The organism is Pseudomonas arabinosi (assembly GCF_047758675.1).
GTDB classification, from domain to species: domain Bacteria; phylum Pseudomonadota; class Gammaproteobacteria; order Pseudomonadales; family Pseudomonadaceae; genus Aquipseudomonas; species Aquipseudomonas arabinosi.
On the sequence record NZ_CP180480.1, the window covers coordinates 2,846,658 to 2,899,924 of the forward strand.

A 53,267-nucleotide genomic window follows, 5' to 3' on the forward strand; every position below is an offset into this window, starting at 1 on the left:
GACTGGCTGACCCAGGGCCGCAAGTTTGACGCGATCGTGTCCAACAACGACGAGATGGCGATTGGCGCGGCCATGGCCCTGCAACAGGCGGGCGTCGAAAAGGGTAGCGTGCTGATCGCCGGTGTCGACGGTACGCCCGACGGTTTGAACGCGGTGAAGAAGGGCTCCCTGGCCGTCTCGGTGTTCCAGGACGCCAAGGGTCAGGCGGACGGTTCGATCGACACCGCTGTGAAAATGGCCAAAAACGAGCCGGTTGAACAGGCCGTGTGGGTGCCATACCGCTTGATCACCCCGCAAAACGTCGACACGTTCAAATAGCCCGTCCGTTCAATAACAACAATAAACACGCAAGGTTGCGACCGCGACCTTGCTGATGGAGTACCTGATCATGTTCGCTTCAGCGACTGCTTCGAGCACCCCGTTGGTGGGTATCCAGCCAGCTGCAACACCTGTCGATGAGCCGTACCTGCTGGAGATCATCAACGTCAGCAAGGGATTTCCCGGTGTGGTGGCCTTATCCGATGTGCAGCTTCGGGTACGCCCCGGCTCCGTGCTGGCCCTGATGGGCGAAAACGGCGCGGGCAAATCCACCCTGATGAAAATCATTGCCGGCATCTATCAGCCGGACGCCGGTGAGCTTCGCCTGAGAGGCAAGCCGGTGGTTTTCGAAACGCCATTGGCAGCGCTCCAGGCCGGGATCGCGATGATCCACCAGGAACTCAACCTGATGCCGCACATGAGCATCGCCGAGAACATCTGGATCGGCCGTGAGCAGCTCAACGGTTTCCACATGATCGATCACCGTGAAATGCATCGCTGCACGGCGAAACTGCTGGAACGCCTGCGGATCAACCTCGATCCGGAAGAGCAGGTCGGCAACCTGAGCATCGCCGAACGGCAGATGGTCGAGATCGCCAAAGCCGTGTCCTACGATTCCGACATCCTGATCATGGATGAACCGACCTCGGCCATCACCGACAAGGAAGTCGCGCATCTGTTCTCGATCATTGCCGACCTCAAGAGTCAGGGCAAAGGCATCATCTACATCACCCACAAAATGAACGAAGTGTTCAGCATCGCCGATGAAGTGGCGGTGTTCCGAGACGGCGCCTACATCGGTTTGCAGCGGGCCGACAGCATGGACGGCGACAGCCTGATTTCGATGATGGTCGGCCGCGAGCTGAGCCAGTTGTTCCCAGTGCGTGAAAAGCCGATCGGCGATCTGCTGCTGTCGGTGCGCGACCTCAAACTGGACGGCATTTTCAAGGATGTTTCCTTCGACCTGCATGCCGGCGAGATCCTCGGCATCGCCGGGTTGATGGGCTCGGGACGGACCAACGTTGCCGAGGCGATTTTCGGCATTGCCCCGAGCGACGGTGGCGAGATTCGTCTCGACGGCGAAGTGGTGCGCATCAGCGATCCACACATGGCGATCGAGAAGGGCTTCGCGCTACTGACCGAGGATCGCAAGCTCAGCGGCCTGTTCCCGTGCCTGTCGGTGCTGGAGAACATGGAAATGGCGGTGTTGCCGCATTACGCCGGCCACGGTTTCATCCAGCAAAAAGCCCTGCGCGCCTTGTGCGAAGACATGTGCAAAAAGCTGCGGGTCAAAACCCCGTCGCTGGAGCAGTGCATCGACACGCTGTCCGGCGGTAATCAGCAAAAAGCCTTGCTGGCACGCTGGCTGATGACCAATCCACGGATCCTGATTCTCGACGAGCCGACCCGCGGTATCGACGTCGGCGCCAAGGCCGAGATCTACCGGCTCATTTCCTACCTCGCCAGCGAAGGCATGGCGGTGATCATGATTTCCTCGGAGCTGCCGGAAGTGCTCGGCATGAGCGACCGGGTGATGGTCATGCACGAGGGCGACCTGATGGGCACCCTCGACCGCAGCGAAGCGACTCAGGAACGAGTGATGCAATTGGCCTCGGGCATGTCCGCGGTTCACTAAGTCAAGGGCGGACGCAGTCTAGGGGTGAGTAGGGATTCTGTGGCGAAGGGATTTAGCGAAACGTCGCGACAAACAGGCTCCCTCACCACAGGCAAGCTCCCTTGCCACAAAGATCTCTATTAAAGGGTGGGTTATGAACGCGATACTGGAAAACAAGCCAGCAACGGCACCGGTCAAGAGTCGCCGGCGCTTTCCGACCGAGTTGAGTATTTTCCTGGTGCTGATTGGCATCGGCCTGGTCTTTGAAGTGTTTGGCTGGATCGTGCGCGACCAGAGCTTCCTGATGAACTCCCAGCGTCTGGTGCTGATGATCCTGCAGGTGTCGATCATCGGCCTGCTGGCAATCGGCGTGACCCAGGTCATCATCACCACGGGTATCGACCTGTCTTCCGGCTCGGTGCTGGCGCTGTCGGCGATGATCGCTGCCAGTCTGGCCCAGACGTCGGACTTCGCCCGGGCGGTGTTCCCGTCGCTCACTGACTTGCCGGTGTGGATTCCGGTGATTGCCGGGCTCGGGGTGGGACTGCTGGCAGGGGCGATCAATGGCAGCATCATTGCCATTACCGGTATCCCGCCGTTCATTGCCACCCTCGGCATGATGGTTTCGGCTCGTGGCCTCGCGCGTTACTACACCGAAGGCCAACCGGTGAGCATGCTCTCGGATTCCTACACGGCGATCGGACATGGCGCGATGCCGGTGATCATTTTCCTGGTGGTCGCGGTGATCTTTCACATCGCCCTGCGTTACACCAAGTACGGCAAGTACACCTACGCCATCGGCGGCAACATGCAGGCGGCGCGTACCTCGGGGATCAACGTCAAGCGGCATCTGGTGATCGTCTACAGCATCGCCGGGTTGCTGGCAGGCCTGGCGGGTGTGGTGGCGTCGGCACGCGCCGCGACCGGGCAAGCCGGGATGGGCATGTCTTATGAGCTGGACGCGATTGCCGCGGCAGTGATCGGTGGCACCAGCCTGGCCGGCGGAGTAGGGCGCATCACCGGCACGGTCATCGGTGCATTGATCCTCGGGGTCATGGCCAGCGGTTTCACCTTTGTCGGCGTCGATGCCTACATTCAGGACATCATCAAAGGCCTGATCATCGTGGTCGCAGTGGTCATCGATCAATACCGCAACAAGCGCAAACTCAAGCGCTGAGCTTCAGATAAAGCAGCCAATGCGCCACGCCTGACCCGCGTGGCGTAACCATTTGTCTTCTATATACAGCCGCGCGATTGAATTTCTTGCTATAAACGCACTCCGATAACCACTGCAAAGACTGCCATAGAGCACTTTCAGGGCTTTGTCGGACAAATTCGCTGTCTTTTCAGTTGCTGAGGCCTCAAGTCGGCCTTAGACTGCCGCCCCTCGTAAATTGAGTGCCGGGTGGCGCTTGGAATTACACGGCGCCGTTCCGATGGCCAACCCAGGTCCGCCGGAACGCTCCCTAATTCGCCTTAATGCACGTTTTTTTATAGAGATATCAATGACAAAGGACAAGTTGCTGGCCATGCCGGCGGATGACTACATGAATGCCGAGCAACATGCTTTTTTCTCTGAGCTGTTGCAGAACATGAAAGTCGAAACCCATGAGCGCATCGAACAGAACCGCATCGCCATCGAAAGCCTGGACACCCCGGCCGATCCGGCCGACGCTGCTTCTGTTGAAGAAGAGCGCACCTGGCTGGTGAACGCGATCGATCGCGACCAACGTATGCTGCCTCAGTTGGAACAGGCTCTGGAACGCATCAAGGAAGACAGCTTTGGCTGGTGCGACGACAGCGGCGAGGCCATTGGCCTGAAGCGCCTGCTGATCAGTCCGACCACCAAGTACTGCATCGAAGCTCAAGAGCGTCACGAACAGATCGACAAGCACCAGCGTCAGGCCTGATTTCGTAACGCCCCGCATCGCGGGCAAGCCTCACTCCTGTCAGGAGCAAGGCTTGCCCGCGATGCTTTTTTTCGTCTGCGAAAAACCCGCGCACTTCTATTGATCTGCTGCAATGCCCACTACTAATGGACCATAGATAATGGCCTTGTAGTGGCGTTTAATGCCGATACAACAATTAGAATGACTCGGGGGATGACGAAGATGGCGCGTGACGGATCTGTGGTTGCAGCAGTGTCTGCACCCATACTTTTGCCGAAAAACCTTTGGCTGACGCCGACTCTGCAAAGCATCGCCCTGATGCTTTTGTTGTGCGGCATGACGCTGGGCGGCTGGTCGCTTTACCTTGGCCTGCCATTGGCGGTGCTGGTGATCTGGCTACCTCGCTTGCGCACTCGCGCCATCCCTGAGGCAACCTCCGTCGACAGCGCCAGCGCGATTGCCGAGTTGACTCGCGATCTTTCCTACACCACCAGTCATAACGCGTTGTCTGCCGCCGGTGTGGCCTTTTCGGTCAAGCAACTGGCCGACAAACTGCAATCGCAGCTCGGTGCCGCGGCGCAGATAGTCAGCAACGCCGAAGTGATGATCGCGACCGAACAAGCCACCTCGACACTCAGCCGGGAAGCCCTCAGTGCGGCCAGTGAGGCACATCGCAGCAGCGCGGCAGGACGTACGGAGCTGATCGAGTCCATCGCCCGTATGCATCAACTCAGTCAGCGCGCCAGTAACAGCCGTGAACTGATCGAAGCCCTGAGCCTGCGCAGTGATGATATCCAACGGGTCACCCTGGTGATCCAGTCCATCGCCAGCCAGACCAATCTGTTGGCATTGAACGCGGCGATCGAGGCGGCGCGGGCCGGCGAGCATGGTCGCGGATTTGCGGTGGTGGCCGATGAGGTTCGCGGTCTGGCCGCGCGCACGGCGACGGCCACCGGCGAAGTCGGGGAAATGGTCGCTGATATTCAGCAGCGCACCGCGCAAGTGGTGGAGCAGATCCGTCAACTGTCCAGCGACCTCGACACCGGTGTCGAACAGGTCGAGCACACCGGTCAGCACCTGGAGAACATTGCGCGTCTGGCTGCCGGCGTCGAAAACCAGGTCGGGGAAATCGCCAGGGGCGCCGACACTAACCGCGAACAACTCGATAGCCTGTTCCACGCCATCGAACAGATGCGCAGCGACCTGGCGATCAGCGACCAGCAGACCCAGCGCCTGGCCCAGGCCGCGGTGCAAATGGAAGGTCAGGCCGAAACCATCAGCGAGCGCCTCGCCGAAGTCGGGCTGGATGACTATCACCAGCGGGTTTATGACCTGGCCCGCGAAGGCGCGAGTCAGATTGCAGCGCGCTTTGAAGCGGATATAGACGAGGGCCGCGTCAGCCTCGATGATCTGTTCGACCGCAGTTACCAAACCATTCCTGGCACCAGCCCGGCCAAATACCAGACCCGCTTCGATCGCTACGCCGATCAGGTCTTGCCGGCGATCCAGGAACCGTTGTTGCCGCGTCATGAAGGCCTGGTGTTCGCCATCGCCTGTACGCAGCAGGGTTATGTGCCGACCCACAACAAGGTCTTCAGCCAGCCGCTGACCGGTGATGCGCAGGTCGATACCTTGCAGAACCGCACCAAACGCAAATTCGCCGACCGCACCGGGATTCGCTGTGGCAGTCATCAGCAGGCTGTGCTGCTGCAAACCTACACCCGCGACACCGGTGAGTTGATGCACGACCTTTCGGTGCCGATCATGCTCAAGGGCCGGCATTGGGGTGGTTTGCGATTGGGTTACAAGCCGGAAAATCCTCGTTGAGTTGTTTGGTGTTGTTGTTAACGAGGGGTGGGGTTTGGGCTGGATTGGGGACATATCCGTTTCTGCGGTAGCGGCGGCTATTGGTTTCGCTTTTACAGCGAGTCACTTTGAAAAGCCCAAAGTAACCAAAGGCTTTTGCCCTGCCATTCGGTGCCTCGCCTAGGCTCGGTATGCCGTAACGAAGGCATTGCTCCGGGGGGCCGCCGCCATCGGCCATCCATGGCCGGGGGCGGCTACCGCGGCATCCTTGCCGCGGTGCCCCCTACGCAATACCTGCGTTCGGCCTCTGGGAAAGGGGCAACAGATCAAAATCAAAAGCCACAGCCACAGCCACAGCAAGATCAAAAGATCGCAGCCTCGTTTCACTCGACAGCTCCTACAGGGGGCGGGGGGTGTACGCACGTTCCTCACCACTCAACAGGCCGAGCGTTAGCTCGCCTGCAGCTTTTGATCTTGATGCACCGCCCCCTCGAGAGGCCGAGTGGAGGTTCTGCGCAGTGGGCAACCCGGCATGGATGCCGGGTTAGCCGCCCCCGGCCATGGATGGCCGATGGCGGCGGGCCCACGGAGCAGGACCGGAGCGAGGGCATGCCGAGCCTAGGCGAGGCACCGGTCGAAAGGGGCAGAAGCGCTTTGGTTACTTTCGCGCTTTTCGAAAGTGACTCGCTGTAAAAGCGAAACCGATAGCCGCCATCACCGCAGAAACGGATATGCACACAAAAAAAACAGGTCAGCCCTTGATCCACCGCCCATTGTTACCGGTTCAACAACAAAGCTGTGCAGCGCCGTTGCTGTTTCCTCGCCGATGAACTCATTACCATGCCTACATAGTTAGGTTGCTAATGAAATTCGAGAGGTCAGCATGCAAAGCAAAGTCGATGTCGCCGTCATGATAGGCAGCGGTGTGCCTGCCAGTTTGCGTTCGCTGGGGAAGAGTGTTTGTTGGGTGGTGCTGCTGAATGGCGAGCGCCGCGGAACGGCATTCTCAAGTCGCGAAGAGGCGCAGGAGTGCAGGGCTGCCTGGTTGGCGCAACTGAACGCCGAAACACCCGACAGCCTGCATGGAATCAGAGGCTAGTGGATCTGATGCATACGCAGGTTCAGGTCGTCGACCACCCGCGCCCAATCGGCGTCTTCACGCAATTGTTCTTTCAGGAAGCCTGCTTGCTGCGGGGACCAGAACTCGGCATCGATGAGTTTCTTGTTGTCGGCCAGGGGTGAATGGCTGGCAATGAAATCGTCGATGGCCTTCTCGCTGGAGTCCAGACCGAGTTGGTCGAACAAACCTTTCAAGTCATGTGTGGGTGAATCCATGTTCATCTCCTTGCGGGTCGCGTCGAGTGCGAGATCTGAGGGGCGGCTTCATTGCATCTGAGGGAGCCGCGCTTCAGGAGTTCGATGGCGATGTTCAAAAGCAGAAGAGAGCATAGACTGCAAACCGACAATCAGGCTTTCAATGCACCTTCATCAACGGCAACCTTCAGCGCCTTGGCGGCATCCTGGGCGGCAACGGCGGCAACATCCGAGGTCTTGAACCAGCGATCCTTCTCGACCTGGTGATAGGTCACAGTGGTCAGCGGTGGTTTGGCGCGCATGATAATGACTGCCTGGAATTCGCCTTCGACTTCTCTGGCTTCGCCCCGGATAAAAAATTCACCGATATCAAATTCCGTCACGTAGCAGCCTTCCCTTGAAAATATTCTGTTGTTTTGAACGCCGCCCACCCTGGGGACGGTTTTCATTGGTCGGGCAGTATGGCAGTAGTTGCATGCTGGCGGCTGAGTTAAGTCGCCGGCATGACGAAGCGTCTATGCAAATGAACGTGGAGGGACCGTCAACCGCGTAACTCGAGTGAGCGGGCAAGGGCGCAGGCTTCGTTATGATTGCCGCGGAAACCTCTGACGCGGCCGGTGGAAATTTCCTTGACATGAAAAAAGGCATTGCCGGCCAAAATGACCTGAAAGCGTGGCCGGGCGAGCTCTTCAGGGTAGTATCCATGCGGTTGAAACATCCCTGGGGGCAGTGTCCTCGAGCTGCTCGTGTTAGGCGCCTGGGGGTGAGCAAAATGTGTCAACGTGCACATATGAAGTCCTTTTCGTTGTTTTACCGACGTGCGTACGTGGTTTTGGGTAGTCTCGATGAGCATCGCTGCTCTAGAATCACCGTCAGTGTGTGGCGATCGATGTTCATCTAAATCAATTTTTTGCTGGCGATATGTCGGAAAAGTGCTTCTTTTAAAGAGTTTTTTCCCTAAAGTTGGTAGTCCCGTTTTTCTGGCTGTCGGAAGGGCTTTTTCCTTCAACCTCTGACGAACGCCAGGCAAGACGACGTGAGTGTTGTTCCAGTAGTCTTCTCAAACCTCGCGATGAATGAGCGCTCTGCTCGTTTCAGGATTTCAACCCGGGTCATTTGGCTACACCTTCGGCATTGCCGCTTTTTTCTGCTGTGCGCTGTTTTCCTGCGTGCAGCATCATTTTCAGATGTGGGGATGTTTCCTTGGCAGTAAGTAATCTCGATATGCATGCTTTGTTCGTGCTGGGTGATTTGCGCGCAAAGCTGGTTAAACAGTTTCAGTCACGTTTTGTTTACATCACCGAACAGAACGCTGAAGGCATTTACATTGCCGAGATCGACACCGAAGAGGCGCTGGTGGTTGATGACAAACCAGGGCTTAAACTCAAGGTCGGCGATCATTTCAGCGCCTCTGTATTGCCCAGTCGCGAAGGCGGCAAGCTGGACATCAAGTTCCGCGAAATCAAACTGACGGTTTACGGCCTGGGTGATTACGCGTTCGTCACCACCGCTGATGGTCACGGGATCGTTTTCAAGGAAGGGCATAGCGTGGTGATGGTGTTCGCCGCTCACCAACAGTTGCAGGAAGGCCTGACCAAAACCCTGAAAGCCGTGACCGCCAAGGCGGCCAAGTGGCGCAAAGGGGAACTGGTCACCTTCAAGGCCAGCGAATAATGACCCTGACCCGCGCCGACTTCCACGAACAGAACCAGGCCAGTGCGCAAGCCGAAGCCCAGCGGATGTTCGACCAGAAGGCTGTTTTGCAAGGTGCATGGCTGGGTTGGGTGGCGTCACAGATCTATACGTTGCGTCCGGCGGAGTACGCCAGCATGGTACGAAGAGCGCTGGCGCGCTTGCAGGAACCTTCCGAAAACTGATTGACCTCCCTCGAAAGCAGGAACCTCTACTACAGTCAGATGACTGAGTATTCAGAGGCTTTGCGGTCTTCTGCCAGGCCATCCTGCTATTGCTGTGAACAGCACGAGGTGCAAAAGCATGAACGGATTTCGACGGTTGCTGGCCGCTACCCTGGCCACTTTAGGATTGTTGGCTTCACCCGTTCCGGTGTTCGCTGCCCAGGCGCCGATCCACTTCGCTGACCTGAACTGGGAAAGCGGCAGCCTGATCACCGATATCCTGCGGATCATCGTCGAGAAGGGCTACGGGCTGCCGACCGATACCTTGCCGGGGACGACCATCACCCTGGAGACCGCACTCGCCAACAATGACATTCAGGTCATTGGCGAAGAATGGGCCGGTCGCAGTCCGGTCTGGGTCAAGGCTGAGGCAGAAGGCAAAGTCGTGAGTCTCGGCGATACGGTCAAAGGTGCCACCGAAGGCTGGTGGGTGCCCGAATATGTGATCAAGGGCGACCCGGCGAAAGGCATCAAGCCGCTGGCGCCGGGCCTGCGCAGTGTCAGCGACCTGCCGAAATACAAGGGCGTGTTCAGTGATCCGGAAACCCCGGGCAAGGGGCGCTTCCTCAACAGCCCGATCGGCTGGACGTCGGAAGTGGTCAATAAACAGAAACTCAAGGCGTATGGGCTGGACGACAGCTATGTGAATTTCCGCAGCGGCTCCGGCGCAGCGCTGGATGCGGAAATCAGCTCTTCGATTCGTCGCGGCAAACCGGTGCTGTTCTATTACTGGTCGCCTACGCCGTTGCTCGGCCGCTTCAAACTGATTCAGCTCGAAGAGCCGCCGTTCGACGCCGATGCGTGGAAAACCCTGACCGACGCCGACAATCCGAATCCGAAACCGACGCGCTCACTGCCCTCGAAGCTGTCCATTGGCGTGTCCACGCCATTCCAGAAACAGTATCCGCAAATTGCCGAGTTCTTCACCAAGGTCGACTTGCCAATCGATCCATTGAACAAGGCGCTGGCCGAGATGAGCGAAAAACACACCCCGCCACGGCAGGCGGCGCAGGCGTTCATGAAGGCGCACCCGGACGTGTGGCAGGCCTGGGTGCCCAAGGATGTGGCGGATAAAGTCTCCGCCGAGTTGAAGTGATGTGGTGGGGCTGATGCCGCCTTCGCGAGCAAGCCCGCTCCCACACTTGACTGATGTGTACGCAGATTTTGTGTATGACAAATATCAAATGTGGGAGCAGGCTTGCTCCGGGCGGCGTTCCGACGAAGCTTTTGCTTTTAGAATCGGGTTTGCACCGCCAGCTCGAAGGTGCGCGGTGAGCCGAGGTAATACGCCGGTGACACATGCGCAAACTCGGCATACACCTCATTGGTCAGGTTGCGCACCCGGCCGGTAACGGTGGTGTGTTGATCGACCTTGTAGCTGAGAAACGTGCCGTAGAGCGTGTACGACGGTACGGTCAGGGTGTTTGCGCTGTCGGCAAACACCGAGGCCACATACCGCGCATCGACACCGCCCTGCCATTGTGGCGCGAAGTCATAGGTCAGCCACAGATTGCCGACCCGGTCCGGCACGTTGGTCGGTGTGTTGCCTTTGCGTGAAACCACCACACCCGCGGCATTCTTCTCGTTGAACTCGTCGTACTGCGCATCGACCCAGGCGAAGTTGCCTTCGGCCAGCAGCTTGTCGGTGATCCTGAACGAACTGGCCAGTTCGATCCCTTTGGACGTCTGCTGACCCACAGGAATGCTGCTGGTCGGATCCAGCGGGTCGGTCACCGCGAAGTCCTTTCGCTCGATCGTGTAAGCCGCCACCGTCGCCGAGCCGCGGCCGTCCAGATAGTCGAATTTACTGCCGACTTCCCATTGCTTGCCGGTGGACACGTCGAAGTCTTGTGTACCGTTGGGCTGTTCGGCGGCGGTGCTGTATTGCACGTAGACGTTGGCGTCGGGAATGAATTGGTAAGTCAGGCCGACCCGGCCGGTCATCGGCTCCCAGCTGCGCTTGAGGTGCCGGGGATTGCTGGCGGTCACGACCCGGTGGTTGGTCACGTCCAGGTCGATGTTGTCATAACGCAGGCCGGTCAGCAGCGCGAGTTTGTCGGTGAGGGCCAAGCGGTTCTCGGCGAACAGGGCTTTGGTGGTGACTTCGTTGGTCTTGTCGCTGACAAACCCCGGTTTGGTGCCCGGGATGTCGTAGAAGTGACCCGGCTGAAAGTGATTCGGGTCGACGGTGCTGGCACCTTTGACGTTCAGCGGCGAGTTGGTGGTCTGGTTGACCTTGTACTCGAAGCCGCCGGACCAGGTCGTGTCCAGCCCGAACAACGTGTTGTCGTGGCGCAGTTCGAACTGGTTGCCGTTCTGCTCGCCCTGATGCCGGACCTGATACGCCGTGGAGCGATTCACCGCACTGTTGTCGGCGTTGTACTGGTAGGTTTCCAGGTTGCGGTAATCGCGCTGGCTGTCGAGGTGGTAAAGGGTGTTGCGCAGGGTGGTGCTGTCGTTGATCCGGTAGTCGATGATCGAGCGCACCCAGATTGTGCGCTGCTCGTAACGGCCGTCCTCGACGTTGTAGTTGTTGAAGCGGTTGTGCTTGTCGATCTTCAATTCGCCGGCCTTGGGGTTGAGCACCGGCGTGCCCCAGTAAGGGCTGTCTTCGTGTTCATCCTGATATTCCAGGGCCAGGGTGTGAGACAGGTTGGGCGTCAGGTCACTGAGCAGCGAGAACGCCACGCTCCACGCATCACGTTCCTGACGGTCGATGTAGCCGTTGCCGGTGTTGTGGCTGACGTCGAGCCGCGCGTAGTGCTGCACGTCCGCGCTGGCATCGCTCAGGGCGTGGTTGAGGCCGAATGCGGTTTCGGTGGTGTCGTAACTGCCGTAGCTGACCCGGCCTTCGACGGCTTGCTCTTCACGAGTGGCCAGTTTGGTCACATAGTTCAGCGAACCGCCCACCGAACCAGCACCATTGATCAGTGATGACGGGCCGCCTACCAGTTCCACTCGATCATAGATCCAGGCGTCTACCGGCCGGGCGAGGCCGCCGGAGACATTGATGCCGTTGAACATCTGGGTGATCTGGCTGCTGGTGAAACCGCGGTAGGAGACGAACCCACCGAAACCCGGCGGTGCGCTGGTATTGACGCCCGGCAAAGTGTTGGCGGCGTCCTGGAAGTTTTGCGCGCCGTGGCGCTCGATGTCGCTGCGGTTGGCCACGGCTACCGAGGCCGGGGTTTCGCGCACGCTCAGGCCAAGTCGCGACGCCATGCCGCTGGACTGATCCAGACTCAGACCTGGCTCAGGCGCCGCTTCGCCGTCAATGGTGATGGGCGCGAGGTCGACGGTGGATTGCGCCCAGGCGTTTACAGACAGGCAGCCGAACAGGCTTGCCAGTAAAGGAATGCGTTTCATCGATGAATCCTGAATGCTTGACTAGGAAACAGCGCACACGCAAACGCTACGCGTTGGCGAGGTGGGCTGATCAGAAAAGGCGAAGAAATTCAGGCGACAGGCGGAGCGCGAGGATTGGCCGAGGGCCAGGTGAAGCGGGCAGGGAGGTCAGCATTGGCGACGACGGCCAAGGGCGGACTGTGTTGCTGCGGGAGGATCGCCAGGGTCAGGCTGGAATTGAGCGCCGGGCCCATGCCGCCGGTGGAGCACAACGGGCAGCCGAAGGCCTTGGACAGGGTCGGCAGTTTGTCTTCGGAGGTGTTCGACGAAGCCGGCGGCTGGCTGGCCGGGTCGACGGTACAGAACTGGCCGCCGATGCCGTTGAGCTGCATCCCGACCATTTGCCCGTGACCGATACTGCAGGCGAACACGTTGAACAGGACGCAGCAATAAAGCATCCAGGCCATCAATGTGCGGTCAGTTCGGGCGAGTTTCATGGAGCGGCACTTTATCATCGCTGATGACGAATACCCTTACAAAATCGTTCAAGGAAGTTCATTCTGCTGCGACATTTCACGCTGGAACTCTGAACATGAGCCTATTGATCGCGCAATGGATGGCTGCCATCTTCCTGTTGATCAGCCTGATCCACCTGTACTGGGCGGCAGGTGGCAAGTTGGGTAGCGAGGCGGCGGTCCCGCGAATATCCGCGGAGGACGGCGGGGAACCCAGGCCGGCCTTCAAGCCTTCAGGCTTTGCCACGTTGCTGGTGGCGGTCGGGTTGCTGCTGATTGCGATGCTGGTGTGCTTGCGGGTCGGCCTGTATCTGCCGACGGTGCATCACTGGTCGCTGCAATGGGTGATCAGCGCCATTGCGATGCTGATGTTCGCCCGGGCGATTGGCGATTCGAACCTGATAGGGTTCTTCAAACAGGTGAAGGATTCGAAGTTTGCCCGGCTCGACACTTGGGCGTATTCGCCGTTGTGCGTGGTGTTGGGGGCGGGGTTGTTGGCAGTCGCCTGGATCTGAGGCAAAGCAAGATCAAGAGATCGCAGCCTCGTTTCACTCGACAGCTCCTACAAGGGTTTTGCATTCCCCTGTAGGAGCTGTCGAGTGAAACGAGGCTGCGATCTTTTTTGCGTCTAACTCCCGCTTTCCGTGTGCCGACTACTCACCTCAGCCGGCACATCATCCCCCGCCATGCGCTTGCGAAACAGCGCCGCCCGCGCCAGCAACAGCGTGGTCACCGGCACCGTGATCGACAACAGAATCGGAATCAGCCAGGCATGCAGCACTGGCCCGGACTTGAGTGCCGAAAAGTAAATGATCGAGGCCAGTGCCACACACCAGGCGCCCAAGGTCGACGCCAGCGCTGGCGGGTGCATGCGCTGGAAGTAATCCTTCATCCGCACCAGGCCAATGGCGCCGATCAGCGCAAACAGACTGCCGAGCACCAGCAGGATCGCCACCGGAATTTCAATCCACAGAGACAGTTCCGTGCTCATTCGATCACCTCGCCACGCAGCAGGAATTTCGCCAGGGCAAATGAGCCGACGAAGCCGAACAGCGCAATCAGCAGCGCCGCTTCGAAGTAAGTGTCACTGGCATAACGAATGCCCAGCGCGAGCATCATCAGCATCGCGATGATGTACAGGTAATCCAGCGCCAGAACCCGGTCCTGGGCTGACGGTCCCTTGAACAGCCGGATCAGCGTCAGAATCATCGCCAGCGAAAAGATGAACAGGCTCAGCAGGATTGCGTTCGACAGCAAGGCGCTCATTCGAAGATCTCCATCAAGGGGCGCTCGTAGGTCGCCTTGAAGTGCTGGATGAACAGCGCTTCGTCATCCAGATCGAAGACGTGCAGCAACAAAATGCTGCGGTCCAGCGCCAGTTCCGACCACACGGTGCCGGGAACCACCGTGCAGATCATCGACAGCGCCGCCAGGCCGTTGGCATCGCGCAGGTCCAGCGGCACCTTGATGAACTGCGAGCGGGGCGGGCGGCGACCGGCGTTGAGCACGCCCCAGGCCACGGCGAGGTTGGACACCACCACATCGCGCCCCACCAGAAAGAACAAACGCGCAATCACGCCCGGCCGACGAATGCGGATCGGCAGCGGTCGCAGCTTGCGCATCATCAACGGCGCGCAGAACCCCAGCACCGCGCCCAGCAGCAGATTGCCGGGGCTCATCGACAGATTCAGCACCAGCCACAACAACCACAGCGCCAGCGACAACCAGGGAGCAGGAAACAGACGCTTCATGGTGTGACCTCCGCGATCGCGGCTTTGGCTTCCGGACTCGGAATTGCACGGGTGCCGAGTACCGCCATCACGTATTGCTGCGGGTTGTTCAAGGCTTGGGCGGCCGCCTGGGTGTAGCGCAGCAGCGGTTCGGCCTTGAAGGTCAGCGCAATGCTCAAGCCCAGCAACGCAATGATCGGCACGCATTCGAAACGTCGCAGCAACGGCGACGGCCGCTCCTCGGGTGTCCAGAACCGCTGGATGCCCAAGCGCGAGAACGCGATCAACGACGCCAGCCCGGAGAGGATCAACAACGCCAGCAAGCCCCACGCTGCATTGGAAATCGGCTCATCGCTGCCATTGCCCAGGCCCAGCGGATTGAGCAGGGCGCTGAGCAAGCCGAGTTTGCCAATGAATCCCGAGAGCGGCGGCATGCCGATGATCAGCAGCGAGCAGGCAATGAAGCTCAACCCGAGGAACGCCATGGTCCAGGGAATCACCTGGCCGACCACGGCTTTCTGCTCGTCATCGAGGTTGATGCCTTTGGGCGGCTGCAAGGATTCCATCGGTCGCGGCAGATCGCCGTCATCGAACAACGGCATTTCATTGGCCGAACGCGAACGCTCGATCAACTCGGCCAACAGGAACAAGGCGCTCAACGCCAGGGTTGAGCTGACCAGATAGAACAGCGTCGCGCCGATCAGGTTGGGCTGGGCGAAACCGATGGCCGACAGCAGAATCCCGGCCGACACCAGAATGCTCAGGCTGGCCAGGCGCTCCAGTCGTTGTGCGGCGAGGATCGCCACCGCAGCGCAGACGATGGTCGCCATGCCGCCGTAGATCAGCCAGTCGCCGCCAAAGTACGCCGAGGCGCCGGCCTGACCGGAGAACAGCAAGGTCCACAAGCGCAGCAAGGTGTAGACGCCGACCTTGGTCATGATCGCGAACATCGCCGCCACCGGTGCGCTCGCCGCGGAATAGGCCGGCACCAGCCAGAAGTTCAGCGGCCACATCCCGGCCTTGGCCAGGAACGCCACGGCCAGAATCCCCGCGCCGGCATGCAGCAGGCCGCGATCGGCTTCCGGCACCAGCGGGATTTTCAGCGCCAGGTCGGCCATGTTCAGGGTGCCGGTGACGCCGTAGATCAGCGCCGCGCCGATCAGAAACAGCGACGAGGCCAGCAGGTTGATCGAGATGTAATGCAGCCCCGACGACACCCGTGACCGACCCGAACCGTGGAGCATCAGGCCGTAGGATGCCGCCAGCAGCACTTCAAAAAACACAAACAGGTTGAACAGGTCCGCCGTCAGGAATGCGCCGTACAGGCCCATCATCTGAATCTGGAACAGCGCGTGGAAACTCGAACCGGCGCCGTCCCAACGGGCCATGGCGAACAGCAGGGCGCTGACGCCGATGATCCCGGTCAGCACCAGCATCAGCGCTGACAGTCGATCGACCACCAGCACGATACCGAACGGCACCTGCCAGTTGCCCGGCAGGTACACGCCGATGGAGCCGGGGACGCCCGTCTCCTGAGTCCATTGCAGCAACAGCACGGCAATGCCCAACCCCACCAGGCTGGAAAACAGGTTGATCTTGGCCTTCAGCGGACGGTGTTTCTCGCCCAGCATCAGCATCACGGCGGCGGTCAGCAGCGGTAGCAGAATCGGTGCAGCGATCAGGTGCGGCATCAGATTCATTCTTTAGGCTCCCGGCCATCCACATGGTCGGTACCGGTCAGGCCCCGGGAAGCCAGCAGAACCACCAGAAACAGCGCGGTCATGGCGAAGCTGATCACGATCGCGGTCAACACCAGCGCTTGCGGCAGTGGGTCGGTGTAGTGCAGCAGATCCTGCGGCACGCCGTCCTTGATGATCGGCTCCTTGCCGATAAACAGGCTGCCCATGCTGAAGATGAACAGATTGACGCCGTAGGACAGCAGGCACAGGCCCATCACCACCTGAAACGTCCGTGGCCGCAGGATCAGCCAGACCCCGGACGCGGCAAGCACGCCGATGGCGATTGCGATGACTTCTTCCATCAGACGGTTCCTTGCGTGGCGACGGCTCGAGGCAGGGCAGCGGTCTTGTGACCCCGTACCGATTGGTGAGCGAGGGCGGTGAGGATCAACAGGGTCGAACCGACCACCACGGCGTACACGCCAATGTCGAAGAACAGCGCACTGGCGATGTGAACATCGCCGAACACCGGCAGTTCGAAATGCCAGGTGTGGGTAGTCAGGAACGGATGCCCGACGGCCATCGCTCCAAGTCCGGTGACCGTGGCGAACAGCAGACCCGTGCCCATCCAGCGCAGCGGTCGCAGGCTCATTTGCGCTTCGACCCACTGGGTACCGGCGACCATGTATTGCAGGATGAACGCCACCGACATCACCAGGCCTGCGACAAAACCGCCGCCCGGCTGATTGTGGCCGCGCATGAACAGGTAGACCGACACCACGAAGGCGATCGGCAACAGCAGGCGCACCAGCACCGCCGGCACCATCATGAAACCGAGCGCGGTGTCGCTGGCGTGACGCGGGTTGACCAGATCAGTGACCACGTCCGGTGCCAGCAGACGCTGCTGGGCCGGCAACTGCAGGCTTTCTTTTGGCGGGCGGAAGCGTCGCAGCAGGGCGAACACGGTCAGGGCCACGGCCACCAGCACGGTGATTTCACCGAGGGTGTCGAAGCCGCGGAAGTCCACCAGCATCACGTTGACCACGTTGCTGCCGCCGCCCTCGGGCAGGGCACGGCTGAGGTAGAACGAAGAAATGTGGTTCGGCGTCTGGCGCGTCAGCATCGCGTAGGCCAGCAGCGCCATGCCGCCGCCGACCACGGTCGACAACAGCAAGTCGCGGATACGGCGGATGCGCGCCTTGCGCAGGGTGCTCGGCAACGGCGACACCTCTTCGATCCGGCGAGGTAGCCAGCGCAGACCTAGGAGGATCAACACCGTGGTCACCACTTCCACGGCCAATTGCGTCAGCGCCAGGTCCGGCGCCGAGAACCAGACGAAGGTGATGCAGGTCATCAGGCCGCAGACGCTGACCATGGTCAGGGCCGCGAGTCGGTGATACTTGGCCTGCCACGCCGCGCCTAGGGCGCAGGCAATCGCCAGCAGCCAGAGGGTCACGAACACGATCGAACCCGGAATCTTCGGCCGGTCGCCCCAGCTCAGGCTGCTGTGGAGCATCGGGATCAACCCGGCCAACACGGCCGCGAGCACCACCAGGAACAATTGGGTTTGCAGGCGCTTGGTGCTGATCCGCCGCTCGAGACGACGGGCCAGGCGCATCATGATCACCAGGCAGCGTTCGAACAGGCGCTTGCCGTTGAACCGGCCAATGATCGGCGGGTACTTGAAACGCCCGTGTTTGAGCTGATTGCGCAACAGCAGATAAAGCACGATGCCGCAGGACATGGCGATCAGGCTCATGATCATCGGCGCGTTCCAGCCGTGCCAGATCGCCAGGCTGTATTCAGGCAAGGTGCCGCCTACCACTGGCAGGGCAGCCGCGGCCAGCAACGGGCCGACCACCTGCGCCGGGAAAATCCCCACGACCAGGCAGGCGAATACCAGCAATTCCACCGGAGCGCGCATCCAGCGTGGCGGCTCGTGTGGGGTGTGCGGCAGGTCGGTGGCGGTCGGGCCGAAGAACACGTCGACGGTAAAGCGCAGCGAGTAGGCGACGCTGAAGGTACCGGCGATGGTCGCGACGATGGGCAGCGTCATCTCGATCCAGGCCGTGGCATTGATGAACACGGTTTCGGCGAAGAACATCTCTTTGGAGAGGAAGCCGTTGAGTAGCGGCACACCGGCCATGGACGCGCTGGCGACCATGGCCAGGGTGGCGGTGAACGGGATCAGTTTGATCAGGCCGCTGAGCTTGCGGATGTCCCGGGTGCCGCTTTCGTGGTCGATGATCCCGGCGGCCATGAACAGCGAAGCCTTGAACGTCGCATGGTTGAGAATGTGAAACACCGCGGCCACAGCGGCCAGAGGACTGTTCAAGCCTAGCAGCAGGGTGATCAGGCCCAGGTGGCTGATGGTCGAGTAGGCCAGCAGCCCCTTGAGATCGTTCTGGAACATCGCGCAATACGCACCGAGCAACAGGGTGCAGGCGCCGGCGCCGCTGACGATGTAGAACCATTCTTCACTGCCGGACAGCGACGGCCAAAGCCGTGCGAGGAGAAACACCCCGGCCTTGACCATGGTCGCCGAGTGCAGATAGGCCGAAACCGGTGTCGGCGCCGCCATGGCGTGGGGCAGCCAGAAATGGAAGGGGAATTGCGCGCTTTTGCTCAGGGCGCCGATCAGGATCAGGGGTAGCAGAATAGGGTAGAGGGCGTGTGCGCGAATCAGATCGCCGGCGGCCAGGACCTTATCCAGGTCATAGCTGCCGACCACATGGCCGAGCAGCATGACCCCCGCCAGCAAACACAAACCGCCTGCGCCGGTGACCAACAGCGCCATATAAGCACCGCGTCGCGCATCGGCGCGGTGGTGCCAGTAGCCGATCAACAGGAATGAAAAGAGGCTGGTCAGCTCCCAGAAAAACACGATCTGGATCAGGTTGCCGGAGATCACCAGCCCGAGCATGGCGCCCATGAATGCCAGGAAAAACGCGAAGAACCGCGGCACAGGATCGTCCGGCGACATGTAGTAGCGGGCGTACAACGAAACCAGCGTGCCGATGCCCAGCACCAGCATTGAGAACAGCCAGGCGAAACCGTCCATGCGCAGGACGAAGTTCAGGCCCAGGCTGGGCAGCCAGAAAAACTCTTCGCGGATCACGCCGCCATTGGCGATTTGCGGGTACAGCAGGGCGACCTGGACGGTGCCTATCAAGGCAACCAGACCAGCCAACAAAGATTCGGTATTGCGCGCGTTGTGCGGCAGCAAGGCTGCCAGACAGCTGCCGATAAAAGGCAGAAGCAGTAGAACTATCAGGGACATAGGCTTCTAATCTGCGGAAGTTTGTGAAGCATCATACGTGCCAGCTCTCGGATCACCAAACGTCAAGCTGTCGCAGAATCCTACAAGGTAGACGGAAAAAACCTGATTCACATTGTTTCGAAGAGACGGTTTCAACCGTTTCGGACCCTTCGCGGGCAAGCCCGCTGGATCTGTACTGTGTTGAGGTTATGTGTACACAGCAAATCCAATGTGGGAGCGAGCCTGCTCGCGATGAGGCCCTGTCAGTCAACATCAATCTCGGCGTGGCGGTGGGGGCTGTTTCGGGACTGACAACAACGCAAAATCCATTGTGCGGATCATGTACTACTATTCCTGCCCCATTCATGGCAGCAATCCAATAACAACGGGTGCCCCACACGTTTTTGGACTCGGTAAAGATGTGGCACATGTCGGATCGTTAACGGCTTGCGGCGCCACAATCACAGCAGGTTCTCCAGATACATTTGTCGGCGATGCTGGGGCCAGCGGTGTCAGTAATATTTTCCGCAAGCTTTTGCAGGAAAAGACTTTCGTCGAATTTCAATTGCTCAATGACAGAGAAGAGCCGATTCCCAACGAGTCGTATGAATTGACACTGCCAGATGGCGCGGTGATCACTGGCGTTCTCGATGAAAGTGGATTTGTTCATGTGCCAAATGTCCCCAGGGGAAGCTGCAGCATAAAGTTTCCAAAACTTGAAGATACGGAACATCTTTAATGGTTGATTCTACTAAGGCGTCGGGTACGACGCAGACGTACGATTTCGGACGATATGGGGAAACCTGGGGAACCTTTGATAGTGAAGGCGAGGGTGTATTAAATGTCTGGACCTCTTTCAAGGCTTACATTTCTGGAGAAAACAGCCTCGGGCGGACAACGACCGGTTTTGTCTACTTTTTGGAAAACACCAAGGCTGAAGCGGTGATTGCTCACTTTGATGGGGTCGTGGCACAGAAAAAAGAGCTAAGAAAAAAGACAGCCACCGCGACACGTTACGTTTTACCAGCGAATTATCATCCAACCACCAACAATTGCACGACGGTGACAATTGATGGAGCCACGGTTTCAGGCAAGGCGATCGTGCAGAACCCTGCCGAGTATCGAGAGATGAGAGGGCTTTCCTGGACAGAGAGGCAGGCGGCGCGCACGCAGAAATGGACACAGGATGGCATTTTTATGCCAGCAGCCTTGCAGGCTATGCTCGAAGGGAATACCGAGGCGCGTTATGACAAAAAGAATGTTTACAAGTAACAAGTTTCCTTTTTGGCTAGCCGGGTTGATTTTGATCAATGCGGTCGTTTTGGCATTTGTTGTGATTAATAACGTTACGAAGTCGCACGATATGAAAATGATTAAGACTAAAGAGCCGTTGCTTATTGAGGGGCCGAATGGCGATGAAAACTATTATGTGCTGCCGCTCGGCACCACGCTTTATCATGACAAGAGCTTTCCTGAAGGGCATGACCGTTATGTCGTTTACTTGAATCATAAGGGTGCAATAGCACACGAAGAAGTGCCGATGAAGCCGGAATATGGAGGCTCGTTTATCGATCCGCTTTGGATGTCAAATATCGATGCCGATACGCTGAAGGAAATCTTCAAGCGCTTCCCGCTTTCCAAGGAAGATGTGGCTGCGGCCATAAAGTCTAACGGCTTCACCAGAGATGATCTCGCCGACATTATCCGGTCATTACCAGAGTAAGCGGGGGATCAGACTGATCCTGGAAAGTTGGAAGCTTGAACGTCGGTTGTGATGCTCATTTATTTGAGTCGACGGACTCGCTTTCCAACGCCTCCTCAATTGTCTCGCGATCTTTACCCTTGGTCTTCAACTCACTGACAATCACCGCCGCCACAATCAACCCCGCACCCACCAGCGCAATCGCCGGCAATCGCTCACCCGCGATCCTTCCGACAATCCCGGCCCACACCGGCTCACCGGCATAAATCAACGTCGCCCGGGTCGGCGAAACGCTCTTCTGCGCCCAGTTCATCGCCACTTGAATCGCCGCACTGGCCGCGCCCAGTCCCAGCGCGCTGCATAACAGCAGCCAGGAGAAGTCCGGAATCCTTTCCTGAGTCGGTACCACCATCAAGAACGCCAGCACCGAGGTGACCGCCAATTGCACCACCGTCACCCGTCGAACGTCGACCTGGCCGGCATAGGTGCTGATCAGAATGATCTCCGCCGCAATCGCCACGGCGCTGATCAACGTGGCGATTTCACCCGGGCTGAAATTGAACGAAGCGCCGGCCGGTCCCGACAGCAACATCAACCCGGTAAACGCCAACATGATCCCGATGCTCGGCATCAGCCCTGGACGCCGCCCCAGCACCAGCCATTGCAGTAACGGCACGAAGGGCACGTACAACGCGGTAATAAACGCCGACTGACTGCTGGGAATGCTCTGCAACCCGACGGTCTGCAAACCATAACCGAGCATGATCGCCACGCCGATAAAGGCTCCGGCCTTGAGTTCGAACAGGGTCAGCTCCCGCAGGTGTCGCCAGGAAAACAGCGCAACAATAATCGCCGCCGCGGCAAAACGCAGGCCGACAAAGAACATCGGCCCGCTGACGGTCATCGCGTGCTGCACCAGCAAGAAGGTGCCGCCCCAGACCATGGTGATCAGCACCAGCACGCACTCGGCCTTGCTGAACCGCGAGAAACGGGAAGAAGTGTGAGGGGTATTCACCGACGTCATGACCTTGCGCGCTACCTGAGGGGGACGCACAATGCGCCGAATGTTGCGCAGTATACTGCCCAACCCCACCAAGTGAGCAATATAGTGCACAAAGATTCCACGCCGCGGGCTTCGGTCCTCCAGCACGTCAGCCAGAACGTTCGACGCTTGCGCCACGCCGCCGACATGAGCCAGGCGACGCTGGCGGAAAAATCCGGGGTCAGCCGCCGGATGCTGGTGGCCATCGAGGCCGGCGAGAAGAACGTCAGCCTGACCACCCTCGACCGCGTGGCCGAAGCGCTGAACGTCGCATTCAGCGACCTGATTCAGGCCCCGGATGCACGCGATCCGAGCCGCATCAACGAAGTGGCCTGGGCCGGGACGATTCCTGGCAGCAAAGCCGTTTTACTCTCCAAAGCCACCGCCACCCGTGAGGTGGAGCAATGGGAGTGGTGCCTGCAACCGGGGGAAATTTACCTGTCGCAACCGGATGCGGAGGGTTGGAGTGAGCAGATCTATGTATTCGAAGGCTGCTTGACCCTGATGCTGGGCGATACACCCCATGAGATCGCTGCCGGCGAGTTCTATATGTTCGCCAGCAACCAGCCCCACGCCTATCGCAACGATGGGCCGGTGGCGGCGCGGTTTGTGCGCAATGTGGTGATCTAACTGTTTGCCGATCAACACCGGATAGACACTTTGCTGTTTTAAAGCTGCAAGTCTTTCTCGGATTATTATTTAACCTATTGAAAAAAAAGTGATTTAGTTTCAGGCACGACTCCTGCAAAAGCTCTGGTGCATTCACCAGAATCCCGGAGTCGGCCCATGACAGCCTCTGCCCAACCCCCTCGCACCGCCCATGTGATCCGCTCGGACGCCGAGGCGATTGCCGTCGCTCACAAGCTCGCTGCACGCTTTGCCATCGAAGCCAGTGTGCGGGATCGCGAGCGACGCTTGCCAGTCGCCGAGCTCGACGAGTTCTCCGCCAGCGGCCTCTGGGGCATCACCGTTCCCAAGGAATACGGCGGCGCTGGCGTGTCCTACGTGACCGTCGCCGAAGTGATCAAGATCATTTCCGCTGCCGACTCATCCCTCGGCCAGCTCCCACAAAACCACCTCGGCGTGCTCGACATCCTGCTGCAAACCGCCACCCAAGAGCAGAAGCGTTACTACTTCGGCAAAGTCCTGCAGGGCTACCGTTTCGGCAACGCCTTCTCCGAATCCAAAAGCAAAAATGCCGGTGCCTTCGAAACCCGAATCCGTTTCGCTAAAGACACCGCGCAAATCGACGGCGAAAAGTTCTACTGCACTGGCGCCTTGTTCGCGCACATCGTGCCAGCAGTGGCGGTCAATGAAGAGAACAAAGCCTTCATCGCCTTCATCGAGCGTGACACTCCCGGCTTGACCGTTATCGACAGCTGGGACGGTTTCGGCCAGCGCACCACGGCCAGCGGCGGCGTGACACTCAACGCTGTGAAAGTGCCTTTGAACGCGGTGATCCCGGCCCACAAGGCCTTCGATGAACCCACCGCCGACGGCCCTATTTCGCAAATCATCCAGGCCGCTGTGGACACCGGGATCGCCGTGGGTGCGCTGGAGGAAACCAAGCGTTACGCCCGCGAATCCCGCCCGTGGATCGACAGCGGGAACGATCACGGCTGGCAGGACCCGTTCAGCATCGCCGCCATTGGCGACCTCGAATGGCGGGTCCACGGCACCGAAGCGATCCTGAAGAAGGCCGGTCTGGCCATCGACGCGGCGCTGCTCAACCCCAACGTAGACACCGTCGCCCACGCCTCCGTGGTGGTGGCCCAGGCCAAGGTCCTGTCCGCCGAAATTGCCTTGCTCGCCAGCAGCAAACTCTTCGAACTGGCCGGCACCCGCTCGGTGCTCGGCAAGTACAACCTCGACCGCCACTGGCGCAACGCCCGGACGCACACCCTGCACGACCCGGCACGCTGGAAATACCACCTGATCGGCAACTACCTGCTCAACGGCGTGAAGCCTGCGCGCCACGCCTGGAACTGAGGAGCCCACCATGAACGCTTTGACTCAACCGATTATTGCCGGGCAGCCCCTGGCCAAAAGTCAGCACGACCTGCACAACGCTCGTAGCTTGCTCGATGCGACGTTGCGTTTCGTCCGGCAGCAGGCCCAAGCCACGGATGATCCTCACGTCATCAGCCGCTTCGGCGATTTGCACATCCGCATTGAAGTCGCCGCCGCGTTGCTCGAACGCGCCGAAGACTTTCTGAACAGCGTTGATGACGACACGGAAATCAGCGTCGCCATCGCCGAGTCGCACCTGGCCAGCGCCGACGCGCTAAATGCCGTCAGCAACGCCGAATTTGAACTCACCGGCCAACGCACCGTGTTGCCCGGATCGCTGCATGACCCGTTGCACCGGAAACTCCACCTCATCGGCAACTTCCGCCTCAACGGCATCCATCCCCCAAGCTTTCGGAGTGCGGTTTGATGGCCCGTGAAATTCGTCTCAACGCCTTTGACATGAACTGCGTCGGCCACCAGTCGCCGGGCCTGTGGGCGCATCCGCGGGATCGCTCCTGGCAGTACAAGGACCTGGAGTACTGGACCGACCTGGCGAAAATCCTCGAACGCGGCAAGTTTGACGGCTTGTTCATTGCCGATGTGCTGGGCATCTACGACGTTTACAACGGCAATGGTGATGCGGCGATCCGTCAGGCGGCGCAGGTGCCGGTCAACGATCCGCTGCAACTGATTCCGCCGATGGCGCTGGTCACCGAGCATTTGGGGTTCGGCCTGACCGCCTCGCTGTCGTTCGAACACCCGTATCCGTTCGCCCGACGCCTGTCGACGCTCGACCATCTGACCAAGGGCCGCGCCGGCTGGAACATCGTCACCTCTTATCTGGAAAGCGGTGCGAAGAACCTCGGTCAGAAAAACCAGACCGAACACGACGCCCGTTACGACTTCGCCGAAGAGTATTTGGAGGTTTGCTACAAACTGTGGGAGGGCAGTTGGGAAGAGGGCGCGATTCTGCGGGATCGCGAGCGGCGGATCTTCAGCGACCCGAGCAAAATCCACGAAATCCGGCACGTCGGTAAGCACTTCCAGGTGCCCGGCATTCATCTTTGCGAACCCTCGCCGCAACGCACGCCGGTTCTCTATCAGGCTGGCGCATCCAGTCGCGGCAAGCAGTTTGCCGCCGAGCATGCCGAGTGTGTGTTCGTCGCTGCGCCGTCGAAAGTGCTGCTGAAGAAAACCGTTGCCGACATCCGTCGTCGTGCTGCCGAAGCCGGACGCGATCCGTCGAAGATTCTGATCTTCAACCTGCAAACCGTGATCCTCGGCGAGACCGACGCCAAGGCCAAAGCCAAGTTCGAGGAATACAAAACCTGGGTCAGTTATGAAGGCGCGATGGCGTTGATCTCTGGCTGGACCGGGATCGATTTCAGCCAGTTCAAACCCGATGAACCGCTCAAACATGTGCACACCAACGCCATTCAATCGGCGGTGGAAGCGTTCTCCACGGCGGACCCGAACAAGGTCTGGACGCCCAACGAACTGGCTGACTGGGTCGGCATTGGCGGGTTTGGTCCGTTGTTTGTCGGCAGTCCCGAGACCGTTGCCGACTTGTTGCAGGAGTGGGTCGAGGAGACCGATGTGGACGGCTTTAACCTGGCCTATGCATTGACTCACGAAACCTTCATCGACGCCGTGGAGTTGCTGGTGCCGGAGCTGCAGAAACGTGGGGTCTACAAAACCGAATACGCGCCGGGGACCTTGCGCGAGAAGTTGTTTGGGGAAGGGCCGCGATTGCCGGACATTCATCCGGGTGCGGGTTATCGAGACCTGGCGGCGTTGCGGCCGCAGAGAAAAAAGTCGCGTTCCCACGCTGATCGTTCCCACGCTGATCGTTCCCACGCAGAGCGTGGGAACGATCAGGGTCAGAGGCAAGCCACGCGCGCTCCCGACGCTCACTGCAAGTCAGCGGTATTTCTCTGTCCTACTTTGGTACTGCTTGATGAGCCTTTCATGGGTTTGGCGCCTATTATCGTCCAGGAGATTTTCGAGATGAAACATTGATCAGTGAGAACGCCATGACTGAAACCCAACGCGGACAGGCCACCGACGCCCTCCGCCACGCGGACATCCTGATCGTCGGCGGCGGCCTCAGCGGTGCAATGCTGGCGGCGCAGTTGCTGCGCCTGCCGGGCAAACGCCAGGTGCTGGCGATCGAACCCCGCGCCGAACTGGGGCGGGGCGAGGCGTACAGCGCGGTCGAGTTGGGCCACACGCTCAACGGCAATGCGGCACGGATGAGCGTCGACCCGGACAACGCCGACGACCTGACCCAATGGCTGACCGAATACATCGCGGCCGGCGGCTGGCCGGAGTCTGACGAGCAACATGTGCCGGTCAGCGAGTTGTTCCCGCCCCGGGGGATTTTCGGCCTGTACGTGCAGCAGCGTCTGGCCGAAGCGCAAGCGGTGGGGGCGTTGAACGGGTCAACGGTCGAGCATGTGCGGGCCGAGGTGGTTGACCTGCAAACGGCGGATGATTCTGTGTTGCTGACGTTGAGTGACGGGCAACACTTGCAGGGCGCTTATGCGGTGTTGGCCACGGGGATGTTCCCCGCTGCGCGCACGCCTCAGACCGAGTCCAGCGGCTTGAATGCCGCTGCGCTTGATCCATGGGATGTCGCTGGCATGCAGCAGCTTGATCCGCAGTCGACGGTGCTGATCATCGGTTCAGGCCTGACCATGGTCGATGCCGTGGTGTCGCTGGAACAGGCCGGGCATCGCGGGCCGATCGAAGTGTTTTCACGGCATGGCTTGCTGCCTCATGTGCGTCGGCAACCTCCGGTCTGGTTGGATTTTCTTGCCGAGGATCAGAGCATTCGCACACCGCGACAGCTGGTGCGCGAACTGCGTCGGCATTGCCGGGACGCCATCGCCCAAGGCATCGACTGGCAGGCGCCGCTCGACACCGTGCGGGCGCATATCGGCCGCTTGTGGCATCAGGCGACGGATGTGCAGCGTCGACAGTTCGTCCGGCATGTGCGGCCGTGGTGGGAAAGCCATCACCACCGCTCGCCGCCGTTGAGTGCCGAACTGGTGGAGCGGTTGCACAAGGAAGGGCGGTTGCGGATTCAGGCGGCGTCGTTCAAAGGGCTGGAGCCTTCAGCGGACGGCGCAGTGAGCATCCGTATTCGGCGTCGTGGTGAATCAGAAACCACCGTTGTCAGCGGCGCGGCATTGATCAATTCCAGCGGCATCGAATACGACTGGCGGCGAGTGGCCCGACCGCTGCCACAGCAACTGCTGGCGCGCGGACTTGTCCGGCCGGGGCCTTTGGCGCTGGGGATTGCAGCGGCCGTTGATGGCGCAGTGCTGGATGCCGATGCACACGCCGCCAGCCGTCTGTTCGCCATGGGCCCACCGTTGCGCGGCATGTGGTGGGAAAGCACCGCAGTGACCGACGTCGCGAGCCAGGCCAAGGCGCTCGCCGCTCGCCTGACAACACCGCCGCTTTTGTAGCAGCTGCCGAGCCTGTATTTCAAAGACAACAAACCCCGGGTAGATCGGATCTACCCGGGGTTTGTTGTTTCAAGCGGTGCAAAGCCGTTGATCAATAACGCTGATACTTCGAACCGAACTCAGGGCGGTTTTCAGCGACGTAGAGTGTGCTCGCCTGGCTGTCTTTGTGATCAACACCGACGGTGTTCACGTTCAGTGTGGCCGGTTGGCTGACTTTGACCGCTGCAACGACTGGCGAGGTGGCGTGTGGGGCGGCGATGGCGGAAGTAGCGCCAAGAACCGAAAGGGCGAATCCAAGACCGATGATGCTTTTCATGAGGTGCTCCAGAGCGTGGGGAGAAGATGTCGCCACTGTAGTGCTGGATCATCGCGATGAAAAAACACCCTGACGCATAGTTGTTATCGAGAGCGTTGATCCATTGTCAGCGAGGTGTGTTGTCACTGAGCCAGCGCTGCTTGAGTTGTTCCAGACGCCCATCTTTGTTCATCTCGTCAAGCGCCTGCTGCCAGCGCGCGACCTGGCGCGCGTCGGTTTGCGGGGAAAACGCGATGTAGGTGCCTTGCTTCATCAGCGGCATCTGATAGTGCAACTGGCTGGGGGCCAAGCCTTCTTCCCGAGCCAGGGTTGCGATGGAGAGGGTGTCGGCCACCACAAATTCGATGCGCCCCAGACGTGCCAGACGCATCATTTGTTCGGGTGTTTCCACACCGTACAGATTGTTCAGACCCTGTTTGCGCAAGTAGTCGTAAGCCAGCCATTTTCGCGGGACGGCGATACGGCCCTGGGTGCTGACGTCCTGCAAACTGCGCACCGGTTGCTGGGTGTTAGCGGAATACAGCGCCGTTTCCACGTCCATCAGCGGTCCGACCCACTGGTACAAGCCTTCGCGTTCGACGGTGCGCAACACGGTAAACACCCCGGTGGCAGGCTCGGTCGTGGCGACGCGCAGGGCGCGCAGCAAAGGGACTTGTTGCAAGTGCACCTGGTCGCCGGTGCGTTCGGCCAGTGCCTGCACCACGTCCACGCCAAACCCCACCAGTTGATTACCTTGCTGAAAGTGCAAGGGCGGATGGTTGTCGGTGAGCAGGTTCAGATCAGCCGCGACCGCCGTAAAGGTCAGGAAAGACAACAGGCAACCGGCAATGCGCTTCATGAATCGTCCTTGATGAAATGAAGCGCAAATCTTAGACGGGCGAGGTGCAACTGTCCCGAGGAATTGTCGGGGCTTTTGCGTCAGATCTCAGGACTTATGGACGTCATACATGGGTGGGTATACAGAAGGGCTTACAACTGACGAAACACAGTCAAATGTGGGAGCGAGCTTGCTCGCGATGGCGGTGTGTCATTCAACATTGATGTTGATTGACAGGGCCTCATCGCGAGCAAGCTCGCTCCCACATTTGATCTCGGCCGCTGTGTAGATCCAGATCAATACCGCTGATATTTCGAGCCGAACTCGGCGCGGTTTTCCGCGACAACCACACCACCGCGCAGGGCGTTGCTCGGGCTGACTGATGCCACACGTTCGCGCAGTTCTTGCAGACGGTCGGCACCGCCTTCGGCCACGCGATTCTCGATCAGACGATCGGAGCCGCCTTCCACCAGCAGTTGTTGAACCTGGGCAGGGGACGCCGCATTGCCGGTGTGGGCCGACGCCAGGCTCGACAGGCTGAGACCACCAACCAGTGCCAGACCGAGTGCCAGGGGCGAGACTTTCGAGAAGTTGAACATGGGTGATTCTCCGTGCGTTTAGTTTGAGTGGGTCGGTAGCTGCTGCTATCCGGTGATCACAGTTAAACGCTCGGGTGTATCGGTGATGTGTGCTCGAACACGCCGAAATCGGTGCCTGCGTATCTGTCGCGGGTTCTTATACAGACGGATACAAAACCCTATGAAAAACGCTCCTCAGGTTCCGCTGGCGGAGAGCTTCATGATTCTGCGCCGAGCAATTCCACCGGGTAGGAGAACACGTAACCTTCGCTGCGCACGGTTTTGATATAAGTCGATTCTCGTGAGTCATCCATCAATCGCTGGCGCAGACGGCTCACCAGCAAATCAATCGAGCGGTCGAACAGGTCGGCGTCGCGACCCTGGGTCAGGTTGAGCAACTGGTCACGGCTGAGCACCCGTTGCGGGTGATCGAGGAACACCCGCAGCAGACGGTATTCGGCGCCACTGAGGGCCACCATCGTGCCGTCTTCGTCGAGCAAGTGCCGGGCGGTGGTGTCCAGGCGCCAGCGGCCGAAACCCAGCAATCGGCCGGTTTCGGTAATCAACAGGTTGGGCGGCAGCATCCGGGTGCGGCGTAACACGGCGTTGATCCGCGCCAGCAGTTCGCGGGCGGCGAAGGGTTTGGTCAGGTAGTCGTCGGCGCCCATTTCCAGGCCGAGGATGCGATCGGTTTCGTCGTTGCGTGCGGTGAGCATCAGGATCGGCGTGGCTTTGTGTTTGCCCGAGCGCAATTCGCGGCACAGCAGCAGGCCGTCATCGCCGGGCATCATGATGTCCAGCACGATCAGGTCCACCTGATTTGTTTCCAGAAAACTGCGCATCTGCCGGCCATCGGCGACGACGGTGGTGCGCAGGCCATTCTTTTTCAGGTAATTGCCGACCAACTCGCGAATCTCCCGGTCGTCGTCGACGATCAGGATGTGGTTCACATGTTCCATCGCTCAAGCCTCTTGTTGTTCGCTTTGTATCGCACTGTATCTGGTGCCCCCGCAGACACCTTACGCCTTATTAATTCCGGTTTTACGACACATGGCAGATACCTCGCGAAGATCAAATGGGTTCCATCGAGACAAGACGACTTGCCTCACAACCACCGCCCATTGCAACCCTGAGGAAATCACCATGAACTGGAACACACTGATTGCCGCCAGCTTCTTCGCGGTCCTGAACGTTGCAGCGTTTTCGGCCCATGCCGATGTTCAAGCGCCGTCGCAGACAACTTCTCACGGCACTCACCTGGATATCAACAAAGTGGTTTCCATCGTCGATAACGGCGGCGGCAATTGCGGCATTGTCGATGCCCGCCTGACCTATCTCGATTCCAGCGGCACGCAGAAAGTCCTCGATTACAGCAAGTTCGCAGAGTGCGGCAATCAGGGCGGCTAATCGTTCCACTACGCTTACCGCTGTCGTCCAAAACACCCGGTCAATGACTTCCAGGGAAATCACCATGAAGATGAATGTGTTGAGCAAAAAAAACGACTCACGTCGTCGTTTCTTTGGCCCATCGGTCCTCGCTTTCGCGCTGATGCAGTTAGGTGCCCTGGGTGCTGCCAATGCGCAAACCGCGACGCCAGAGCCCGTGGTGGCCAGCGCCGGCACCCTCAAGGCGGACTCGTTCGGCCCGCTGAAGCATATCAACGCCGGGTTGCTGAATGTGGCTTATGCCGAAGTCGGCCCCGCCGATGGTCCGGTGGTGATTCTTCTGCACGGTTGGCCCTACGACATTCACAGCTATAGCGAAGTGGCGCCCTTGTTGGCGGCCAAGGGTTACCGGGTGCTGATCCCGTATGCACGGGGCTACGGCGACACGCATTTCCTGTCCGACAAGACTGTTCGCAACGGCCAGCCGGCCGCGTTGGCCAGTGACGTCATCGACTTTATGGATGCGCTCAAGATCAAGAAGGCGGTGCTCGGTGGCTACGACTGGGGCGCGCGCTCGGCGGGCATCGTCTCGGCACTCTGGCCGGAGCGGGTGGAAGCGCTGGTCTCGGTGAGCGGCTACCTCATCGGCAATCAGGCCGCCGGCAAAAATCCGTTGCCGCCCAAGGCCGAGCTGCAATGGTGGTACCAGTTCTACTTCGCTACCGAACGCGGCCAGGCCGGTTACGAAAAAAATCGCCACGACTTCGCCAAGTTGATCTGGGAGCTGGCTTCCCCGAAATGGACTTTCGACGACGCGACTTTCGACCGCAGCGCGGTGGCCCTGGACAACCCCGATCATGTGGCTATTACGATCTTCAACTATCGCTGGCGGCTGGGCATGGTTCAGGGCGAACCTCAATATGAAGCGCTGGAGCAGCGGCTGGCCAAGGCCCCGGTCATTACGGTGCCGACCATCACCATGGAAGGTGACGCCAACGGGGCGCCACATCCGGCGGCCGAGGATTATGCCAAGCGCTTCACCGGCAAATATGAATACCGACTCATCAACGGCGGCATCGGCCACAACTTGCCGCAGGAAGATCCGCAGGCCTTTGCCAAGGCGATCATTGATGCGGATCACCTATAAACCACTGTGGGAGCGAGCCTGCTCGCGAATGGCGGTGTACCAGTCAACATCATGGTTGAATGACACACAGCTATCGCGAGCAGGCTCGCTCCCACAGGGTTGTTTGATGGTGCCTGTTACGCAACCACTTGATAACACGGCACATACGCCGCGCCGCCGGGCAGTTTCATCCGGTGCTGGGCGACGAAGGCCTTGAGCAGTTGATCCAGCGGTTGCATCACCGCTGCATCGCCACGGATCTGGTACGGCCCGTGTTCTTCGATCAGGCGGATGCCCTTGTCCTTGACGTTGCCGGCGACGATGCCGGAGAACGCACGGCGCAGGTTGGCAGCCAGTTCGTGGGCCGGCAGGTTACGGCTCAGTTTCAGGTTGGCCATGTTTTCGTGGGTTGGATCGAACGGGCGCTGGAAGCCTTCGTCGATCTTCAGCAGCCAGTTGAAATGGAACGCGTCATTGCGCTCGCGGCGGAACTGTTTGACCGCCTTGAGGCCTTGAGTCATTTGACGGGCGACTTCAGCCGGGTCGTCGATGATGATCTCGTAGTGCTGCTTGGCGGCTTCACCCAAGGTGGCGCCGACAAACGCGTCCAGTTGCTCCAGATACGGCGCGGCATGTTTCGGCCCGGTGAGAACCACGGGGAAGGGCAGGCCTGCGTTGTCCGGGTGCATCAGGATGCCGAGCAGGTACAGGAACTCTTCGGCCGTGCCGGCGCCGCCCGGGAAAATGATGATGCCGTGGCCGACGCGGACGAAGGCTTCCAGACGTTTTTCGATGTCCGGCAGGATCACCAGTTCGTTGACGATCGGGTTGGGTGCTTCGGCGGCGATGATGCCCGGCTCGGTCAAACCGAGGTAACGACCACCGTGGATACGCTGTTTGGCGTGGGCGATGGTCGCGCCTTTCATCGGGCCTTTCATCACGCCAGGACCGCAACCGGTGCAGATGTCGAGGCTGCGCAGGCCCAGTTCATGGCCGACTTTCTTGGTGTATTTGTATTCTTCGGTGTTGATCGAGTGGCCGCCCCAGCACACCACGATCTTCGGCTCCACGCCGGGGCGCAGGGTGCGGGCGTTGCGCAGCAGGTGGAACACGTAGTCGCTGATGCCCTGGGAGGTGCTCAGGTCGATGCGTTGGGCGTCGAGTTCGTTTTCGGTGTAGACGATGTCGCGCAGGGCGCTGAAGAGCATTTCCCGGGTGCTGGCGATCATTTCGCCATCAACGAAGGCATCGGCCGGGGCGTTCAGCAGTTCCAGGCGTACGCCGCGGTCCTGCTGGTGAATGCGGATTTCGAAGTCCTTGTAGGCTTCGAGGATGGTTTTGGCGTTATCGACATGGGCGCCGGTATTGAGGATGGCCAGGGCGCACTGGCGGAATAAGGTGTAGGTGCTGCCGGATCCGGCTTCGCTCAGTTGCTGTACTTCACGTTGAGAAAGGGTTTCCAGGCTGCCTTTTGGGCTGACCGAGGCGTTGATTACTTGTCGTTGGGTCATTCAATGATCCTTAAAACGATGCCACTCATACAGGCAAATGGCATCCGAATAGTATGTATCCATGAAAGAAGATGGCACGAACTGCGCTGTATCGCCATTTCCCGTTTGACGATGAAAAGATGAAAAGGAGCCCCAGCATAGCTAAATCCCCTGCAGAGGCGATAATGCCCCGCAGCCTTTTTACCCATGCCCTCAAGGAACCCCGTCGCGATGTTCGAAATCCAGCCGCAGAACCCCGAACGCTATCGAAGCCAGACGCGACGCAGCACGATAATCATAGCCTTGATTTTCCTGGCCCTGGCGATGGTGTTGTCCACCACGGCGGTGGCGCTGTTCGGCGAACCCGGTGGCGACAATCTGCGATTTAACGTCGGCGGCGTGTTCGTGGCGGTGCTGCTGATGGCCGCGCTGATGCGCGGCACGTTCTGGACCCAGCCGTGGATGGCCCCGGCGGTTTACGGCTGGCAGCTCAAGCGCAGCCTGATGAGCATCACCAACGTCATGCATCAGGTGACGGCGGCGGTGGAGAAAGAGGATCCGACGGCCATGAAGCTGCTGCGTTTCTACCATCTGGGGTTGAGCCAGATGCACGAGCTGGACGGCAACTCCAGTGATCACAGCCAATTGACCCGCGAGATGGATCAGCACAAGGCGCGGATGGAAGCGCTGGGTATCGAGACTGATCAGACGCAATTGAATCCCGCCTGGATCGAGGCCGTGAAACAGACGCCTCGGTAAGCCATTTCAGCCGCAATGCAAACCTTTGTAGCTGCTGGCGAAGCCTGCTGCTACGGATCGCGGCTTTAGGGCGAGCCGGTGGTGAGAATAGTTCTCGCGCAATTCACCTATCGGGTGTTTGATGAGGCATAGTCGCCTGACACCAGGCGGCTCATACCCGTCAGGGTTCATAAAAAGGGCGAACGGGAAGATTCGCCCTGTGGTCAGTATTCAGGGAACATCATGGGTCATCCGTCCGTTAACAATCGAATTGAACAATCCCTCCATGGCGTGCCCTGGGTCGCCAAGCAAGCCGGGGCCACACTCAAGGTTCGCTCTGCGGTGATTCTGCTGGTCGCGGTGTGCCTGTCCATGACGGCTATCGTGATTTGGGAATCCTGGAATTCGCGCCAGTACCATCTGCACGACAAAGAAGTGGCAATGTCCAACCTTGCCCAGACCCTGGCCTCGCAAGCGCAAGCGTCGATCAAGCAAGCCGATACGCTGCTGTTGACCCTGGTGGATCGCCTGGAAAACGACGGCTTCGACAAGTCCCGGGTACCCCGGCTGGAGCGTTTGCTCAAGGCCCAGCGCAGTGAGTTGAGCCAGCTCCATGGCTTGTTTATCTATGACGAAGCAGGGCGCTGGGTGGCCAATTCCAACGGCGCCGTGGTGCCTGATGCCAACAACGCCGATCGTGAGTATTTCATCTTCCATCGCAATCATCCCGACCGCGGCCCCCATATCGGTCCCTCGATCAAGAGCCGTTCGAGCGGTGAATGGATCATGACGGTGTCCCGCCGCGTCAATCATCCAGATGGCCGTTTTGCCGGCGTGGCGTTGGCAACGATTTATCTCAGCCATTTCCTCGGCCTCTACGACAGCATCGACATGGGTCATAACGGCGTGATCAACCTGATCGCCGACGACGCTACCATCGTCGTTCGCCGGCCGTTCAAAGAAACTGAAATCGGCATCAGCGTCGCCAAGGGACCGCTGTTTACGCAACTGTTGCCCAAGGGCAATTCAGGCACGGCGATGGTCCCGTCCTATGTCGATGGCGTCGAGCGGGTGGTCGGATTTCGCCGGGTCGACGGGTATCCGCTGATCATCTACGCGGCGCTGAACAAAGATGAAGTCCTGACTGCCTGGCGTAAGGAGGTACTGCTGAGTGCCGGGATCGTCTCGTTATTCCTGGGGTTCCTGGGCGTCCTCGGTTATCGCCTCATCCGCCTCATGAAGCAGCAGAACCACGTGCAGGGTGTATTGCTGGATGCGCAGGAAAAACTCATCGAGGTCAACCGCAGTCTTGAGTTGCTGGCGTTGGAGGACGCACTGACCGGGCTGTCCAACCGGCGTCAGTTCGATCTGTTCATCCTCGCCGAAATGGGCCGCGCCAGGCGCAACCAGACCCACCTCGCGCTGCTGATGATCGATGTCGATCACTTCAAGAGCTTCAATGATCTATACGGCCATGTGGCCGGTGATGAGTGTTTACGCAACATCAGCACGATCATCAGGGACAACATCAAGCGCCCCGGCGACCTGGCTGCGCGCTATGGCGGCGAAGAGTTTGCGGTGGTACTGCCCGGGACCGACTACGTGGGCGCGTTTCTGGTGGCGGAAAAAATCCGTCGCGCGGTTCAGATGGCCGGCATCGAGCACAGTGAAGGGGCTGAAGGCACGGTGACGGTCAGCCTGGGGGTCGCCGCTTACGATCCGGCGTCCCAGGCGCAGCCCGATGATTTGGTGGGGGCCGCCGACAAGGCGCTGTACGTGGCCAAGGCCAGCGGCCGGAACATGAGCGTCATTGCCAACTGAATTCAAACAAACCGGTCACTGCCCTGGACCAGTTTGGTGGACAGGTACGATTGCTTGAGTTTTTCCAGCCACCAGCCCAGGGCGCGGCCGTCGTGATCGCCACGCCAGCCGGCATACAAAATATTCGGCTCACGCGGATCGGCCATTTGTTTTTCAACCAGCGTGCCGTTTTTCAGTAACGAGCCGACCCGATGCCTGGGCAACCAACCCACGCCCAACCCGTCGCACTGGGCGAGGATCTTGGCGCGCATGGTTGGCACGGCGAGCACCGGTTGGCCGCCGGAGACGCCGTAGGTGCTGCCCTCGGTCACTCTGGAAGAGTCGGCCACGACAATCGCCCGATGCTGCGCAACCATGGCGCGTGAAATCGGCTCTTGGGCTTTGGCCAGCGGATGGTTGGGCGACACCGCGAATACCCATTCCATTTCCCCCAATTGCATCCAGCGCAAGGAAGGGATCGCCGGTGGTTCGTTGGTGGCGCCGATGATCAAGTCCGCGCGGCCTTCACGCAGGGCTTCCCAAACACCTTTGAGGACTTCCTGAGTGATGCGCAACGGCACGCCCGATTCCAGCGCATCGAACTCGTGAATCACCGGGATCAAGGCTTCGAATTCGAGCAACTCATCGGTGACGATCCATAGCCGGCTCTCCCAGCCATTGGCCACTTGTTGCACCCGCTGGGTCAGCCGCGAGACGTCTTGCATCAGTCGTGCTGCCTCGTTCACCAGCAATTCACCTGCCGGGGTCAGCTGCAAGCGGTAGCGACGGCGGTCGAACAGCAAGGCGTCAAAGCGTTCCTCCAGTTGCCGCGCCGCGTAGGATACCGTCGAGGGCGCCTTGCCCAAGTGGGCCGCGGCCCGTGACAGGCTGCCAGTTTCGCGGATGGCCTCCAGCAAGGTGAGATCTTCAATCGACAACATGGGCAGAATCCTCGAATCGGCTTCAGGTTGCCCGACGTAACTTCCACAACCTGATCAACCGAAGGTAGACCAGCACGTTGATCGCCAGCACCACGCTGCCCAGTCCCAGCTGAATCGCCGGTGTCAGGCCCGCCGGGTAAATGACCGGCCACACGTAATGTTCGATGAAACCGCCGCCATAGCCGGTTTGCCCGGCCGCGTCGCGCATGAGGTTTTCCCACTCGGTCAGTGGGCAGATCAGGTGGAAGACTTCCACCGACACGCCCCACGCAGCCGCGGGCAGGTGCCACCAGATCAGGGGGCGCCATTTGAGCACCAGCAGCCCGCCGAACAACACGAACAGAATGAACAACAGATGAAACAGGACCAGCCCGTCGGCGGCGATTCGGTAAAGCATGTCGACTCCCTGACGCGTTATGCGAATGGCTCCATGGTACTCGGGCTGGTTGCTGGCGCTCTATCGATTGTTGCTGTTCAACGCCGCCAGCACTTCCTTCAGACGCACCAACAGGGTTTCGCTGCTGCGTTGCATCGGCGCGCGCAGTTCGTCGTCGATCAAGCCTTCAAGGGCCAGGGCGGTTTTCACCGGGGCAGGATTGGGCTCGATGAAAAGGCTGTGAATCAGCGGCAGCAGTTGGAAGAACGTCGCTCGACCCGCCGCTAACCGGTTGTCGCGGATCTGTTGATACAACGCCACGAACAGCTCCGGATGAACATGCGCCGAAGCGGCAATGGCGCCTTTGGCGCCCAGGCACAAGGCGCTGAAGATCTGGTTATCTTCGCCGCACAGCACGTCGACCTTGCCACTGCTGAGCAGCGCCAGGGTGTTGGCCTGATTGCCGCCGCAATCCTTGACCGCGACGATTCGCTCATGGGCGACGATGTTGAGCAGGGTTGCCTGCTCGAACGCCACGCCGGTGCGGTAAGGGATGTCGTAAAGAATGAGCGGAACGCTGGAGGCATCGGCGACAGTTTTGAAAAACGCTTCGAGGCCCGCCTGGGACGGACGGATGTAGTACGGCGGCGGTACCAGTAAACCGGCCAGCGGACGTTTCAGGATCTCGCTTTGTAAATGCAGCAGCTCGGTCATGTTGTTGCCGGCCAGGCCCATGACCACCCGTTCCGCCGGCACCTGCTCCAGCACCGCATCGAGCACCGCCAGTTGCTCGTGTTTGCTCAGTGCCGCCGCTTCCGCCGTGGTGCCGCAGACCACAACACCATCGACGCCTTTTTCCAGCAGATGACTGACCAGCCGGCGCAAGCCGGCGAAATCGATCGCACCGTTGCGAAACGGTGTAACGAGAGGGACCCAGATACCTTGAAACGATGACATGCACGTACTCCTGAAGGTTGACCGATTTCGTCACCGTCAGAAGCGTAGAAGGCAGTAAGCAAGGGGAGGGTGCCCGTCGCGCTCAATGTCCTGTCAGCTCATCTGACGGGACAGCGCGCCCCGGTCACATGAGCGACTGTTTCTTCGATTTGAGGGCGTGCGCAACGCAACCTTGCGCCTTGGCATTCAAGCCAATGACGACAGTGTTGAGGTTGACGGTTGCGGACATACTTGCTTACACCCTGAATGAGGCGCTCAGTTTTAAAAGCCGGCGCGATTTTTGTCAATCGCGAAAATCAGCGAGCTCCGCACGCATTCTGCCGTTGTGCCTGGCCGCGGACCAAGTGCGCAAGATTGTTCAAGCCTTCGGCCATGACTGCTGGCACAGTCTGAGGTCTCTCCCTGGTTGTAGAGCGTTATGTCCAATTCACTCATGCCGCGTAGCGCCTTTCTTCGCGGCGCTGCGGCGATCATGCCGTTGTCCCTGGCCACCGCGCCGTGGGGGCTGCTGGCCGGCTCCATGGCCATCGAGGCCAATCTCACGCCCCTGCAAGGCCAGGGTTTATCGAGCATCGTATTTGCCGGGGCCGCGCAATTGGTGGCGATCGGCATGCTCAAGGGCGGTGCCGGAATCTTTTCGATTCTGCTGACCACGCTGCTGCTGACGTCCCAGCATTTGCTCTACGGCATGAGCATGCGTTCAGTGATTTCGCCGCTGCCGGGTCGCTGGCGTGTGGGGCTCGGTTTTTTGCTCACCGATGAGCTGTTTGCCTTGACCAGTGCGCATGACAAACAACAGTTCAACCGCTGGTACGCGTTGGGTGTCGGCCTGACGTTTTACATCGCCTGGAACCTCTTCACCCTGGCCGGCATCGTGCTGGGCAGCAGCATTCCGGGGCTGGAGCATCTGGGGTTGGACTTCTCCATCGCGGCGACCTTTATCGCCCTGATCACCCCGGTGGTGCGGAACGTGCCGACCGTGGTGTGCGTGGCGGTGTCGCTGTTCTGCTCGGTGCTGTTCAGCTACTGGCAATGGGGCTCGGCGCTGGTGCTGTCGGGGCTGGCGGGCATGACCGCAGGCTTTATCTGCAACAAATTTTACGGTGGACGCACATGATGGTCTGGGCGGTGATTTTTGGCATGGGGCTTTTGGTGTTTCTCAATCGCTATGTATTTCTGGAGCCTCGGCTGCCCGTGCGCTTGAGCAGTAATGCACGGCAATTCCTGGGTTTTGCGGTACCGGGCATGCTGACGGCGATCTGCGGGCCAATCGTGTTCATGCCGGACAAGCAGCTGAATCTGCAGTGGGACAACCCGTACCTGATCAGTTCGCTGGTGGCGGTGGGGCTGGTGCTCTACACCCGTAATACCTTGCTCAGCATGTTGTTGAGCATGGGGTTCTTCTTTTTGCTGCGTTGGTGGCTCTGAATCGTTCCCGTCGAAACTGTTCTACGCTTATAGGGGACCCCTACAGGAAGAGAGGTGAGCATGGCTAATGATCCAAAGCGTCCGTACCCGGATGAAGATGTGGATGACGAACCCACGGAAGAGGAGATTGAGCGGCAGCGGCGTTCGACGCCGGACTGGAAGCACCCCGACGACGGTAAAGAATTGTCAGATCGCGACCAGGAGCGTCCGCTGAAGCCTTGACCGCGCTGCACATACAAAAAAGCCCCGCTATCAAAGCGGGGCTTTTCATTGGGCGATTATTAAATCAGATCGCTTCATTCCAGCGAATATGCGTAATGCCCAATTGCTGCGCTTTGATGCGCGCAGTTTCGAGGTTGGCGTGTGCGGCGATTTGACGATCAGAGTCGGGATAAGCATGGGCGGACGCCGAATGTATTGCCTCGACATCCGAGAACTGTTCAGCCAGTTTGAAAAAGTGCTGACGAACGCCGTCGAACATATAGTGCACGGCATAGGGGACGAGTTTGCTCATATATTCCTCCTTGGGCCGAAGCTCTGTTATTGAGAGTGGCTCGATGTCGGGTTCGTTCAGTTCTTTGGCTCGATGAACCCGGTCCATCAACTCAAACCTCTTCCAACGGCAGAAAATCGGGGTGGGAGGCCCTATAACCCAAGGTCTTGTCGATCCAGGCGTTCAGTTCGTTAACCATGATCGGAGGTTTGCCCGGATAGTTTTCGAGGGTTAAACGCAGAATGTTGCTGATAGTGGAGATTGAACCCAGGTTGCGGGTCTTTATGTATTGCCCGATAAAACAGTCGAGTGGGAAATGTTCTGTCTTCGAAAGATAAACACACGCCAGACCATCGACTTGATTAATTGTGAAATCGTCGCGCAATTTAATTCTCTGCAATGCTTGCTGTTTTAAGGATTTCCTTGGTTTGTTGACTCTTTGGTCAATTGCGGGGTGCCGAAGGGAATGCGGCGCGCATGCTATCCATAGTTATTCTAAATGTATCGAAGTGTCAGACAGGCGGTTGTCAGATTAAATGGCAAACAAAGCCAAGTGTCTCTTGGCTGAAACAGCCTGTGAAACGTTCAAGTGATCAATATGTATATATAACCGTTACTGATGCCTTCATTTATGTCTGATTGATACGTTTATGGCATTTCATCAATCAATGCAGCGCCTTGATTTCTTGAATTGCCCACCGCTTTGCCCACCTTGTACCACTCGAAAACCTCGCTGACTTCACCCTGCAACAGCACCATCTGCTCAGCGCGTTCCTTGGGGGTGGCCGGGTCAAGCCATTCCCGCGCCAGCGGTGCAGACAACACCACGGGGCGCCGGTCATGAATGTCGAGCATGCCGCCCGCACTGTCGGCGGTGATGATCACAAAACCATCATCGGCCCGTGGCTCACCACTCGCGCCGGGAAACTGTCCTATCGCCGCGCATAGAATCGGCGCCCGGTCCCGTCGGCGGATGAGTAACGGTTGCCTCGTCGAATCCCCGGCGTCGACCCATTCGAACCAGTTGTCGATCGGCACGATTGCGCGGTGCGGCCAGATCGCCCGGAAGAATGGGCCGTGGGCGACTTTTTCGACCCGTGCATTGATCGGGGCGGCCCGATCCTTCGCCCAGTGCGGCCGCCATCCCCAGCGCTGAAAATCGGCGTGCAGGCCGTTGCTCTCCAGATGCAGGAGGGCGAGTTGCGTGGTGGGCGCCGCGTTGTAGCGGGCCAGTGGTTCATCACCGACGTGGTTGATCAACGCGTCGGGGATGCTCAGCACGGCGACAAAGTCATGAATGCCACGGTACTGCGACAGGCGTCCGCACATAGGTTGATTCTCTGATTGAAGCGCGCTGACTGGAGATTTCAGCTTAGTTGCAACGATCACGGGGGCGCGCGGCAACTCGGTCAACGCTTTGGGCAGGGCTTGAGCAAAACCGCCGAGGCCGACTGCGTCGACGCCGGAGTCGGGGCAGAGAAATGTTCAAGGGAAAACAGTCTGTTTAGTCGTTGTTGATGGGCAAACACTGTTCGCTACTGGACATGAGCTTATGCGTTAATCGAATTTCAAAAGCTTCTCGTAAGAGCGTTATGGTCTATAGCAATAACCCTCAAGGAGCCCCCGATGAACCTGTCCCGATTCGTGTGCAGTCTGCTGACCAGCGCACTGTTCGCCACACCACTGGCTTACGCCGCCGAACCCGTCGTCCTGCACGTCGGTGATCAGAACTACTACAACGTTCGCGCTTCGGTGGAGGCGTCGGGCGTACTCAAAGATGCGCCGTATACCGTCGACTGGAAGCACTTCCAGGCCGCCGCGCCGCTGGCCGAAGCGCTGAACACCGGCGCGCTGGATCTGGGTTTTCTCGGCGATTCGGGTTTTCTGTTCCTCGCCGCCAAGCAGGCGCCGGTGAAACTGATCGGCGTGTCGCGGCAGAACCCCGACACCATCGCCTTGCTGGTGCCCAAGGATTCGCCGGTCAAAACCATCGCCGACCTGAAGGGTAAGAAAGTCGCTTACTGGCCCGGTGCCTGGAGCCAGCAACTGACCCTGCGCGCCCTGGAAAAAGCCGACCTGCCGGAAAACTATGTCGACTTCATCAAACTGATGCCGATTGATGCCGCCGCCGCGTTGCCTCAGGGCAGCATCGACGCGTTCCCGGTCTGGGAACCTTACATCTCCCAGCAGATTCTGTTCTCCGGCGCCCGGCCGATCCTCACCGCCAAGAACCTGATGCCCGGCCTGAGTGCCATCGCCGCCTCGACGCCGTCGATTGACAGCAAACGCGAAGCCATTGCCGACTTTCTGGTGCGCCTGAAAAAGGCCCGGGCCTGGGTCGACAACCACACCGACGAGTACGCCGATCTCTGGGCGAAGAAAGCCAACCTTGACCAGAACGTCTCGCGCCACTGGTTGCGCCAGGCCCACATGACCGTCGGCCCGGTGGATGCGCAGGCAGCAAAGGATCTGCAAAGCACCGCGGACTTCCTGTTCAAGGTAAAAGCGCTGCCGGCTGCGTTGGCGACTGCGCCGATTATCGACAGCTCGTTTCAGCAGTCTTTGGCTGAGTAAGCGTGCAGCGTTGCGTCATTGCCGGGTCGCTTCTTGCCCGGGCTTCTGCACGCCGGTCGAGGTGCTTTGCAGCATCTCGATGAACCGTAGCGCGGCGGGCGCCATGGCTTGCCCTGTGCGGGTGATCAGGCCGATGGCGCGCGTGATGCCCGGATGATCCACCGGCACTTTGACCAGATCATCGCGCCCGTCGTCCGCCGACTCGGGCAGCAGGCTCATCCCCAGCCCCTGACGCACCAGCGCCAGCACCGTCGACATGTAATTGGCTTCCAGTCCCGGCGACAACGGCAGTTGTGCGTCGGCGAACAGTTGCTCGACCAATTCGCGCACGCTGCTGTCGCGCCCGGTCAGAATAATCGGTTGAGCCGTCAGCTCGCCCAAGGTGACCGAGCGTCGCTTGGCCAGTGGGTGATCGACGGGGATGAACAGACATAACCGATCTTCCATGACCACCTGAAACTCCAGCCCATGGCTCATTCGCGCCCGGACGCCGAGGCCAAAATCCACCTCGCCATCGCGAACCAGCGTGTCGATGCGTTGGGCGACGACGTCCCGCAGGCGAACTTCCACGCCCGGAAACTGCTCGCGAAACTGCTTCAGAAGCGGTGGCAGCGTTGAGGCGCACAGCGAGGGCAGGGCGGCGATGGTCACGACGCCTCGGCGCAACGACGCCAGGTCCCGCGAGGCGGTGACGATGTTTTCAAAGTCCAGCAGCAACTTCTCCATCGGCCGCAATGCGTTTTGTCCGGCGCTGGTGAGGCTGACGTGGCGTGGGCTGCGTTCGAGCAGGGCGACGCCGAGCCAATCCTCCAGTTGTTGAATTTGCACCGTCAACGCCGAAGGCGAGAGGTTCAGCACCACGGCTGCCCTGGAAAAACTACCGGTTTGTGCAACGGCCAGGAAAGCACGGATGTGTTGGATCGAATTCTTCATTTTGTTTTTCCGAATGATGACCGCCGAACATTTCAATTTACAAAGATTACCTGCAATTCCAATACTCGGTGAAAACAACAACAGCGCGTCTCATCGCCCAGGCGATCAGAGAGGCCGAACAGGATCTGCCCATGCTTGCCACACTCGGTGTCATTACCATTCTCTGTTTGCTTGCTGCTGTCATGAGCAAGCGCCTTTCACCCCTGGTTGCCTTGATCGCCTTGCCCATCATCGCCGCACTGATCGGTGGATTCGGCCTGGAGACCAGTGCCTTCATCATTACCGGTATCAAGAACGTCGCCCCGGTGGTCGGGATGTTTGTGTTCGCGATTCTGTTCTTCGGCGTGATGACGGACGCCGGCATGCTGGACCCGATCATCGACCGGATCCTGCACCGGGTGGGGACCCGTCCGACGCGCATTGTCATGGGCACCGCGCTGTTGGCGTTGCTGGTGCATCTGGACGGTTCAGGGGCCGTCACCTTCCTGGTGACCATCCCGGCCATGCTGCCGTTGTACACGCGGCTGGGCATGGATAAACGCATTCTGGCCTGCGTCACGGCCATGGCTGCCGGGGTCAATTTCCTGCCATGGACCGGCCCGGTCCTGCGGTCCTCGGCAGCATTGCATGTGCCGGTGGCCGACCTGTTTCAGCCGCTGATTCCCGTGCAGATCGTGGGGCTGGTGTTCGTCTTTACCTGCGCCTGGTTCCTCGGTCGGCGCGAAGAGCGGCGCTTGGGTCTAGGCGCCGGAGTGTCGGTGGACGTGATGCCGAAACGGGTGCTGAGCGACGTCGAGATTGCGTTGCGCAAGCCGCACCTGTTTTGGGTCAATCTGGTGCTGACCGTGGTGGTGATGGGCGTGATGATTGCCGGGTTCGTGGACCCGGTGGTGATGTTCATGCTCGGTACGGTGCTCGCTTTGTGCCTCAATTACCCTAACGTCGATGCCCAGCGTGCACGCATCGACGCCCATGCGAAAACGGCGCTGACCATGGCCAGTATTCTTCTGGCGGCCGGTGTGTTTACCGGGATCATGCAGGGCACCGGCATGCTCAAGGCCATGGCCGAGGTCGCGGTGGCGCAGATTCCCGCCGGGCACGGCAAGTTGATTCCGATGGTGGTGGGCTTCATCTCCATGCCCTTGAGCCTGCTGTTCGATCCCGATTCCTTCTATTTCGGCATCATGCCGGTGGTGGCTGAAGTCGGCCGGGCCTTGGGCGTCGACCCTGTGCAAGTGGCCCAAGCGTCATTGCTGGGGGTGCACACCACCGGGTTTCCGGTCAGTCCGCTGACCCCCGCGACCTTTCTGTTGGTGGGGCTGTGCAAGATCGAACTGGCGGATCACCAGCGCTTCACCATCCCTTTTCTGTTCGCGGCCTCGGTGCTCATGACCCTAACGGCGCTGCTTCTTGGAGTCTTCTGAATGAAAACCATACGCATCGGTTCCGGTGCCGGTTACTCCGGCGACCGCATCGAACCGGCCATCGAATTGGCCGAGCACGGCGAGCTGGATTATCTGGTGTTCGAATGCCTGGCCGAGCGCACCATTGCCCTGGCACAGCAAGCGCGGCTGGTTGACCCCCATGCGGGTTTCGACCCGTTGCTGGGGGAGCGCATGCGTCGCGTGCTGCCCTTTGTCGGTCGTGGCGCCGATGGCCAGCGCCGACGTTTGCGGGTGATCACCAACATGGGCGCGGCCAATCCGCTGGCCGCGGCACGTGAAGTCCGACGGATCGCCGCGCAATTGGGTTTGTCGGGGCTGAAAGTGGCGGCGCTGACCGGTGATGATGTGCTGGCGACACTGTTGCGCAATCTGTCGCAGACCCTGGATAACGGCAGCACGTTGGCGTCCCTGGGTGATCGTGTCATTTCGGCTAATGCGTATCTGGGTGTGGACGGCATCATCGACGCGTTGCACGCCGATGCCGACGTGATCATCACCGGCCGTGTGGCGGACCCTTCGCTGTTCCTCGCACCACAGATGTTCGAATTCGGCTGGGCGGCGGATGATTGGTCGCTGTTGGGACGCGGCACACTAGTGGGGCATTTGCTCGAGTGTGCGGGCCAGATCAGCGGTGGCTATTTTTCCGACCCGGGGTTCAAGGATGTGCCGGATCTGGCGCGCCTGGGGTTTCCACTGGCCGAGGTGGATGCCACGGGACGCGCGGTGATCAGCAAGGTCGCCGGCTCTGGCGGACGCATCGATACGGCGACCTGCACCGAACAGATGATCTATGAAGTGCATGACCCGGCCGCCTACCTGACGCCGGATGTCAGTGCCGATTTTTCGGGTGTGTCCTTCACGGCCCAAGGGCCGGACCGGGTGTTGGCCCAAGGCGCCGACGGCCGGGCGCGACCGCCGTCACTGAAAGTCTCGGTGGGTTATCTCGATGGCTGGATCGGCGAGGGTCAGATGTCCTATGGCGGGCCGGGCGCGTTGGCGCGAGGGCGATTGGCACGAGCGGTGGTACTGGAACGCTTGAAGCTGACGGGCGTGGTGTTTGAGGAGATCCGCGCCGAGTTGATCGGCGTCGATGCCTTGCACGGTACTGAATTGGGTTCACGGACGGACAGTGAACCCTGGGAAGTGCGCCTGCGAGTGGCGGCACGTTGCGCTGATCGCGCCGAAGCGCTGCGGATCGGCAATGAAGTGGAAACCCTCTACACCAATGGCCCTTACGGCGGTGGCGGGGCCAGCAAGTCGGTTCGGCAGGTGGTGGCGGTAGCTTCGCTGTTGCTGCCGCGCGATGCCGTCACTCTGCAAGTTCATTTGGAGGACATCGCATGAGTCGCATCAAACTGCGTGAACTGGCCCACTCGCGAACGGGCGACAAGGGTGATACCTCCAACATTTCGGTGATTACCTTTCGTGCCGAAGACTATCCGCGACTGTGTCAGTGGCTGACGGTGGAGCGGGTGACCGAACATTTCGCCGAATTGCTCGGTCCACACAGTCCACCGGTACGGCGCTACGAGTTGCCGAACGTCCATGCGCTCAATTTCGTCTTGCCGGGTATTCTGCGCGGCGGCGTGACCCGCTCCCTGGCGCTCGATGCCCACGGCAAGGCGCTGGGTGCGGCGTTGCTCGACCTGGAACTATGAGCGCGCGATGAGGCGACGCTGGAACCAAACACTGTGTACCCTTATCCAACCTCGGCCCGCAACGACCTGCGGGCCGACGAAGGATAAATGGGCGAAGGATTTTTGCCCTTTGACGTGTTGACCGTAACGGTCCTGCCCAAGGCAAAACATGAAACAACTGTTCAAGGTTCTCTCTGCACTCATCATCGCCACAGGGCTGGTTGGGTGCATCGCTTCTCCCATCGAAATGACGCCACAGACCGAACAGCGTCTGAGCGCGCAACCACCGATCCGTTTTCTGCTGACCTTCGATGACGGTCCCAGCGCCTCGAGTTTCTGGAATCCGACGATGACGGTGCTCGACAGTCTGGCAACGAACCCGGTGCAACCGAACCTCAAAGCGGTGTTCTTCGTGCAGACCCGTGCGCCACGTGCCGGCAACAGCGAAATCGGTCGCGAGGTCATGCGCCGCGAACACGCAGAAGGGCAGATTCTGGGCTTCCACACGGCGACCCACTCGCACACCAATCACCGTTCCCTGAGTCCGGAAGAACTGGAGCAGTCGCTGACCAAAGGCAGTGCCGACATCGCCGCGATCACCGGCGCGCCGCCGACCCTGGTGCGCCCGCCATTCTGGAACTATGACAAACGGGTCTTCGCCGCCTATCAGCAGCACGGCATGCACGTATTGCTCACCGATCTGAGTGCCAATGACGGCAAAATCTGGGGTTTCAACGCCAGTCCCCGGCGGCGGGCCCACTTCTTGCGCACAATGTCCGAAGTGCGCGAGCGCATCGCCCTTGGCGAGTTGCCGGTGGTGGACGGGGTGATTCCGGTGGTGGTGACGTTCCACGACCTCAATCGCTACACCGCCCGGCATGCTCGGGAATACCTGCAAATCCTCCTCGACAGCGCCCGCTCCACTGGGGTGAAACTGGCAGAGAAGCCGTTTTACGACGACACGGCAGCGCTGCAACGGGCTGCCATGGCGCGTACCGTTCGCGACAGTTCACAGCCGGTTAAATTACCGGGGCTCTGGAATTGGATCTGGGGGGCGGACGCCGAATGACACCTGGCAGGATTCAGTTCAGAAACAACGGCAAATAACCAAGCGCTACCAGTTTTGTATCGATGTTCCCAACCCGTTCAAAGTGATCGAGGCTTTGGTCGCTCATAACCTCAGGGCAGCTGACGATAATGGTTCCCCTGTCTGGCACGGGAACCAGTTTTTGTGCCAGAGGAAAGTCTTCCTTTTTCAACGATTCAGGGCAGAAGCCAATCCATCCAATGGTTTGCCGGTCCTTGAAGGCACGGCCTTTTCTGAAATAGTTGGCCGGTACCACAGTGACCCAGTCAATTTCGGGCCAGATATTCACTGCCATGCCAATGATTCTTGTGAACATCTCCTGCGGGGCATCACACTTCATCAATAATGCACCGGCGTCTTCGAAGGACATGGCGGAAACGGAATCGAAGTTGTGCGCGCTGTAATGAAAAGCGACTCCACCTTCAAGCGGGTCCTGGATGGCATTCCAGACCGAAAATTCGATCAGGTCAGGAAGCTCCGGATCATGAGCGTGTTTTACGTTGTCGATCAGCGCTTGAGTGTTGGTACTGATGTCGGTTGAAAGCGAGTCTTTCAGGCTTTTTCCTTGCAAATGCCAGTTGGCCAGAAGCGGGCTGATTGACCCGGCCTGTCGCAGAAACTCGGCAGCTTTTTCAATCTGCTTTTCAAGCGGTAGGGATGTGATGGCCTGTTTGTTGAACCTCAACGTAAAAATGAAACTTTTGAAATTTGTCATGTGGACGCCTTGAATGCGTTGCGGGTCGGACTGCGCGTTTAATCCCGGGTTGTCTCTGTAGTGTCCCGCGGTGCAGTTCATCAATCATCTGCAAGCAATGATTCAACCCCGGCGATACGTCGCCCACGCGTCTGCTGAGAATAATTGGCGAGGTCGCGTTGTCTTCCAGCAGCGGCAGTCTAGATGATCGCCCGGTCGTCGATGCGGATTCGCCCGAAACCGATATCGATACGCCCAGCGTCGGTCAGCTTCAGAAGCCGACCGCGTTCCAGCAACAGATCTCCAAAGTGAGAAACAGCTAACACATATTTTCAGCATTGGCGGGCGCAGGATGGGAAAAGCCCATCTATGCTGAGCAAGTTGGATCCGATTCCCTGCCACGGAGGCGCCAGTCATGGTTTCAGTTCCTGAGCTTTGCCGCATTGTTGAGTCCGGTTTTCAACCGCTTTCCTGTGCCTGCACGGTGAATCCGGACGGAACATTACGGATCAAAGTCTACGAACCCGCCACCGGGCGCATTGATCTGTTGATTACCGGTGTATCACCCGAACGGCTGACCAGCGTTCGCGATATCTCCAATCTGATTGGCGAGTTGCGCATCGAAATGCGTGCCGGGCGCCGGGCGTTTGCCGGCTAGGCCCGCGGTTGCAGTTCATCAATCATCTGCAAGCAATGATTCAACCCCGGCGATACGTCGCCCACGCGCCTGCTGAGAATAATCGGCGAGGTCGCGTTGTCTTCCAGCAGCGGCGTGAAACCAATGTCGTCGCGGTGCAGCAATTGCACCGAGGCCGGCACCAGGGTGACGCCGATTCCCGCTCCCACCAGACCGATAGCTGTTTGCAGCTCGTTAGTCCATTGCGCCACGTGAATGCTCACGCCATAGGATTCGAATAACGCGATCACATGGTCGGCGTAGCTCGGGCGCGGGTTGCCGGGGTACAGCACAAAAGGTTCTTTCGCCAGTTCGCGAAGGCTGATCGGCCCCGCCAATAATGGATGACCCGCGGGCAGGGCGGCGACCAGCCGATCTTCGGTCAACACAGTCTGGATGATCGCCGGGTCGTCGATGCGGATTCGGCCGAAACCTATATCGATGCGCCCGGCCTTGAGCGCCTGTACTTGCTGCAATGTGGTCATTTCCGAAAGCCCCAGTTCAAGCTCCAGGGGCTCGCCGCTGCGCAAACGGCGAATCAGTTCCGGCAGCACGCCGTAGAGCGTCGATGGGGCAAAACCGATGCCCAGCCAGGTCTTTTCGCCCAGGCCGATCCGTCGCGTGTTGTCGCACACCTTGCCCAGTTGTTCGAGCAGGGCGGTGGAGTGCTCATGGAAAAACCGGCCGGCATCGGTCAGCTTCAGCGGCCGTCCGCGTTCCAGCAACAACACCCCGAGCTCGTCCTCCAGCTGCTGCATCTGCCGGCTCAGTGGCGGCTGGGCGATGTGTAGCAGTTCGGCGGCACGGGTGAAATTGAGGGTTTGAGCCAATACCTGAAAATACCGCAGGTGACGCAGTTCCATGGGGCCTCCAGACGCAAGTCGGTTGCATACCTTAAAGGTATCAAGTCAGACCAATTCTATATTGGCTTCCCGAAAAAAGCCGTACCAGAATCGGTTCCAGAACTTTAAGAACCTGACGGGTATCGACATGCTTGCAACAGCCATTGAATCGATCGAGACGATCATCGTCGATCTGCCGACCCTCCGTCCGCACAAGCTGGCGATGCACACCATGCAGAACCAGACTCTGGTGATCATTCGCGTGCGCTGCGCCGACGGCATTGAAGGCATTGGCGAATCCACCACCATCGGTGGCCTGGCCTACGGCAACGAAAGCCCTGACAGCATCAAGACCAACATCGACAAACACTTCGCGCCGCTGCTGCTGGGCCAGGACAGCGCCAACGTGAACGCCGCGATGTTGCGCCTGGAGCGCAGCATCCGTGGCAACACCTTCGCTAAATCAGGTATCGAAACCGCCTTGCTCGACGCTCAGGGTAAACGCCTTGGGCTGCCGGTCAGCGAGTTGCTGGGCGGCCGCGTTCGCGATGCGCTGCCAGTGGCATGGACCCTGGCCAGTGGCGACACCGACAAGGACATCGCCGAAGCGGAAAAAATGCTCGACCTGCGCCGCCATCGGATCTTCAAACTGAAAATCGGTGCCGCTGAGGTCAACCGCGACCTGGCTCACGTCATTGCGATCAAAAAAGCTTTAGGTGATCGCGCCAGCGTGCGGGTCGATGTCAATCAGGCCTGGGATGAAGCGGTTGCGCTGCGCGCCTGCCGGATCCTGGGAACCAACGGTATCGACCTGATCGAACAGCCGATCTCGCGCAATAACCGCGCCGGCATGGCGCGCCTGAACGCCATGAGCCCGGCGCCGATCATGGCCGATGAATCCATCGAATGCGTGGAGGATGCCTTCAATCTCGCACGGGAGGGCGCAGCCTCGGTGTTCGCCCTGAAAATCGCCAAGAACGGCGGCCCGCGCGCCGTGCTGCGAACCGCTGCGATTGCCGAAGCGGCCGGTATCGGCCTGTATGGCGGCACCATGCTCGAAGGCGGTATCGGCACCCTGGCCTCGGCGCATGCCTTTGTCACGCTGAACAAACTGGCGTGGGATACCGAGCTGTTCGGCCCACTGCTGCTGACTGAAGACATTCTCAGCGAGCCGCTGGTCTATCGCGATTTTGAGTTGCATGTGCCGAAAACACCGGGCCTGGGGCTGAGCCTCGATGAAGAACGTCTGGCGTTCTTCCGCCGTGACAAAACGTCTACTGCCATTCATCACGCCTGAGGAGAGCCTTATGCTGTTCCACGTAAAAATGACCGTGAACCTGCCGGTCGACATGAATCCCGAAGCAGCCGCGAAGCTGAAGGCAGACGAAAAAGCCCTGGCCCAGCGCCTGCAAGAGCAAGGCAAGTGGCGTCACCTGTGGCGCATCGCCGGGCACTATGCCAATTACAGCGTTTTCGACGTCGACAGCGTGCAGGAGCTGCACGACCTGCTCATGCAATTGCCGCTGTTTCCGTACATGGCGATCGAGGTCGACGCGATGTGCCGGCATCCTTCTTCCATCCGCGAGGATGACCGCTGAACCCAGCCTGTTCAGTTCGCTACGCTAATAATTACAAGATGAGGAACCCACCAAAATGAACGTCAAGATTTCCCACACTGCCGAAGTCCAGAAATTTCTCGAAGAGGCCAGCGGTCTGCTCAACGACGCCGGGGATCCACGGACCAAGGCATTGGTGTACCGCATCCTGCGTGATTCGGTGAACATCATCGAAGACCTGGCCGTGACCCCGGAAGAGTTCTGGAAAGCCGTCAACTACCTCAACGTGCTGGGTGCGCGTCAAGAGGCCGGGTTGGTGGTGGCCGGGCTCGGTCTGGAGCATTACCTCGACCTGCTGATGGACGCCGAAGACGAGCAGGCCGGCAAGGCCGGCGGCACACCGCGGACCATCGAGGGCCCGCTGTACGTGGCGGGTGCGCCGCTGTCGGAAGGCGAAGCGCGACTGGATGACGGCGTCGATCCGGGTGTGGTGCTGTTCATGCAGGGCCAGGTCAAGAACACCGCCGGCGAGCCGTTGGCCGGCGCGGTGGTGGATGTCTGGCACGCCAACACCGGCGGCACTTACTCCTACTTCGATACCACCCAGTCGGAATTCAACCTGCGTCGTCGTATCGTCACTGATGCAGACGGCCGTTATCGCTTCCGCAGCATTGTGCCGTCGGGCTATGGCTGCCCGCCGGACGGTCCGACCCAGCAACTGCTCGATCAACTGGGCCGTCATGGTCAACGGCCGGCGCACATTCACTTCTTCATTTCTGCGCCGGATCATCGTCACCTGACCACCCAGATCAACCTCGATGGCGATCAGTACCTGCACGACGATTTCGCCTACGCCACCCGTGACGAGCTGATCGCGAAGATCATCTTCAGTGATGATCCACAGCGCGCGGCGGCGCACGGTGTCAGCGGTCGTTTTGCCGAAATCGACTTCGATTTCACCTTGCAGACCTCCGCGCAACCCGACGAGCAGCAACGCCACGAGCGGGTCCGCGCACTCGAGGACTGATATCCTCGAACAACGGAGCCGGGCCACGAGATAACCGACTGTTTATCTCGTGGTCTTTGGCGTTTCGACCCTGGAATGGCCCGACGTTACCTATAACAACAATGAGAGTGACCCGATGATGCAAGCGCAACTGTTGAGTCAGCGCAGCACCGTATTCGACCACGCCGACCCTTACGCGGTGTCGGGGTACGTCAATCAGCATGTCGGAAACCATTGCATTCTGATGCCCCGGGCCGGGCGACCGCTGGCCAGCCTCAATCACCGCAAGTTTGCCAGCCTCGACCTGTGCCGCATCAGCTATGGCGGCAGCGTACGGGTCACCTCCGGCGCCTTGGAAAGCATCTATCACCTGCAAGTGTTGCTGCGCGGCAATTGCTTGTGGCGCGGCCACGGCCAGGAACACTACTTCGCACCCGGCGAGTTGCTGTTGATCAATCCCGATGATCCAGTGGACCTGACGTATTCCGACGATTGCGAAAAATTCATCCTCAAAGTCCCCACCCCGTTGCTGGAATCCGTGTGCGATGAACAGCGCTGGCGCTATCCGGGGCAGGGTGTGCGGTTTCTGGAGAACCGTTATCAGCTCGATGAGCTGGAAGGCTTTGTCGGGCTGCTGGCGATGATTTGCCAGGAAGCCGAGGCCACCGAGCAGATTCCCAAGGTGCAGGAACACTACGCACAGATCATCGTCAGCAAGATGCTCAGCCTGATGAAGACCAATGTCAGCCGGATCAGTC

The 53,267-nt window shown here is 59.5% G+C and carries 60 protein-coding genes and 2 pseudogenes (2 of these 62 cut by a window edge); 35 read left to right on the plus strand and 27 right to left on the minus strand.

The window, feature by feature from the left end; genetic code table 11:
• The 6 genes from ACMXYJ_RS13250 to ACMXYJ_RS13275 form a co-directional block, all read left to right on the plus strand.
• A protein-coding gene (locus tag ACMXYJ_RS13250; RefSeq protein ID WP_415760177.1) for a sugar ABC transporter substrate-binding protein crosses the window boundary here: on the plus strand, positions 1-318 show its 3' portion. Its footprint begins 609 nt before the window's first position; 318 of the gene's 927 nt are visible here — the last part of the coding sequence; its start codon lies beyond the left edge, outside the window; the stop codon is at positions 316-318.
• Positions 319-388: 70 nt separating this feature from the next.
• Entirely contained in the window at positions 389-1,954 is a 1,566-nt protein-coding gene (locus ACMXYJ_RS13255; RefSeq protein ID WP_415760178.1) for a sugar ABC transporter ATP-binding protein, read from the plus strand.
• A gap of 133 nt (positions 1,955-2,087) precedes the next feature.
• Positions 2,088-3,110, plus strand: a complete 1,023-nt coding sequence (locus tag ACMXYJ_RS13260; RefSeq protein WP_008153855.1) for an ABC transporter permease — start codon at positions 2,088-2,090, stop codon at positions 3,108-3,110.
• 328 nt (positions 3,111-3,438) lie between these two features.
• Positions 3,439-3,843, plus strand: a complete 405-nt coding sequence (locus ACMXYJ_RS13265) for a TraR/DksA family transcriptional regulator (protein ID WP_007907888.1) — start codon at positions 3,439-3,441, stop codon at positions 3,841-3,843.
• A gap of 201 nt (positions 3,844-4,044) precedes the next feature.
• Positions 4,045-5,649, plus strand: coding sequence for a methyl-accepting chemotaxis protein (locus tag ACMXYJ_RS13270; RefSeq protein ID WP_432760545.1), 1,605 nt, complete (start codon positions 4,045-4,047; stop codon positions 5,647-5,649).
• Between the two features lie 862 nt (positions 5,650-6,511).
• Positions 6,512-6,727 carry a hypothetical protein gene (locus tag ACMXYJ_RS13275; protein ID WP_046048115.1) on the plus strand — a complete coding sequence of 72 codons (216 nt, stop codon included), beginning with the start codon at positions 6,512-6,514 and terminating at the stop codon, positions 6,725-6,727.
• Here the strand turns inward: ACMXYJ_RS13275 and ACMXYJ_RS13280 are convergent.
• The 3 genes from ACMXYJ_RS13280 to ACMXYJ_RS13290 all read right to left on the minus strand — a co-directional run bounded on the left by ACMXYJ_RS13280 (position 6,724) and on the right by ACMXYJ_RS13290 (position 7,732).
• On the minus strand, positions 6,724-6,963 hold the full coding sequence (locus tag ACMXYJ_RS13280) for a DUF2789 domain-containing protein (protein WP_415760179.1): 240 nt from the start codon (positions 6,961-6,963) through the stop codon (positions 6,724-6,726). The two genes, ACMXYJ_RS13275 and ACMXYJ_RS13280, sit on opposite strands and share 4 nt — an antisense overlap.
• A 131-nt stretch (positions 6,964-7,094) precedes the next feature.
• Positions 7,095-7,325, minus strand: a complete 231-nt coding sequence (locus ACMXYJ_RS13285) for a hypothetical protein (protein WP_008151675.1) — start codon at positions 7,323-7,325, stop codon at positions 7,095-7,097.
• A gap of 158 nt (positions 7,326-7,483) precedes the next feature.
• Complete coding sequence (locus ACMXYJ_RS13290; RefSeq protein WP_415760721.1) at positions 7,484-7,732, minus strand: hypothetical protein; 249 nt, start codon at positions 7,730-7,732, stop codon at positions 7,484-7,486.
• A 413-nt stretch (positions 7,733-8,145) separates the two neighbouring features.
• On the opposite strand from ACMXYJ_RS13290, the gene ACMXYJ_RS13295 reads away from it, so the two are divergent.
• The 3 genes from ACMXYJ_RS13295 to ACMXYJ_RS13305 all read left to right on the plus strand — a co-directional run bounded on the left by ACMXYJ_RS13295 (position 8,146) and on the right by ACMXYJ_RS13305 (position 9,954).
• Positions 8,146-8,616, plus strand: coding sequence for a hypothetical protein (locus tag ACMXYJ_RS13295; RefSeq protein ID WP_008151679.1), 471 nt, complete (start codon positions 8,146-8,148; stop codon positions 8,614-8,616).
• Positions 8,616-8,819, plus strand: coding sequence for a hypothetical protein (locus ACMXYJ_RS13300; protein ID WP_046048120.1), 204 nt, complete (start codon positions 8,616-8,618; stop codon positions 8,817-8,819). The genes ACMXYJ_RS13295 and ACMXYJ_RS13300 overlap by 1 nt, the downstream gene beginning before the upstream one ends.
• Positions 8,820-8,937: 118 nt before the next feature.
• Positions 8,938-9,954 carry an ABC transporter substrate-binding protein gene (locus ACMXYJ_RS13305; RefSeq protein WP_415760180.1) on the plus strand — a complete coding sequence of 339 codons (1,017 nt, stop codon included), beginning with the start codon at positions 8,938-8,940 and terminating at the stop codon, positions 9,952-9,954.
• A 137-nt stretch (positions 9,955-10,091) separates the two neighbouring features.
• Here ACMXYJ_RS13305 and ACMXYJ_RS13310 read toward each other — a convergent pair whose 3' ends face one another.
• Positions 10,092-12,224, minus strand: a complete 2,133-nt coding sequence (locus tag ACMXYJ_RS13310; RefSeq protein WP_415760181.1) for a TonB-dependent receptor — start codon at positions 12,222-12,224, stop codon at positions 10,092-10,094.
• A gap of 89 nt (positions 12,225-12,313) precedes the next feature.
• On the minus strand, positions 12,314-12,700 hold the full coding sequence (locus tag ACMXYJ_RS13315; protein ID WP_415760182.1) for a DUF2946 domain-containing protein: 387 nt from the start codon (positions 12,698-12,700) through the stop codon (positions 12,314-12,316).
• A gap of 95 nt (positions 12,701-12,795) precedes the next feature.
• Here ACMXYJ_RS13315 and ACMXYJ_RS13320 point away from each other — a divergent pair, with 95 nt between their 5' ends.
• The gene (locus tag ACMXYJ_RS13320) at positions 12,796-13,233 is read left to right on the plus strand and encodes a DUF3995 domain-containing protein (protein WP_415760183.1); all 438 of its coding nucleotides are present in this window, start codon (positions 12,796-12,798) and stop codon (positions 13,231-13,233) included.
• A gap of 113 nt (positions 13,234-13,346) precedes the next feature.
• On the opposite strand, the gene ACMXYJ_RS13325 is transcribed toward ACMXYJ_RS13320, so the two are convergent.
• Genes ACMXYJ_RS13325 through ACMXYJ_RS13350 form a run of 6 tightly spaced genes read right to left on the minus strand, consistent with a single transcriptional unit; the run spans position 13,347 to position 19,407 of the window.
• The gene (locus tag ACMXYJ_RS13325) at positions 13,347-13,709 is read right to left on the minus strand and encodes a Na+/H+ antiporter subunit G (protein WP_415760184.1); all 363 of its coding nucleotides are present in this window, start codon (positions 13,707-13,709) and stop codon (positions 13,347-13,349) included.
• Positions 13,706-13,984: a K+/H+ antiporter subunit F gene (locus tag ACMXYJ_RS13330; RefSeq protein ID WP_008151692.1), complete on the minus strand. Its 279-nt coding sequence runs from the start codon at positions 13,982-13,984 to the stop codon at positions 13,706-13,708. The genes ACMXYJ_RS13325 and ACMXYJ_RS13330 overlap by 4 nt, the downstream gene beginning before the upstream one ends.
• On the minus strand, positions 13,981-14,469 hold the full coding sequence (locus ACMXYJ_RS13335) for a Na+/H+ antiporter subunit E (protein ID WP_415760185.1): 489 nt from the start codon (positions 14,467-14,469) through the stop codon (positions 13,981-13,983). Before ACMXYJ_RS13335 ends, ACMXYJ_RS13330 begins: the two co-directional genes overlap by 4 nt.
• Positions 14,466-16,148, minus strand: a complete 1,683-nt coding sequence (locus ACMXYJ_RS13340) for a monovalent cation/H+ antiporter subunit D (protein WP_415760186.1) — start codon at positions 16,146-16,148, stop codon at positions 14,466-14,468. The genes ACMXYJ_RS13335 and ACMXYJ_RS13340 overlap by 4 nt, the downstream gene beginning before the upstream one ends.
• Positions 16,145-16,489, minus strand: coding sequence for a Na+/H+ antiporter subunit C (locus tag ACMXYJ_RS13345; protein ID WP_007986256.1), 345 nt, complete (start codon positions 16,487-16,489; stop codon positions 16,145-16,147). The genes ACMXYJ_RS13340 and ACMXYJ_RS13345 overlap by 4 nt, the downstream gene beginning before the upstream one ends.
• Entirely contained in the window at positions 16,489-19,407 is a 2,919-nt protein-coding gene (locus tag ACMXYJ_RS13350) for a monovalent cation/H+ antiporter subunit A (RefSeq protein ID WP_415760187.1), read from the minus strand. Before ACMXYJ_RS13350 ends, ACMXYJ_RS13345 begins: the two co-directional genes overlap by 1 nt.
• 319 nt (positions 19,408-19,726) lie before the next feature.
• On the opposite strand from ACMXYJ_RS13350, the gene ACMXYJ_RS13355 reads away from it, so the two are divergent.
• The 3 genes from ACMXYJ_RS13355 (at position 19,727) to ACMXYJ_RS13365 (ending at position 21,109) form a co-directional block, all read left to right on the plus strand.
• Positions 19,727-20,125: a PAAR domain-containing protein gene (locus tag ACMXYJ_RS13355; RefSeq protein WP_415760188.1), complete on the plus strand. Its 399-nt coding sequence runs from the start codon at positions 19,727-19,729 to the stop codon at positions 20,123-20,125.
• Complete coding sequence (locus ACMXYJ_RS13360) at positions 20,125-20,658, plus strand: hypothetical protein (protein WP_415760189.1); 534 nt, start codon at positions 20,125-20,127, stop codon at positions 20,656-20,658. Before ACMXYJ_RS13355 ends, ACMXYJ_RS13360 begins: the two co-directional genes overlap by 1 nt.
• A gap of 97 nt (positions 20,659-20,755) precedes the next feature.
• The gene (locus tag ACMXYJ_RS13365; RefSeq protein ID WP_242485089.1) at positions 20,756-21,109 is read left to right on the plus strand and encodes a hypothetical protein; all 354 of its coding nucleotides are present in this window, start codon (positions 20,756-20,758) and stop codon (positions 21,107-21,109) included.
• A 55-nt stretch (positions 21,110-21,164) separates the two neighbouring features.
• Here ACMXYJ_RS13365 and ACMXYJ_RS13370 read toward each other — a convergent pair whose 3' ends face one another.
• Positions 21,165-22,202: a DMT family transporter gene (locus ACMXYJ_RS13370; RefSeq protein WP_415760190.1), complete on the minus strand. Its 1,038-nt coding sequence runs from the start codon at positions 22,200-22,202 to the stop codon at positions 21,165-21,167.
• Between ACMXYJ_RS13370 and ACMXYJ_RS13375 the strand changes: the two genes are divergently transcribed.
• The 5 genes and pseudogenes from ACMXYJ_RS13375 to ACMXYJ_RS13395 all read left to right on the plus strand — a co-directional run bounded on the left by ACMXYJ_RS13375 (position 22,197) and on the right by ACMXYJ_RS13395 (position 27,613).
• On the plus strand, positions 22,197-22,760 hold the full coding sequence (locus ACMXYJ_RS13375) for a helix-turn-helix domain-containing protein (RefSeq protein WP_415760191.1): 564 nt from the start codon (positions 22,197-22,199) through the stop codon (positions 22,758-22,760). The two genes, ACMXYJ_RS13370 and ACMXYJ_RS13375, sit on opposite strands and share 6 nt — an antisense overlap.
• 156 nt (positions 22,761-22,916) lie before the next feature.
• Positions 22,917-24,119, plus strand: a complete 1,203-nt coding sequence (locus ACMXYJ_RS13380) for an SfnB family sulfur acquisition oxidoreductase (RefSeq protein ID WP_415760192.1) — start codon at positions 22,917-22,919, stop codon at positions 24,117-24,119.
• A 10-nt stretch (positions 24,120-24,129) separates the two neighbouring features.
• Positions 24,130-24,567, plus strand: a complete 438-nt coding sequence (locus ACMXYJ_RS13385; RefSeq protein WP_415760193.1) for an acyl-CoA dehydrogenase — start codon at positions 24,130-24,132, stop codon at positions 24,565-24,567.
• Positions 24,567-25,937: pseudogene (locus ACMXYJ_RS13390) on the plus strand (LLM class flavin-dependent oxidoreductase); the annotation flags it as partial. The gene ACMXYJ_RS13385 and the pseudogene ACMXYJ_RS13390, both read left to right, overlap by 1 nt.
• Positions 25,938-26,173: 236 nt before the next feature.
• A complete protein-coding gene (locus ACMXYJ_RS13395) occupies positions 26,174-27,613 on the plus strand; it encodes an FAD/NAD(P)-binding protein (RefSeq protein ID WP_415760194.1) in 1,440 nt (479 codons plus the stop codon).
• 91 nt (positions 27,614-27,704) lie between these two features.
• Here the strand turns inward: ACMXYJ_RS13395 and ACMXYJ_RS13400 are convergent, their stop codons facing one another.
• The 4 genes from ACMXYJ_RS13400 to ACMXYJ_RS13415 form a co-directional block, all read right to left on the minus strand.
• Positions 27,705-27,929, minus strand: coding sequence for a hypothetical protein (locus ACMXYJ_RS13400; protein WP_415760195.1), 225 nt, complete (start codon positions 27,927-27,929; stop codon positions 27,705-27,707).
• 106 nt (positions 27,930-28,035) lie between these two features.
• Complete coding sequence (locus ACMXYJ_RS13405) at positions 28,036-28,767, minus strand: substrate-binding periplasmic protein (RefSeq protein ID WP_415760196.1); 732 nt, start codon at positions 28,765-28,767, stop codon at positions 28,036-28,038.
• A gap of 275 nt (positions 28,768-29,042) precedes the next feature.
• Complete coding sequence (locus ACMXYJ_RS13410; protein ID WP_415760197.1) at positions 29,043-29,345, minus strand: phage infection protein; 303 nt, start codon at positions 29,343-29,345, stop codon at positions 29,043-29,045.
• 197 nt (positions 29,346-29,542) lie between these two features.
• Positions 29,543-30,283 (minus strand): response regulator, encoded by a 741-nt coding sequence (locus ACMXYJ_RS13415; RefSeq protein ID WP_056744878.1) that lies wholly within the window; start codon positions 30,281-30,283, stop codon positions 29,543-29,545.
• A gap of 184 nt (positions 30,284-30,467) precedes the next feature.
• Between ACMXYJ_RS13415 and ACMXYJ_RS13420 the strand changes: the two genes are divergently transcribed.
• Entirely contained in the window at positions 30,468-30,731 is a 264-nt protein-coding gene (locus ACMXYJ_RS13420; RefSeq protein WP_415760198.1) for a DUF2790 domain-containing protein, read from the plus strand.
• Positions 30,732-30,795: 64 nt separating this feature from the next.
• Positions 30,796-31,857 carry an alpha/beta fold hydrolase gene (locus tag ACMXYJ_RS13425; RefSeq protein ID WP_415760199.1) on the plus strand — a complete coding sequence of 354 codons (1,062 nt, stop codon included), beginning with the start codon at positions 30,796-30,798 and terminating at the stop codon, positions 31,855-31,857.
• Between the two features lie 116 nt (positions 31,858-31,973).
• On the opposite strand, the gene ppnN is transcribed toward ACMXYJ_RS13425, so the two are convergent.
• Complete coding sequence (ppnN, locus tag ACMXYJ_RS13430) at positions 31,974-33,347, minus strand: nucleotide 5'-monophosphate nucleosidase PpnN (protein ID WP_008151729.1); 1,374 nt, start codon at positions 33,345-33,347, stop codon at positions 31,974-31,976.
• Between the two features lie 210 nt (positions 33,348-33,557).
• On the opposite strand from ppnN, the gene ACMXYJ_RS13435 reads away from it, so the two are divergent.
• Entirely contained in the window at positions 33,558-34,085 is a 528-nt protein-coding gene (locus ACMXYJ_RS13435; protein WP_415760200.1) for a DUF3087 domain-containing protein, read from the plus strand.
• 222 nt (positions 34,086-34,307) lie between these two features.
• Complete coding sequence (locus tag ACMXYJ_RS13440) at positions 34,308-35,885, plus strand: sensor domain-containing diguanylate cyclase (protein ID WP_415760201.1); 1,578 nt, start codon at positions 34,308-34,310, stop codon at positions 35,883-35,885.
• 2 nt (positions 35,886-35,887) lie between these two features.
• Here the strand turns inward: ACMXYJ_RS13440 and ACMXYJ_RS13445 are convergent, their stop codons facing one another.
• The 3 genes from ACMXYJ_RS13445 to dapA are packed head-to-tail and all read right to left on the minus strand — an operon-like array spanning position 35,888 to position 38,138.
• Complete coding sequence (locus ACMXYJ_RS13445) at positions 35,888-36,805, minus strand: LysR family transcriptional regulator (protein ID WP_415760202.1); 918 nt, start codon at positions 36,803-36,805, stop codon at positions 35,888-35,890.
• Between the two features lie 22 nt (positions 36,806-36,827).
• Positions 36,828-37,202 carry a DUF2784 domain-containing protein gene (locus ACMXYJ_RS13450; protein ID WP_415760203.1) on the minus strand — a complete coding sequence of 125 codons (375 nt, stop codon included), beginning with the start codon at positions 37,200-37,202 and terminating at the stop codon, positions 36,828-36,830.
• A gap of 60 nt (positions 37,203-37,262) precedes the next feature.
• A complete protein-coding gene (gene dapA / locus ACMXYJ_RS13455; protein ID WP_415760204.1) occupies positions 37,263-38,138 on the minus strand; it encodes a 4-hydroxy-tetrahydrodipicolinate synthase in 876 nt (291 codons plus the stop codon).
• 418 nt (positions 38,139-38,556) lie between these two features.
• Between dapA and ACMXYJ_RS13460 the strand changes: the two genes are divergently transcribed.
• Genes ACMXYJ_RS13460 through ACMXYJ_RS13470 form a run of 3 tightly spaced genes read left to right on the plus strand, consistent with a single transcriptional unit; the run spans position 38,557 to position 39,788 of the window.
• Positions 38,557-39,255, plus strand: coding sequence for an AzlC family ABC transporter permease (locus ACMXYJ_RS13460; protein ID WP_008157336.1), 699 nt, complete (start codon positions 38,557-38,559; stop codon positions 39,253-39,255).
• Positions 39,255-39,566 (plus strand): AzlD domain-containing protein, encoded by a 312-nt coding sequence (locus ACMXYJ_RS13465; protein WP_165353329.1) that lies wholly within the window; start codon positions 39,255-39,257, stop codon positions 39,564-39,566. The genes ACMXYJ_RS13460 and ACMXYJ_RS13465 overlap by 1 nt, the downstream gene beginning before the upstream one ends.
• A 60-nt stretch (positions 39,567-39,626) precedes the next feature.
• On the plus strand, positions 39,627-39,788 hold the full coding sequence (locus ACMXYJ_RS13470) for a hypothetical protein (RefSeq protein WP_008157331.1): 162 nt from the start codon (positions 39,627-39,629) through the stop codon (positions 39,786-39,788).
• Positions 39,789-39,852: 64 nt separating this feature from the next.
• Here ACMXYJ_RS13470 and ACMXYJ_RS13475 read toward each other — a convergent pair whose 3' ends face one another.
• From ACMXYJ_RS13475 to ACMXYJ_RS13485, 3 genes are all read right to left on the minus strand, one after another.
• The gene (locus ACMXYJ_RS13475) at positions 39,853-40,080 is read right to left on the minus strand and encodes a DUF6555 family protein (protein WP_046047446.1); all 228 of its coding nucleotides are present in this window, start codon (positions 40,078-40,080) and stop codon (positions 39,853-39,855) included.
• 91 nt (positions 40,081-40,171) lie between these two features.
• Positions 40,172-40,444, minus strand: coding sequence for a hypothetical protein (locus tag ACMXYJ_RS13480; RefSeq protein ID WP_415760205.1), 273 nt, complete (start codon positions 40,442-40,444; stop codon positions 40,172-40,174).
• A gap of 263 nt (positions 40,445-40,707) precedes the next feature.
• On the minus strand, positions 40,708-41,388 hold the full coding sequence (locus tag ACMXYJ_RS13485; protein ID WP_415760206.1) for an SOS response-associated peptidase: 681 nt from the start codon (positions 41,386-41,388) through the stop codon (positions 40,708-40,710).
• Between the two features lie 297 nt (positions 41,389-41,685).
• Between ACMXYJ_RS13485 and ACMXYJ_RS13490 the strand changes: the two genes are divergently transcribed.
• Complete coding sequence (locus tag ACMXYJ_RS13490) at positions 41,686-42,633, plus strand: ABC transporter substrate-binding protein (RefSeq protein WP_415760207.1); 948 nt, start codon at positions 41,686-41,688, stop codon at positions 42,631-42,633.
• A 15-nt stretch (positions 42,634-42,648) separates the two neighbouring features.
• Here ACMXYJ_RS13490 and ACMXYJ_RS13495 read toward each other — a convergent pair whose 3' ends face one another.
• Positions 42,649-43,566 carry a LysR family transcriptional regulator gene (locus tag ACMXYJ_RS13495; RefSeq protein WP_415760208.1) on the minus strand — a complete coding sequence of 306 codons (918 nt, stop codon included), beginning with the start codon at positions 43,564-43,566 and terminating at the stop codon, positions 42,649-42,651.
• Positions 43,567-43,697: 131 nt separating this feature from the next.
• Between ACMXYJ_RS13495 and ACMXYJ_RS13500 the strand changes: the two genes are divergently transcribed.
• The 4 genes from ACMXYJ_RS13500 (at position 43,698) to ACMXYJ_RS13515 (ending at position 47,717) form a co-directional block, all read left to right on the plus strand.
• The gene (locus ACMXYJ_RS13500) at positions 43,698-44,990 is read left to right on the plus strand and encodes a CitMHS family transporter (protein WP_415760209.1); all 1,293 of its coding nucleotides are present in this window, start codon (positions 43,698-43,700) and stop codon (positions 44,988-44,990) included.
• Positions 44,991-46,355, plus strand: a complete 1,365-nt coding sequence (locus ACMXYJ_RS13505) for an acyclic terpene utilization AtuA family protein (RefSeq protein ID WP_415760210.1) — start codon at positions 44,991-44,993, stop codon at positions 46,353-46,355.
• A complete protein-coding gene (locus tag ACMXYJ_RS13510) occupies positions 46,352-46,669 on the plus strand; it encodes an AtuA-related protein (protein WP_056744834.1) in 318 nt (105 codons plus the stop codon). The genes ACMXYJ_RS13505 and ACMXYJ_RS13510 overlap by 4 nt, the downstream gene beginning before the upstream one ends.
• A 148-nt stretch (positions 46,670-46,817) precedes the next feature.
• On the plus strand, positions 46,818-47,717 hold the full coding sequence (locus ACMXYJ_RS13515) for a polysaccharide deacetylase family protein (protein WP_415760211.1): 900 nt from the start codon (positions 46,818-46,820) through the stop codon (positions 47,715-47,717).
• A 13-nt stretch (positions 47,718-47,730) separates the two neighbouring features.
• Here the strand turns inward: ACMXYJ_RS13515 and ACMXYJ_RS13520 are convergent, their stop codons facing one another.
• Together ACMXYJ_RS13520 and ACMXYJ_RS13525 are read right to left on the minus strand one after the other, a co-directional pair.
• The gene (locus ACMXYJ_RS13520; protein WP_415760212.1) at positions 47,731-48,450 is read right to left on the minus strand and encodes an Imm52 family immunity protein; all 720 of its coding nucleotides are present in this window, start codon (positions 48,448-48,450) and stop codon (positions 47,731-47,733) included.
• A 73-nt stretch (positions 48,451-48,523) separates the two neighbouring features.
• Positions 48,524-48,625: pseudogene (locus ACMXYJ_RS13525) on the minus strand (LysR family transcriptional regulator); the annotation flags it as partial.
• A gap of 219 nt (positions 48,626-48,844) precedes the next feature.
• On the opposite strand from ACMXYJ_RS13525, the gene ACMXYJ_RS13530 reads away from it, so the two are divergent.
• Positions 48,845-49,087 carry a DUF1652 domain-containing protein gene (locus ACMXYJ_RS13530; RefSeq protein ID WP_309676356.1) on the plus strand — a complete coding sequence of 81 codons (243 nt, stop codon included), beginning with the start codon at positions 48,845-48,847 and terminating at the stop codon, positions 49,085-49,087.
• Here the strand turns inward: ACMXYJ_RS13530 and ACMXYJ_RS13535 are convergent.
• Positions 49,084-49,968 (minus strand): LysR family transcriptional regulator, encoded by an 885-nt coding sequence (locus ACMXYJ_RS13535; RefSeq protein ID WP_033057700.1) that lies wholly within the window; start codon positions 49,966-49,968, stop codon positions 49,084-49,086. The two genes, ACMXYJ_RS13530 and ACMXYJ_RS13535, sit on opposite strands and share 4 nt — an antisense overlap.
• 127 nt (positions 49,969-50,095) lie before the next feature.
• Between ACMXYJ_RS13535 and ACMXYJ_RS13540 the strand changes: the two genes are divergently transcribed.
• The 4 genes from ACMXYJ_RS13540 to ACMXYJ_RS13555 all read left to right on the plus strand — a co-directional run.
• On the plus strand, positions 50,096-51,244 hold the full coding sequence (locus ACMXYJ_RS13540; protein WP_415760213.1) for a muconate cycloisomerase family protein: 1,149 nt from the start codon (positions 50,096-50,098) through the stop codon (positions 51,242-51,244).
• A 10-nt stretch (positions 51,245-51,254) separates the two neighbouring features.
• Positions 51,255-51,545, plus strand: a complete 291-nt coding sequence (catC, locus tag ACMXYJ_RS13545) for a muconolactone Delta-isomerase (protein ID WP_046047438.1) — start codon at positions 51,255-51,257, stop codon at positions 51,543-51,545.
• A 55-nt stretch (positions 51,546-51,600) separates the two neighbouring features.
• Positions 51,601-52,530: a catechol 1,2-dioxygenase gene (gene catA, locus ACMXYJ_RS13550; RefSeq protein WP_415760214.1), complete on the plus strand. Its 930-nt coding sequence runs from the start codon at positions 51,601-51,603 to the stop codon at positions 52,528-52,530.
• 115 nt (positions 52,531-52,645) lie between these two features.
• Positions 52,646-53,267 carry the 5' portion of an AraC family transcriptional regulator gene (locus ACMXYJ_RS13555; RefSeq protein ID WP_056740468.1) on the plus strand. 338 nt of this gene lie beyond the right edge of the window, so 622 of the gene's 960 nt are visible here — the first part of the coding sequence; the start codon lies at positions 52,646-52,648; its stop codon lies off the right edge, out of view.

What these genes read in the sequence shown, in the direction of transcription:
- ACMXYJ_RS13255 (WP_415760178.1), top strand. Translation starts at nt 389, where the DNA reads ATGTTCGCTTCAGCGACTGCTTCGAGCACCCCGTTGGTGGGTATCCAG.
- ACMXYJ_RS13260 (WP_008153855.1), top strand. Translation starts at nt 2,088, where the DNA reads ATGAACGCGATACTGGAAAACAAGCCAGCAACGGCACCGGTCAAGAGT.
- ACMXYJ_RS13265 (WP_007907888.1), top strand. Translation starts at nt 3,439, where the DNA reads ATGACAAAGGACAAGTTGCTGGCCATGCCGGCGGATGACTACATGAAT.
- ACMXYJ_RS13270 (WP_432760545.1), top strand. Translation starts at nt 4,045, where the DNA reads ATGGCGCGTGACGGATCTGTGGTTGCAGCAGTGTCTGCACCCATACTT.
- ACMXYJ_RS13275 (WP_046048115.1), top strand. Translation starts at nt 6,512, where the DNA reads ATGCAAAGCAAAGTCGATGTCGCCGTCATGATAGGCAGCGGTGTGCCT.
- ACMXYJ_RS13280 (WP_415760179.1), bottom strand. Translation starts at nt 6,963, where the DNA reads ATGGATTCACCCACACATGACTTGAAAGGTTTGTTCGACCAACTCGGT.
- ACMXYJ_RS13290 (WP_415760721.1), bottom strand. Translation starts at nt 7,732, where the DNA reads ATGTGCACGTTGACACATTTTGCTCACCCCCAGGCGCCTAACACGAGC.
- ACMXYJ_RS13300 (WP_046048120.1), top strand. Translation starts at nt 8,616, where the DNA reads ATGACCCTGACCCGCGCCGACTTCCACGAACAGAACCAGGCCAGTGCG.
- ACMXYJ_RS13305 (WP_415760180.1), top strand. Translation starts at nt 8,938, where the DNA reads ATGAACGGATTTCGACGGTTGCTGGCCGCTACCCTGGCCACTTTAGGA.
- ACMXYJ_RS13310 (WP_415760181.1), bottom strand. Translation starts at nt 12,224, where the DNA reads ATGAAACGCATTCCTTTACTGGCAAGCCTGTTCGGCTGCCTGTCTGTA.
- ACMXYJ_RS13315 (WP_415760182.1), bottom strand. Translation starts at nt 12,700, where the DNA reads ATGAAACTCGCCCGAACTGACCGCACATTGATGGCCTGGATGCTTTAT.
- ACMXYJ_RS13320 (WP_415760183.1), top strand. Translation starts at nt 12,796, where the DNA reads ATGAGCCTATTGATCGCGCAATGGATGGCTGCCATCTTCCTGTTGATC.
- ACMXYJ_RS13325 (WP_415760184.1), bottom strand. Translation starts at nt 13,709, where the DNA reads ATGAGCACGGAACTGTCTCTGTGGATTGAAATTCCGGTGGCGATCCTG.
- ACMXYJ_RS13330 (WP_008151692.1), bottom strand. Translation starts at nt 13,984, where the DNA reads ATGAGCGCCTTGCTGTCGAACGCAATCCTGCTGAGCCTGTTCATCTTT.
- ACMXYJ_RS13335 (WP_415760185.1), bottom strand. Translation starts at nt 14,469, where the DNA reads ATGAAGCGTCTGTTTCCTGCTCCCTGGTTGTCGCTGGCGCTGTGGTTG.
- ACMXYJ_RS13340 (WP_415760186.1), bottom strand. Translation starts at nt 16,148, where the DNA reads ATGAATCTGATGCCGCACCTGATCGCTGCACCGATTCTGCTACCGCTG.
- ACMXYJ_RS13345 (WP_007986256.1), bottom strand. Translation starts at nt 16,489, where the DNA reads ATGGAAGAAGTCATCGCAATCGCCATCGGCGTGCTTGCCGCGTCCGGG.
- ACMXYJ_RS13350 (WP_415760187.1), bottom strand. Translation starts at nt 19,407, where the DNA reads ATGTCCCTGATAGTTCTACTGCTTCTGCCTTTTATCGGCAGCTGTCTG.
- ACMXYJ_RS13355 (WP_415760188.1), top strand. Translation starts at nt 19,727, where the DNA reads ATGTACTACTATTCCTGCCCCATTCATGGCAGCAATCCAATAACAACG.
- ACMXYJ_RS13360 (WP_415760189.1), top strand. Translation starts at nt 20,125, where the DNA reads ATGGTTGATTCTACTAAGGCGTCGGGTACGACGCAGACGTACGATTTC.
- ACMXYJ_RS13365 (WP_242485089.1), top strand. Translation starts at nt 20,756, where the DNA reads ATGATTAAGACTAAAGAGCCGTTGCTTATTGAGGGGCCGAATGGCGAT.
- ACMXYJ_RS13380 (WP_415760192.1), top strand. Translation starts at nt 22,917, where the DNA reads ATGACAGCCTCTGCCCAACCCCCTCGCACCGCCCATGTGATCCGCTCG.
- ACMXYJ_RS13385 (WP_415760193.1), top strand. Translation starts at nt 24,130, where the DNA reads ATGAACGCTTTGACTCAACCGATTATTGCCGGGCAGCCCCTGGCCAAA.
- ACMXYJ_RS13395 (WP_415760194.1), top strand. Translation starts at nt 26,174, where the DNA reads ATGACTGAAACCCAACGCGGACAGGCCACCGACGCCCTCCGCCACGCG.
- ACMXYJ_RS13400 (WP_415760195.1), bottom strand. Translation starts at nt 27,929, where the DNA reads ATGAAAAGCATCATCGGTCTTGGATTCGCCCTTTCGGTTCTTGGCGCT.
- ACMXYJ_RS13405 (WP_415760196.1), bottom strand. Translation starts at nt 28,767, where the DNA reads ATGAAGCGCATTGCCGGTTGCCTGTTGTCTTTCCTGACCTTTACGGCG.
- ACMXYJ_RS13410 (WP_415760197.1), bottom strand. Translation starts at nt 29,345, where the DNA reads ATGTTCAACTTCTCGAAAGTCTCGCCCCTGGCACTCGGTCTGGCACTG.
- ACMXYJ_RS13415 (WP_056744878.1), bottom strand. Translation starts at nt 30,283, where the DNA reads ATGGAACATGTGAACCACATCCTGATCGTCGACGACGACCGGGAGATT.
- ACMXYJ_RS13420 (WP_415760198.1), top strand. Translation starts at nt 30,468, where the DNA reads ATGAACTGGAACACACTGATTGCCGCCAGCTTCTTCGCGGTCCTGAAC.
- ACMXYJ_RS13425 (WP_415760199.1), top strand. Translation starts at nt 30,796, where the DNA reads ATGAAGATGAATGTGTTGAGCAAAAAAAACGACTCACGTCGTCGTTTC.
- ppnN (WP_008151729.1), bottom strand. Translation starts at nt 33,347, where the DNA reads ATGACCCAACGACAAGTAATCAACGCCTCGGTCAGCCCAAAAGGCAGC.
- ACMXYJ_RS13435 (WP_415760200.1), top strand. Translation starts at nt 33,558, where the DNA reads ATGTTCGAAATCCAGCCGCAGAACCCCGAACGCTATCGAAGCCAGACG.
- ACMXYJ_RS13440 (WP_415760201.1), top strand. Translation starts at nt 34,308, where the DNA reads ATGGGTCATCCGTCCGTTAACAATCGAATTGAACAATCCCTCCATGGC.
- ACMXYJ_RS13445 (WP_415760202.1), bottom strand. Translation starts at nt 36,805, where the DNA reads ATGTTGTCGATTGAAGATCTCACCTTGCTGGAGGCCATCCGCGAAACT.
- ACMXYJ_RS13450 (WP_415760203.1), bottom strand. Translation starts at nt 37,202, where the DNA reads ATGCTTTACCGAATCGCCGCCGACGGGCTGGTCCTGTTTCATCTGTTG.
- dapA (WP_415760204.1), bottom strand. Translation starts at nt 38,138, where the DNA reads ATGTCATCGTTTCAAGGTATCTGGGTCCCTCTCGTTACACCGTTTCGC.
- ACMXYJ_RS13460 (WP_008157336.1), top strand. Translation starts at nt 38,557, where the DNA reads ATGTCCAATTCACTCATGCCGCGTAGCGCCTTTCTTCGCGGCGCTGCG.
- ACMXYJ_RS13465 (WP_165353329.1), top strand. Translation starts at nt 39,255, where the DNA reads ATGGTCTGGGCGGTGATTTTTGGCATGGGGCTTTTGGTGTTTCTCAAT.
- ACMXYJ_RS13470 (WP_008157331.1), top strand. Translation starts at nt 39,627, where the DNA reads ATGGCTAATGATCCAAAGCGTCCGTACCCGGATGAAGATGTGGATGAC.
- ACMXYJ_RS13475 (WP_046047446.1), bottom strand. Translation starts at nt 40,080, where the DNA reads ATGAGCAAACTCGTCCCCTATGCCGTGCACTATATGTTCGACGGCGTT.
- ACMXYJ_RS13485 (WP_415760206.1), bottom strand. Translation starts at nt 41,388, where the DNA reads ATGTGCGGACGCCTGTCGCAGTACCGTGGCATTCATGACTTTGTCGCC.
- ACMXYJ_RS13490 (WP_415760207.1), top strand. Translation starts at nt 41,686, where the DNA reads ATGAACCTGTCCCGATTCGTGTGCAGTCTGCTGACCAGCGCACTGTTC.
- ACMXYJ_RS13495 (WP_415760208.1), bottom strand. Translation starts at nt 43,566, where the DNA reads ATGAAGAATTCGATCCAACACATCCGTGCTTTCCTGGCCGTTGCACAA.
- ACMXYJ_RS13500 (WP_415760209.1), top strand. Translation starts at nt 43,698, where the DNA reads ATGCTTGCCACACTCGGTGTCATTACCATTCTCTGTTTGCTTGCTGCT.
- ACMXYJ_RS13505 (WP_415760210.1), top strand. Translation starts at nt 44,991, where the DNA reads ATGAAAACCATACGCATCGGTTCCGGTGCCGGTTACTCCGGCGACCGC.
- ACMXYJ_RS13510 (WP_056744834.1), top strand. Translation starts at nt 46,352, where the DNA reads ATGAGTCGCATCAAACTGCGTGAACTGGCCCACTCGCGAACGGGCGAC.
- ACMXYJ_RS13515 (WP_415760211.1), top strand. Translation starts at nt 46,818, where the DNA reads ATGAAACAACTGTTCAAGGTTCTCTCTGCACTCATCATCGCCACAGGG.
- ACMXYJ_RS13520 (WP_415760212.1), bottom strand. Translation starts at nt 48,450, where the DNA reads ATGACAAATTTCAAAAGTTTCATTTTTACGTTGAGGTTCAACAAACAG.
- ACMXYJ_RS13530 (WP_309676356.1), top strand. Translation starts at nt 48,845, where the DNA reads ATGGTTTCAGTTCCTGAGCTTTGCCGCATTGTTGAGTCCGGTTTTCAA.
- ACMXYJ_RS13535 (WP_033057700.1), bottom strand. Translation starts at nt 49,968, where the DNA reads ATGGAACTGCGTCACCTGCGGTATTTTCAGGTATTGGCTCAAACCCTC.
- ACMXYJ_RS13540 (WP_415760213.1), top strand. Translation starts at nt 50,096, where the DNA reads ATGCTTGCAACAGCCATTGAATCGATCGAGACGATCATCGTCGATCTG.
- catC (WP_046047438.1), top strand. Translation starts at nt 51,255, where the DNA reads ATGCTGTTCCACGTAAAAATGACCGTGAACCTGCCGGTCGACATGAAT.
- catA (WP_415760214.1), top strand. Translation starts at nt 51,601, where the DNA reads ATGAACGTCAAGATTTCCCACACTGCCGAAGTCCAGAAATTTCTCGAA.